At 41.8% G+C, this 52,861-nt stretch carries 39 protein-coding genes and 1 pseudogene (1 of these 40 cut by a window edge); 34 read left to right on the top strand and 6 right to left on the bottom strand.

Annotated features, from left to right (window positions below):
* Nucleotides 1–375: 375 nt before the first annotated feature.
* Nucleotides 376–2,322: an ABC-F family ATP-binding cassette domain-containing protein gene (locus IEY34_RS08175; RefSeq protein WP_189010120.1), complete on the bottom strand. Its 1,947-nt coding sequence runs from the start codon at nt 2,320–2,322 to the stop codon at nt 376–378.
* A gap of 151 nt (nt 2,323–2,473) precedes the next feature.
* Here IEY34_RS08175 and IEY34_RS08170 point away from each other — a divergent pair, with 151 nt between their 5' ends.
* From IEY34_RS08170 to groL, 9 genes are all read left to right on the top strand, one after another.
* Nucleotides 2,474–3,301: an endonuclease/exonuclease/phosphatase family protein gene (locus IEY34_RS08170; RefSeq protein WP_189010118.1), complete on the top strand. Its 828-nt coding sequence runs from the start codon at nt 2,474–2,476 to the stop codon at nt 3,299–3,301.
* A 65-nt stretch (nt 3,302–3,366) separates the two neighbouring features.
* A complete protein-coding gene (locus IEY34_RS08165) occupies nt 3,367–3,999 on the top strand; it encodes a 5-formyltetrahydrofolate cyclo-ligase (protein WP_189010115.1) in 633 nt (210 codons plus the stop codon).
* A gap of 11 nt (nt 4,000–4,010) precedes the next feature.
* A complete protein-coding gene (gene moaC / locus IEY34_RS08160; protein ID WP_268240112.1) occupies nt 4,011–4,499 on the top strand; it encodes a cyclic pyranopterin monophosphate synthase MoaC in 489 nt (162 codons plus the stop codon).
* Between the two features lie 109 nt (nt 4,500–4,608).
* Nucleotides 4,609–5,100 (top strand): MogA/MoaB family molybdenum cofactor biosynthesis protein, encoded by a 492-nt coding sequence (locus IEY34_RS08155; RefSeq protein ID WP_029197035.1) that lies wholly within the window; start codon nt 4,609–4,611, stop codon nt 5,098–5,100.
* A 17-nt stretch (nt 5,101–5,117) separates the two neighbouring features.
* Nucleotides 5,118–6,116, top strand: a complete 999-nt coding sequence (locus tag IEY34_RS08150) for a molybdopterin-binding protein (RefSeq protein WP_189010149.1) — start codon at nt 5,118–5,120, stop codon at nt 6,114–6,116.
* Nucleotides 6,117–6,400: 284 nt separating this feature from the next.
* Nucleotides 6,401–6,877, top strand: a complete 477-nt coding sequence (locus tag IEY34_RS37490; RefSeq protein WP_189010113.1) for a twin-arginine translocase TatA/TatE family subunit — start codon at nt 6,401–6,403, stop codon at nt 6,875–6,877.
* A 70-nt stretch (nt 6,878–6,947) separates the two neighbouring features.
* The gene (tatC, locus tag IEY34_RS08140) at nt 6,948–7,706 is read left to right on the top strand and encodes a twin-arginine translocase subunit TatC (protein WP_189010111.1); all 759 of its coding nucleotides are present in this window, start codon (nt 6,948–6,950) and stop codon (nt 7,704–7,706) included.
* A gap of 230 nt (nt 7,707–7,936) precedes the next feature.
* A complete protein-coding gene (gene groES / locus IEY34_RS08135) occupies nt 7,937–8,218 on the top strand; it encodes a co-chaperone GroES (RefSeq protein WP_028553854.1) in 282 nt (93 codons plus the stop codon).
* Between the two features lie 94 nt (nt 8,219–8,312).
* Nucleotides 8,313–9,941 (top strand): chaperonin GroEL, encoded by a 1,629-nt coding sequence (groL, locus tag IEY34_RS08130; RefSeq protein WP_189010109.1) that lies wholly within the window; start codon nt 8,313–8,315, stop codon nt 9,939–9,941.
* Between the two features lie 129 nt (nt 9,942–10,070).
* On the opposite strand, the gene IEY34_RS08125 is transcribed toward groL, so the two are convergent.
* Both IEY34_RS08125 and IEY34_RS08120 read right to left on the bottom strand, forming a co-directional pair.
* Nucleotides 10,071–10,451, bottom strand: a complete 381-nt coding sequence (locus IEY34_RS08125; protein WP_189010107.1) for a type II toxin-antitoxin system VapC family toxin — start codon at nt 10,449–10,451, stop codon at nt 10,071–10,073.
* Nucleotides 10,438–10,686 (bottom strand): hypothetical protein, encoded by a 249-nt coding sequence (locus IEY34_RS08120; protein ID WP_189010098.1) that lies wholly within the window; start codon nt 10,684–10,686, stop codon nt 10,438–10,440. Before IEY34_RS08120 ends, IEY34_RS08125 begins: the two co-directional genes overlap by 14 nt.
* A 393-nt stretch (nt 10,687–11,079) precedes the next feature.
* Here IEY34_RS08120 and IEY34_RS08115 point away from each other — a divergent pair, with 393 nt between their 5' ends.
* The gene (locus tag IEY34_RS08115) at nt 11,080–15,921 is read left to right on the top strand and encodes an SGBP N-terminal domain-containing protein (RefSeq protein ID WP_189010096.1); all 4,842 of its coding nucleotides are present in this window, start codon (nt 11,080–11,082) and stop codon (nt 15,919–15,921) included.
* Between the two features lie 158 nt (nt 15,922–16,079).
* Entirely contained in the window at nt 16,080–16,682 is a 603-nt protein-coding gene (gene cysC / locus IEY34_RS08110) for an adenylyl-sulfate kinase (RefSeq protein ID WP_189010094.1), read from the top strand.
* A 467-nt stretch (nt 16,683–17,149) separates the two neighbouring features.
* Here cysC and IEY34_RS08105 read toward each other — a convergent pair whose 3' ends face one another.
* Nucleotides 17,150–21,397 carry a GGDEF domain-containing protein gene (locus IEY34_RS08105; protein ID WP_189010092.1) on the bottom strand — a complete coding sequence of 1,416 codons (4,248 nt, stop codon included), beginning with the start codon at nt 21,395–21,397 and terminating at the stop codon, nt 17,150–17,152.
* Nucleotides 21,398–21,658: 261 nt separating this feature from the next.
* Here IEY34_RS08105 and IEY34_RS08100 point away from each other — a divergent pair, with 261 nt between their 5' ends.
* The 3 genes from IEY34_RS08100 (at nt 21,659) to IEY34_RS08090 (ending at nt 26,587) form a co-directional block, all read left to right on the top strand.
* Nucleotides 21,659–21,910, top strand: a complete 252-nt coding sequence (locus IEY34_RS08100; RefSeq protein WP_189010090.1) for a hypothetical protein — start codon at nt 21,659–21,661, stop codon at nt 21,908–21,910.
* 133 nt (nt 21,911–22,043) lie between these two features.
* Complete coding sequence (locus IEY34_RS08095) at nt 22,044–23,618, top strand: SWIM zinc finger family protein (RefSeq protein WP_189010088.1); 1,575 nt, start codon at nt 22,044–22,046, stop codon at nt 23,616–23,618.
* Entirely contained in the window at nt 23,615–26,587 is a 2,973-nt protein-coding gene (locus tag IEY34_RS08090; protein WP_189010086.1) for a DEAD/DEAH box helicase, read from the top strand. The genes IEY34_RS08095 and IEY34_RS08090 overlap by 4 nt, the downstream gene beginning before the upstream one ends.
* Nucleotides 26,588–26,683: 96 nt before the next feature.
* Here the strand turns inward: IEY34_RS08090 and IEY34_RS08085 are convergent, their stop codons facing one another.
* Both IEY34_RS08085 and IEY34_RS08080 read right to left on the bottom strand, forming a co-directional pair.
* A complete protein-coding gene (locus IEY34_RS08085) occupies nt 26,684–28,126 on the bottom strand; it encodes an ATP-binding protein (RefSeq protein ID WP_189010084.1) in 1,443 nt (480 codons plus the stop codon).
* A gap of 122 nt (nt 28,127–28,248) precedes the next feature.
* Nucleotides 28,249–30,768, bottom strand: a complete 2,520-nt coding sequence (locus tag IEY34_RS08080) for an O-antigen ligase family protein (RefSeq protein ID WP_189010082.1) — start codon at nt 30,766–30,768, stop codon at nt 28,249–28,251.
* A 168-nt stretch (nt 30,769–30,936) separates the two neighbouring features.
* Here IEY34_RS08080 and IEY34_RS08075 point away from each other — a divergent pair, with 168 nt between their 5' ends.
* The 20 genes and pseudogenes from IEY34_RS08075 to rfbG form a co-directional block, all read left to right on the top strand.
* The gene (locus IEY34_RS08075; RefSeq protein WP_189010079.1) at nt 30,937–32,214 is read left to right on the top strand and encodes a glycosyltransferase family 4 protein; all 1,278 of its coding nucleotides are present in this window, start codon (nt 30,937–30,939) and stop codon (nt 32,212–32,214) included.
* Nucleotides 32,215–32,230: 16 nt separating this feature from the next.
* On the top strand, nt 32,231–33,313 hold the full coding sequence (locus tag IEY34_RS08070; RefSeq protein ID WP_308422991.1) for a mannose-1-phosphate guanylyltransferase: 1,083 nt from the start codon (nt 32,231–32,233) through the stop codon (nt 33,311–33,313).
* Between the two features lie 49 nt (nt 33,314–33,362).
* Entirely contained in the window at nt 33,363–34,337 is a 975-nt protein-coding gene (gene gmd, locus IEY34_RS08065; protein ID WP_189010076.1) for a GDP-mannose 4,6-dehydratase, read from the top strand.
* A gap of 3 nt (nt 34,338–34,340) precedes the next feature.
* A complete protein-coding gene (locus IEY34_RS08060; protein WP_189010074.1) occupies nt 34,341–35,294 on the top strand; it encodes a GDP-mannose 4,6-dehydratase in 954 nt (317 codons plus the stop codon).
* A complete protein-coding gene (locus tag IEY34_RS08055; protein WP_189010072.1) occupies nt 35,281–36,210 on the top strand; it encodes a GDP-L-fucose synthase family protein in 930 nt (309 codons plus the stop codon). The genes IEY34_RS08060 and IEY34_RS08055 overlap by 14 nt, the downstream gene beginning before the upstream one ends.
* Nucleotides 36,211–36,220: 10 nt before the next feature.
* Nucleotides 36,221–37,003 carry an ABC transporter permease gene (locus IEY34_RS08050; protein WP_189010070.1) on the top strand — a complete coding sequence of 261 codons (783 nt, stop codon included), beginning with the start codon at nt 36,221–36,223 and terminating at the stop codon, nt 37,001–37,003.
* Nucleotides 37,000–38,349 carry an ABC transporter ATP-binding protein gene (locus IEY34_RS08045; protein ID WP_189010068.1) on the top strand — a complete coding sequence of 450 codons (1,350 nt, stop codon included), beginning with the start codon at nt 37,000–37,002 and terminating at the stop codon, nt 38,347–38,349. Before IEY34_RS08050 ends, IEY34_RS08045 begins: the two co-directional genes overlap by 4 nt.
* Nucleotides 38,342–39,625: a methyltransferase domain-containing protein gene (locus tag IEY34_RS08040; RefSeq protein WP_189010066.1), complete on the top strand. Its 1,284-nt coding sequence runs from the start codon at nt 38,342–38,344 to the stop codon at nt 39,623–39,625. The genes IEY34_RS08045 and IEY34_RS08040 overlap by 8 nt, the downstream gene beginning before the upstream one ends.
* 1 nt (nt 39,626) lies before the next feature.
* Complete coding sequence (locus IEY34_RS08035; RefSeq protein ID WP_189010064.1) at nt 39,627–41,228, top strand: glycosyltransferase family 4 protein; 1,602 nt, start codon at nt 39,627–39,629, stop codon at nt 41,226–41,228.
* Between the two features lie 25 nt (nt 41,229–41,253).
* Entirely contained in the window at nt 41,254–42,147 is an 894-nt protein-coding gene (locus tag IEY34_RS08030) for a glycosyltransferase family 2 protein (protein WP_189010063.1), read from the top strand.
* Nucleotides 42,148–43,314, top strand: a complete 1,167-nt coding sequence (locus tag IEY34_RS08025) for a glycosyltransferase family 4 protein (protein WP_189010061.1) — start codon at nt 42,148–42,150, stop codon at nt 43,312–43,314.
* Nucleotides 43,293–44,120, top strand: coding sequence for a glycosyltransferase family 2 protein (locus IEY34_RS08020; RefSeq protein ID WP_189010059.1), 828 nt, complete (start codon nt 43,293–43,295; stop codon nt 44,118–44,120). The genes IEY34_RS08025 and IEY34_RS08020 overlap by 22 nt, the downstream gene beginning before the upstream one ends.
* A 20-nt stretch (nt 44,121–44,140) precedes the next feature.
* On the top strand, nt 44,141–44,974 hold the full coding sequence (locus IEY34_RS08015; protein ID WP_189010057.1) for a hypothetical protein: 834 nt from the start codon (nt 44,141–44,143) through the stop codon (nt 44,972–44,974).
* 103 nt (nt 44,975–45,077) lie between these two features.
* Nucleotides 45,078–47,159, top strand: a complete 2,082-nt coding sequence (locus IEY34_RS08010) for a hypothetical protein (protein ID WP_189010055.1) — start codon at nt 45,078–45,080, stop codon at nt 47,157–47,159.
* Nucleotides 47,160–47,474: 315 nt separating this feature from the next.
* Nucleotides 47,475–48,706 (top strand): annotated as a pseudogene (locus IEY34_RS08005) (ISL3 family transposase).
* A gap of 74 nt (nt 48,707–48,780) precedes the next feature.
* Nucleotides 48,781–48,924: a GtrA family protein gene (locus IEY34_RS37715; RefSeq protein ID WP_189010053.1), complete on the top strand. Its 144-nt coding sequence runs from the start codon at nt 48,781–48,783 to the stop codon at nt 48,922–48,924.
* A 130-nt stretch (nt 48,925–49,054) separates the two neighbouring features.
* The gene (gene rfbH, locus IEY34_RS07995; protein WP_229757515.1) at nt 49,055–50,605 is read left to right on the top strand and encodes a lipopolysaccharide biosynthesis protein RfbH; all 1,551 of its coding nucleotides are present in this window, start codon (nt 49,055–49,057) and stop codon (nt 50,603–50,605) included.
* Nucleotides 50,580–51,005 carry a GtrA family protein gene (locus IEY34_RS07990; RefSeq protein WP_308422990.1) on the top strand — a complete coding sequence of 142 codons (426 nt, stop codon included), beginning with the start codon at nt 50,580–50,582 and terminating at the stop codon, nt 51,003–51,005. The genes rfbH and IEY34_RS07990 overlap by 26 nt, the downstream gene beginning before the upstream one ends.
* A 32-nt stretch (nt 51,006–51,037) precedes the next feature.
* Complete coding sequence (gene rfbF, locus IEY34_RS07985; protein WP_189010051.1) at nt 51,038–51,814, top strand: glucose-1-phosphate cytidylyltransferase; 777 nt, start codon at nt 51,038–51,040, stop codon at nt 51,812–51,814.
* Nucleotides 51,778–52,861, top strand: partial view of a CDP-glucose 4,6-dehydratase gene (gene rfbG, locus IEY34_RS07980; RefSeq protein WP_229757514.1) — the 5' portion only. 17 nt of this gene lie beyond the right edge of the window; the window shows 1,084 of its 1,101 coding nt (coding positions 1–1,084); its start codon is at nt 51,778–51,780; the stop codon falls past the right edge of the window. The genes rfbF and rfbG overlap by 37 nt, the downstream gene beginning before the upstream one ends.

The following is a 52,861-nucleotide window of genomic DNA, read 5'->3' as shown; positions in this document are numbered from 1 at the left end:
GCCGTTGGAGGCTGCTGTCTACGTAGGAAAGTGGGTGTTCGCGCGGATTAGGAGGCACTAGAGGCTCCGATCTCTGGTTGTGGTGCGGAAAAGCAAGCTAGTTGAAGGAATAGAAGCCTTTGGAAGATGCTATCTACGCAGAAAGTGGGTGTTCGCGCGGATTAAGAGCCTCTAGAGGCTCCTATCTCTGGTTGTGGTGCGGAAAAGCAAGCTAGTTGAAGGAATAGAAGCCGTTGGAGGATGCTATCTACGCAGAATGAGGGTGTTTACGCGGAATAAGAGCCTCTACTAGAGGCTCTTATCTCTGGTTCTTGTGTGGAAAAGCGAGCTTGTCCGGTCCGGCAGAGAGGTCAATAAGGCGCTCCCGCTCCAACGTCAGGCAAGCAGCCCTTCCCACTCCTCATAAATCGCAGCGAGTGAGCTCTTACGCTCTTCAACGGCAGCCGTCTTCTCCTGGACGAGGACATAGTTGTTGTAAACCTCGGGATCCGCAAGCTCTGCCTCCAAGGCGGAGATCTCGTCTTCCAAACGGGCGATGTCCTGCTCGAGCTGCTCAATTTTGCGTTGGCGGCTGCGTTCTTCTTTCTTAGCCTGTTTGTCCGCTTCGTATCCGCCGCCGCTTGTGCTCTCTGCCTTCACGGCGCTGGAGCCGCTGGCGGCTTTTTTCTCTGCCTCTTTGGCCAGACGCTTGGTCTCCATTTCGGCTAGCTCCGCTTTTTTCTCCACATAATCGTCGTAGTTGCCTAAATAGCTGGTGAGTCCATCCTTTTGCAGGTCAAGCATGCTCTCTGCCATTTTGTTCAGGAAATAGCGGTCATGAGAGATGAACAGCAGGGTGCCTTCATAGTCCATCAAAGCCGACTCCAGCACTTCTTTGCTATATAAGTCCAGATGGTTGGTAGGCTCATCCAGGATCAAAACATTCGCTTTTTGCAGCATCAACTTCGCCAAAGCCACACGCGCTTTCTCGCCGCCGCTTAGAGATGCGACTTTCTTGAATACTTCTTCACCACTGAACAAAAAGTTGCCGAGCACGGTGCGAATCCGCGCTTCCTCCAGATGAGGGTACGTGTTCCACACCTCTTCCAGCACACTGTTGGAGGGAGTTAGGCCGGTTTGCTCTTGATCATAGTATCCGATGGTGACGCCGGTCCCCCATTTGAAAGTACCTGCGTCTTGCTTGTGCTGTCCGATTAAAGTTTTGAGCAGGGTTGATTTGCCTACGCCGTTGGGTCCGATGAGAGCAGCGGTTTCGGAGCGGCGAAGTTGGAAAGACACGCCGTCCAATAAACGATTTCTGCCATCGTAGGAAAGCGCGATGCGATCAACTTGGAGCACTTCTTTCCCTGACGTTTGGGCAATTTCAAACGCAAAGGAAGCCCGTTTCAAATCACCCATCGGCTTATCTAGTCGATCCATTTTGTCGAGCTGCTTGCGGCGGCTCTGCGCTCTCTTCGTCGTTGAGGCACGCACGATATTGCGCTGCACAAAATCCTCCAGCTTCGAAATCTCTTCCTGCTGCTTCTCGAATTGCTTCATTTCAATTTCGTAATTAGCTTCTTTGATTTCGATGAATCTTGAGTAGTTGCCTGTGTATCGTTTGGATGAATTTCGCTCAATTTCATAGATTGAAGTCACCAGCGCATCGAGGAAAAAGCGGTCATGAGAGACGACCAGTATCGCGCCTGGATAGCCTCGCAAATAACCTTCCAACCACGTAAGTGTCGGGATGTCCAAATGGTTGGTAGGCTCATCGAGCATGAGCAGATCGGGTTCTTCCAACAACATTTTGGCCAGCGCAAGTCGTGTTTTTTGACCGCCGCTGAGGGTTTGAACACGTGTATCCGGAGGAAATTGACCGAAGCCCATGCCGTGTAAAATGCCGCGGATTTTCGCCTCAATTTCATAGCCGCCTTGCTCGCGAAACCACTCGGAACGCAGGGAGTAACGATTCATCGTGGATTCGTATTTTTTTTCATCCGAAATAAGCTCAGGATCCGACATCAAGACTTCCAGTTCGCGAAGCTCCCGCTCGGTCTCCAATAAAGAACTGAATACGCTGAGAAGTTCATTCCAGATGGATTTGTCCGTTTGCAGACCGCTATTTTGTTTTAAATAACCGATCTTCGTTTCTTTTGCTTTGAATAAATCACCGCTGTCATAGGACATTTCCCCGGCGATCACTTGGAGCAGTGTCGATTTGCCGGCGCCGTTCACGCCCACTAAACCGATCCGTTCCCGATCTTCAATTTGAAGCGTTATATTGGAGAGTACCGGACGTACTCCATAACTTTTGGAAATATTCGAAACTTGCAACAACATTTGCAGCTACCTCCTGCTTATTAATGAAACAATCTCTGAACAACTGCTTGATACGGGACAAGTAAATCCCATCAATTCACTAGTATACACCATGCAAGCGGGCATCGTATGCTTAATTTTGCATACATTCAGGCGGAGTAGGGGTGGGGGAATGGGACTTTTGCGGCATATTAGAAATGTAAGCAGTTTGGCTTTACTCATCCTGTTGATGCAATTAGCAGCTATTTCCTCGGAACAGGTCGGCCTAACCCCAAAAATACTACCTGCAGCCGTACAAACAACTACACCAGCAGGCTTGACCATAATGACGTTTAATATTCACCATGGCGAAGGTTTAGATGGTACTGTGAATATGAAGCGAATTGCAGCGCTTATTGCTGGGGAACAGGCAGATATTATCGCCTTGCAGGAAGTTGATCGTTACCGTCTGCGCAGCGGGTTTGTGGATCAGGCTAAGGAGCTGGCTGACCTGCTGGGTATGCAGATGGTTTTTGCGCCTAGTCTAACTTATATGGTAGGGCAATATGGCAATGTGATTCTTAGTCGCTTCCCGATCAAGGATCACAGCTATGAGCTGCTTCCAGGGAAGCTGGAAACGAGAAGTCTGCTGACAGCTACTATTCAAGTAGGATCGGAATCCGTGCAGGTAGCCGCTACACACTTAGGCCTCTCGCAAGCGGATCGTACAGCGCAGTTGGCGCGTATCTCAGAGATTTTGGCTGGGAGCAAGGAGCCGCAGATTGTTGCAGGCGATTTTAATATGGAATTAGAGTCATTTTTGACAAAAATGGACATCATGAAACTCACAAACATTCCATTACGTCCAACGATGAAAGCGACATTGGCAGATGGTAAAAGCATCGATGATTTGTTCACGAATTGGCCTCATATCGGTTCAGCATGGACGATTCCTACGAATTATTCGGATCATTTTCCAGTAATCACGCGCATTCCGCTGGGGTCTTGGGTACGAGTATAGTTTTTTTCCTTGTTTATGTTAAAATGGGGGAAACCACTCCTCGTTAGGGAAGGGCTGAAGCAGGTATGAACATCCGAGAGCGGAAAATAGAGTTACGCAAAGAAATGGAAGAAAAACGCGCTTCCATCGTATCAGGTGAGCGAGATGAGAAGCAGCAGCGCATTCACGAGCGAATGACCAAGCTATGTACGGAGCGGCTTCTTAGTTCCGGCTGGCGCGAATCACCGGTTCCGCCGACGATTATGACCTATATGCCATTTCGGTCGGAATTGGACGTAGCTCCACTGATGGAATGGTGCTGGCAGCAGGGAATTCGTGTGCTCGTGCCGAAAGTTGTAGCAGAGTCGAAGACCATGAATTTGCATATCATCAACGCCTACACCGATTTGGAAAGTGGAGCATGGGGGATTAGAGAACCTCATAACGAGGTGCAGATCGAGCACGACTTGTCTACGATTTCTATGATCTTGGTGCCAGGCCTCGCTTTCGATATGGATTTCGGGAGACTGGGCTATGGCGGTGGCTTTTACGATCGCTTTATGCAATTATTTGCAGCGCGTAGTTTGAAGAGACCTTTTGCGGTTGCGGCCGCTTTTGATAAGCAACTGATTCCCGGGGTTCCTTCCTCCTGGCACGATTTCCGGGTAGACGGCATCGTCACCGAGAGCAAAATGGTACTTAAATCCGAATCCAAATAGAGGTGAGTGACTTGCCTGATTCCTCTGAGTTGACTCATTTTAATGAACAGGGACGAGCTCGCATGGTCGATATTTCGGATAAAACCGAGACGAAGCGAACAGCGACAGCTCGTTCTACATTACTTATGAAGCACGAGACACTGGACTTGATTAAGCAGGGTAAAATGAAAAAAGGCGATGTCCTCGCCGTAGCGCAGGTAGCCGGTATTATGGCTGCCAAAAAAACGTCAGACTGGATTCCGATGTGCCATCCGATTGCATTGACAGGCATTGATATTCAGTTTACGGATAATGGCAACGATGAACTATACATAGAAGCAACTGTACGGACAACTGGACCCACAGGTGTTGAGATGGAAGCTTTAACAGCCGTCTCCGCGGCAGCTTTAACCGTTTATGACATGTGCAAGGCTGTAGAGAAAGATATGATCATCAACTCCACGCTGCTAGTTCTCAAGACAGGCGGGAAAAACGGGGATTTTCACAGACAAGAAAGATGACAGTGACGTGACTAGAGCAGCCTAAGATAGTTAACATAGCTAAGAAAGTCGACGATCACGCAGTTAGTGGGGTTATCTCATTCAGTGAACAAGGGAGAGGTGACGAAGGATGCACTGGAAAGTTGCGATTTTGACAGCCAGTGACCGCGGTTACCGAGGAGAACGAGAAGACACTAGCGCTCAGGTAATCCGCGAGCTGATTGAAGAAGAAATTCAAGGCGAAATCATCGAATACCGGGTCGTTCCGGATGAGATGGATGAAATTATGGCTTCATTAATTGAAATGACGGATTATTATCAGGCCGATTTGATTTTAACGACTGGCGGGACAGGCTTAGCCCCTCGTGATGTGACACCGGAAGCAACGCTCAATGTCATCGATCGGGTTGCGCCTGGTTTTGCCGAAGCGATGCGGATGATTTCGATGCAAAAAACACGGAAAGCGATGCTTTCCAGGGCAGTTTCCGGTATTCGCGGACGCACGCTAATTATTAATTTGCCTGGCAGCCCTAAGGGTGTGCAGGAGAACCTGATGGCGATTATCGATCAGCTCCCGCATGCGCTGGGGATTCTCACAGGTAAAGAAGGTGACCATGGGTGAGTTCTAACCATGAATCCATGCTGCGCGAGGTCAAGGTAGAAGATGCGATTGGCATGATTCTGCCGCATGATCTTACGCAGATTTTGCCAGGTGAATTCAAGGGACGGCTGTTCCGCAAAGGGCATCAGGTGACGGAAGCGGACATCCCCGCCTTGCTCAGCATTGGCAAGGAGCACATCTATGCGATGGAGCTGCAGCCAGGCTACCTCCATGAGGACGAAGCTGCGCAGCGTATGGCGAAGGCCATCGCTGGTGAGGGCTGTCTCAGGCTGACGGAGCCGCATGAGGGGAAAGTGAACGTGAAGTCCGAGATTCACGGTTTGGTGAAGATCGACAAGGCGTTCGTTGACGAAGTGAACGCCCTCGATGAAGTCGTGATGTCGACGATTCGCACCAACACGGTGGTTGAAGCAGGCGCTTCGCTGGTCGGTACGCGGGTGATCCCGCTGATTGTGGACGAAGCGAAGGTTGCCGAGGTCGAGCGCTTAGCAGCCGCTCGCCGCGAAGAGGGCTTCACCTTGTTAGAGGTGAAGCCGTTTCGCAAGCTCCGCGTCGGCGTCATTACGACGGGCAGCGAGGTCTTCAAGGGCCGAATCCAAGATCGATTCGGCCCGATTGTGAAGGAGAAAGTCGCGCGGCTCGGCTCCGAGGTCGTAGACCAACGCTTCGTGCTCGACGACAGCGAAGCGATTGTGGGTGAGATCCACGCGCTGCTTGCGCTGGGCGTGGATCTGGTCTTGGTCACGGGCGGCATGTCCGTGGACCCGGACGACCGCACGCCCGGCGCGATTAAGCAGGCCGGCGCCCGCGTGGTCAGCTACGGCACGCCGATGCTGCCGGGCTCGATGCTGATGATCGCCTATCTTGGCGACGTGCCGATTATGGGCTTGCCGGGTTGCGTTATGCACGACCCGTACACGTCCTTCGATGTTCTGCTGCCGCGCATCTGCGCAGGCGATGTGATCGTGCGCAGCGATATTACAGAGATGGGGTACGGCGGGTTCTATCAGTGTTAATGGTGGCTTGTGTGTCTGAAAGTGAACTATAATACGCTATTTGCCCTCATGGCATCTATTTCCCTTGGGAATGGGAACTAGGGTGCGTTATTCGGCGATAGATGGCCCAGGTGGAGCTTTATTTCGATGAATAAAGGACTGTAGTTCCGCTTCATGGGGCAGATAAGTCGTTTTTCAACAAATAGCGGATCGTAGTTCCCCCTGGTTCATGATATGAGCGCAGACAGGTTGTTTCGTTTAAATAGGTTTAGTTGATGTCGCTACAAATAATGGAGATGATTCTCATGTTCCAAAATATCGGTTTTACTGAGCTCTTATTAATCGCTATTGTTGCCCTCGTTTTATTTGGCCCGCAGAAGCTGCCCGAAATTGGGCGCATGCTCGGGAAAACGGTGAGGGATTTCAAAAATGGTGCTCATGCGCTGCTGAATGATGAAACCCCAGCGCCTTCTGCCTCCAATCCGGCACCGTCTGCGCAAGCAGCAGCTCCTAGCTCTGCCGTGGAAACGAAGTCGGCTGAACCCGTGGTATCTTCAAAGCCGGCTGTGGAGTTTATCTCCTCTACTCCTGCACAAGATCAGAGAGAATCAGAGGTGGCACCTGCTGCCATGGAAGAGCCACTGGATACAGCAGTGGCTCAAGCTCCGGTTCAGCTGCAGAAGCAGCATGCGGCCTCTGATGAAGGAACACAAGCCGCTCCGACAGCCGCACCTGCGGCAGCGCCCGCGAGACCTAGCCAAACACGGCGTTTGCCTGATTAGCCGATTCCTTTTTAGCCTGTCAAGTGCTACAGCCCTTCAGGCTCATTCTACTCGCTCAGGTTGGTGAAAAATGACAACGAACGAAGAAATGTCACTCGTCGAGCATCTTGGCGAACTACGCAAACGCATCATGTGGATCTTGGTCGTCTTGGTCATCGGGATGATTGGCGGCTTGATTTCTGCTAAACCGATCATCAAGTATATCAAGAATATTCCTCCTGCAGACACCATCAGTTGGAACGTTTTTTCACCTTGGGACGCTTTGCGTTTGTATATGAATTTTGGCTTGGCGGTGGGCCTTCTCATTACCTTGCCGGTTATTTTGTATCACATATGGGCTTTTGTGAAGCCAGGGCTGCGCGAGGTTGAACAGAAAGCCTCGATCGTGTATATTCCTTATGCCTTTTTGCTATTTCTCGTAGGGTTATCCTTCGGGTATTGGGTTGTTTTTCCCATGGCCTTTTACTTTACTTCATCCATTAGCCGGAGTCTTGATATCAACGAGATGTATGGTGCAGCGCAATATTTTACCTTCATGTTTAATATTATTCTGCCGCTCGCTGTCGTCTTTGAAATGCCAATCGTCGTCATGTTCCTGACGAAAATCCGTCTTTTGAACCCGAAACGTTTGCACAAATTCAGAAGATATGCCTACATGCTGCTCGTTATTTTGGCCACGGTTATTACACCGCCAGATGCGATTTCAGCTATCCTTGTATCTTTGCCACTGATTGTTTTATACGAGTTCAGCGTCTTTATGTCGGGATTCATCTATCGCAAACAGTTGATCAAAGATGCAGAATGGGCGGAGGAATTCGGCCCCAAATAAGAAAACAGTCTGCCACCCATGTGCAGACTGTTTTTTCTCTGTTAGCGCGAATATTTGTTTTTCATTTGGATAGAATGAGGGGGGTGTCCCAAAGTTTGAAAAATGTGTAAAAGGACTTGCAAATTACGTCCAGAATGAGTATCATAAGAATTGTTGTTAGCACTAAACACATTCGAGTGCTAATAACCGAATACACCCATTACCAATTTTCTAAAGGAGGCTATTTTTCCATGATCAGACCGTTAGGTGATCGAGTTATCATTGAAGCCGTTGCGAAAGAGGAGACTACAGCAAGTGGTATCGTGCTGCCAGATACAGCGAAAGAAAAACCGCAAGAAGGTAAAGTTGTAGCCGTAGGCGCAGGCGCGTTAAAAGATGGCGTTCGTGTTCCGCTTGAAGTAAGCGAAGGCGACCGCATCATTTTCTCCAAATACGCTGGAACTGAAGTGAAATACGAAGGCCGCGAACTGTTGATCTTGCGCGAAAGCGACATTCTCGCTGTATTAGCCTAATTTAGCAGGATATAGATCGGCAACACGTACTTAGTTTATTCCGCTTAATCTACTTACTTATGTAAGGTTCTAAATCAGAGGAGGTTTCCTATTCATGGCAAAAGAAATTAAGTTCAGTGAAGACGCACGCCGCGCGATGCTTCGTGGGGTAGACGCTCTTGCTAACGCTGTTAAAGTAACTTTGGGTCCTAAAGGCCGTAACGTTGTTCTTGAGAAAAAATTCGGCAGCCCGTTGATCACGAATGACGGTGTGACGATCGCGAAAGAAATCGAGCTTGAAGATGCTTTCGAAAACATGGGAGCACAACTTGTTAAAGAAGTTGCTACCAAAACTAACGATGTTGCCGGTGACGGAACAACAACTGCAACGGTTCTAGCACAAGCTATGATCCGTGAAGGTCTGAAAAACGTTACTGCAGGCGCTAACCCAATGGTTATCCGCAAAGGTATCGAGAAAGCTGTTAAAGCGGCTGTAGAAGAGCTTCAAGCTATCGCGAAGCCAATCGAAGGCAAACAATCCATCGCACAAGTAGCAGCTATCTCTGCTGCTGACGAAGAAGTAGGCGAGTTGATCGCTGAAGCTATGGAAAAAGTAGGTAAAGACGGTGTTATCACTGTTGAAGAATCCAAAGGCTTCTTGACGGAGCTTGAAGTTGTAGAAGGTATGCAATTCGACCGTGGATACACTTCCCCATACATGATCACTGATACGGATAAAATGGAAGCTGTCCTTGACAACCCATACATTCTGATCACTGACAAAAAAATCTCGAACATCCAAGAAATCTTGCCTGTTCTTGAAAAAGTCGTTCAATCCGGCAAACAACTTCTGATTATTGCTGAAGATGTTGAAGGCGAAGCACAAGCAACGCTTGTTGTGAACAGACTTCGTGGCACATTCACTTGCGTAGCTGTTAAAGCTCCAGGTTTCGGTGACCGTCGTAAAGCTATGCTTGGCGATATTGCTGCTCTAACTGGTGGTCAAGTGATCACAGAAGAGCTTGGTTTGGATCTGAAATCCACGCGTCCTGAGCAATTGGGCAGCGCACGTCAAGTACGTGTAACCAAAGAAAACACAATCATCGTTGATGGTGCTGGCGACAAGAAAGATATCGCTGCGCGCGTAACACAAATTCGCTCACAATTGGAAGAAACAACTTCCGAGTTCGATAAAGAAAAACTGCAAGAGCGTTTGGCTAAACTTTCTGGCGGCGTAGCTGTTATCAAAGTTGGCGCAGCAACTGAAACTGAGTTGAAAGAGCGCAAACTTCGTATCGAAGATGCTCTGAACGCAACTCGTGCAGCTGTTGAAGAAGGTATCGTATCCGGTGGTGGTACTGCACTGGTTAACGTATACAACGCAGTAGCTAAAGTAGTAGCTGTTGGCGACGAGCAAACAGGCGTTAACATCATCCTGCGCTCCCTCGAAGAGCCAGTTCGCACAATCGCAGCTAACGCTGGTCAAGAAGGTTCCGTTATCGTTGAGCGCCTGAAGAACGAAAAAGTAGGCATCGGCTACAACGCAGCAACTGGCCAATGGGTGAACATGTTCGAAGCAGGTATCGTTGACCCTGCTAAAGTTACACGTTCCGCACTGCAAAATGCAGCTTCCGTTGCAGCTATGTTCTTGACAACTGAAGCGGTTATCGCTGATAAACCAGAAGCAAACAAACCAGGTATGCCTGATATGGGCGGCATGGGTGGCATGGGCGGAATGATGTAAACTGACCTGAAATCCCTTGCGCAGCAAGGGAACTCAAGTTAGAACACGTCATTTGACCACATTTTGACCTTATTGAATAAAAATAGGCTTCTCACGAGTTCGAATTGAACTTTGTGAGAAGCCTTTTTATTATACATTCCGTAGTTCATTAAGCATCTGGTTAAGCTTCTTATCAAAAGTGAAAACGGTATGTCCACCGATCTTTGAATAGGCGAAGAGCAGGGAGTCAACAAAATCGATTTTAATTTCGCTATAAACCTTTAAGGCCTCTATCAGGATATTTCTGTCATGAGTTGATATGTTGCCGTAGAAGAGTAAGTTTTGTAAAGAATCAAAGATATGGACTCGTTCGACCTTGTAAACCTTCTCCAACACATACACGACTTCGGCGATGACTTCATTTGGGATAAAGATATTATAGTTTTCAATTTTTTCCTTGGCTTGATCTAAGAATTGTGCAGCATCTTGCAGCAAATACCGCAAAATTAAATTTGCATCAACGATGTTCATGTTTTTCTTGCACACCCTTTTCCCAGGCATCTTGTTCATATTGGATTAAATCCAAATTGGCGTACTGTTTCAATGCGCCTCTAGCGGTGGGAGAAGTGGAGAAAGGTTGTTTTGTATGAGAATAGTCACCAAGTGGTAAAATAATTAATTCAACATCTTGATTTCTTAGGCTTTCAGGGAGATCGACAATATGCTTTAGTGCATCACTGTTTGTCACTTTTCTGATGAAATCCATGCTTATCACCATCCTTAGTTTAAGTATAACGTAATCCGCAGCAACTCACAATTGACAAACTTACCGTCATATCCAGCTATACTAGAGGGTTTTCATGAGTTCGCTGAACTTTTGAGAAGTTTCTTTTTTCATTGCTTTAGTGACATGTAGATACACAGTTCGCAGTCCCTATGGGTTTGTGCTTATTAATTTACAATCAAAATTAATATTTTTCGTCCTTCAAAAAAACCGCGAAGCATTGATGCTACGCGGTTTTTTTCTATTTATTGGATTATTTTTCATTATCCTTTTATTGGGCTGCTGTAGACTTATTGTAGGGTTTAATGCGTTTCTCAGAAAGCAAAGGATGGAGTGGAGAAAGGAATGCGGAAATTGAGCAGTAGAGTTATAACTATGATATTGGTCATTATGATCGTGTTCGGTGCGATCTCAGGCGGTGGGGTTGGAAGCAGGAAAGTATCTGCGGCAATTGATTTTTCAGGAGAGGGGTCATCCAGCAAACCGTACCTCATCGGAACGGCCAATCAACTGAATAAGGTAAGGGGCAGTTACTTGGATGCGAATCTTTATTTTAAACTGACAGGTCCTATTGATTTGAGCAGTTATTCCGCAGCGGGCTGGGTTCCCATAGGTAATCAGGACACGCCATTTAAGGGTCACATGGATGGTAACGGATATCAAATAACGGGGCTAATGATACACAATGGCGATTTTTCTGGCTTATTTGGGAGTATCGGAAATGGAAGTTCTGTTGCGAATATGAAGCTGGAAAATGTATCTATTCATGGTGGATATGCAGTTGGCACTTTGGTTGGTTTGAACGATGGAGGAACAATAGAAAACAGCTTCGCTACAGGAAGTGTGAGTGGAGACTTTAGTGTAGGCGGTTTGACTGGCAGCAACAACAATGGAGAGATTAAGGACAGTTACGCTTCAGTGGATGTGAGCGGGAGCGAAAATGTAGGCGGCTTGGTTGGTGATTCCTACAGTGGAACAATCAGCGGCAGCCATGCTGCAGGGATTGTGAGCGGAAATAAATATGTAGGCGGCTTAGTTGGTTACAAGTCAGATGGAACGATCAGCAGCAGCTACGCTTCAGGCATTGTGAGCTTGGTCGCAAGTAAGGATAGGAATGCTGGCGGCTTAGTTGGATACAACGAATATGGCACGATCAGAGACAGCTACGCTTCAGGGAAGGTAAGCGGAGGTGAAACGATAGGCGGCTTGGTCGGTTCGAACCGAAATGGGACGATCAGTGGCAGTTACGCCCTAGGGGATGTGAGCGGGAGCTTTGTCGCGGGCGGTCTAGTTGGGAATGCGTCTTATGGCATAATCACCAACAGCTACGCCACAGGTCAAGTGAGCTTGTTCCCAAATCCTGCGGTTGCCTATGGGAGTCCCTATGCAGGTGGCTTGGTTGCTACGAACAACAACGGAGAAGTTAGCGGCAGCTACGCTACAGGGAATGTGAGTGGAACGGATGAAAGTTACAGTATAGGTGGTTTGGTAGGCAAAAACGACAATTCCCAAGGCGGAAAGATCCAGAGCAGCTATGCCACAGGTCATGTGAATGGCGGTAATTCGAGTTTTCAAGTGGGTGGCTTGATCGGCAGCAGCATGGAGGGAATTATCAGCTACAGCTATGCCACGGGGAATGTGAATCTGAGTGGAAGTGATTTAAGTACTCAAGTGGGCGGTTTAGTTGGCGACAACAATGGAGGAACAATCAGCCATAGTTTTGCCACAGGGGAAGTGCGTGGAAGATATAACGTAGGCGGTTTAGTTGGGAGTAATGATAACTACGAAAGTGGGGAGGTCAAGAGCAGCTACGCCTCAGGGCAAGTAAGCGGAAGTGCTGATAGTGAATATGTAGGTGGGTTGGTAGGTTGGAACCGATATGGATTTATTAACGATAGTTACGCCTCAGGGCAAGTGACGGGCAATGAGAAGGTAGGCGGTTTGACCGGGCAAAACGGCGGCGGAATGATTAACAACAGCTACGCCACTGGGAAAGTGAGTGGAAGTATCGATGTAGGCGGTTTGGTTGGAGAAAGACTGGATAGTCATCTGGGTGGCGGGGGAGTGGCTATCAACAGTTTCTACGACACGCTAACAACAGCACAATCGGTCTCTGCAGGAGGCCTGGGCCAATCTACTGTGCAGATGCAGACGAAAAGTACTTATGAAGCAGATAGTGCTCATAGTTGGGATTTTGCGAATGTATGGACGATAGATGCCTTGCATAATAACGGGTATCCTTATTTGTCGGAGATTCAGGTTTACTTGGACTATGACGGGAATGGAAGTACCAGTGGAACTATTCCGACGAGTCATTCTTTTATGCAAGGTGTAAAAGCTGGCATTTATTCCGGTATGATTAATTTAATCAAGCCAGGTTATGTTTTCAATGGATGGAATACGCAGGCGGATGGCGGCGGTATTTCCTATAAACCGGGGGATTCTTTTGCTATAGCGGCTAATACGATCTTGTATGCGAAATGGATTGTACCCAATTCTAATGCAACGCTGACTTCTACGATCGGAAATGTAAGTATAAGAGGAACAGCTAGCGAAAGCATAACGGACATTCCCTATGGTACAACGTTAGCCGTATTTAAGGCAGCAATTACACCAGCAACGGGAGCAGTGTTTGAAATTTATGATGAGGACGGAATAACCGAAGCTACCCGATTGGCCACGGGCAAGAAGGTTATCGTAACGGCGACGGATGGAACAACGAAGACAACGTACACGGTGAACGTTAAAGCGAACGATGCGAATGAGATCCTATCATTCGGTTTGCCTGAGCAAACCGGTTCTGCTGTCATCGATACGGCTGCGCATACCGTAGAGATTGAAGTGATGAGCGGTGCCAATGTGAATAACTTGGTGGCAACGTTTGTTCTATCGGCAGAAGCGACGGCAAAGGTCGGCACCATAGATCAGGCAAGCGGCACGACCGTGAACGATTTTACGAACCCAGTCACTTATGTTGTCAAAGCAGAGAATGGCACTGTGCAAAACTGGAAGGTTACCGTAACTATTGCGGTAGGTACCGAAAATGAGATTACGGCATTCAGTTTGACTCAGCAAACCGGCCAAGCGGTAATTGATGCTACCGATCATACAGTTGCGATTCAAGTGGCGAATGGCACCAGTCTAACCAACTTGAAAGCCGTGTTCACTTTATCTGCAGGAGCCACAGTCAAGGTCGGGACTACGGATCAAGTGAGCGGCACGACTGCAAATAATTTCACGAACCCGGTTGTTTATGTGGTCAAAGCAGAGAACGGTATTACGCAGAACTGGACAGTTACCGTAACCGCTGCATGGAGCAGTGCGAAAGCTATTACGGCATTTAGCTTTCCTCAGCAAACCGGTCCAGCTGTCATTGACACCACTGCGCACACAGTTGTGATTCAAGTGGTGTACGGTACCAATGTAACCGGCTTGAAGGCCGTGTTCACTTTATCTCCCGGAGCTTCTGCGAAGGTAGGTTCCAGGGGGCAGATCAGTAACTCGACAGTTAACAATTTTACAAACCCAGTCACGTATTTGGTGAGAGCAGCGGATGACAGTACCCAGAACTGGATCGTCACGGTAAATGTTGCGGCGGCGAGCAGCGCGAAGGACCTGACGGCGTACAGCTTCCAGGGGTTGTCCCCAGCGGTAGTGGGAACGATTAATGGCACGAATATCGCATTAACCGTGCCTAATGGAACAGCCGTGCCGTCCTTAGTGGCGACGTTCACGAGTTCCGCAGGATCGACGGTGAAGGTAGGTTCCACCCCGCAAGTGAGCGGAACGACGGCGAACGATTTCACTTCGCCAGTGACATATACGGTCACTGCGCAGGATGGAACGCTGGCATCCTATACAGTGGTGGTCACTCGGTCTGCTGCTCCGGCGGGCAATCCCAGTTTGAGCGGATTGACGCTAAGCAGCGGGGGATTGACCTTAATTCCCGATTCTGTGACGGGAACAACGTATCATTTTAATGTGACTAATCCAATCTCAAGCATGAATGTTACGGCTAGCGTATATGATCGCAATTCCACCATACTAGGTAGCTTGTACAACAATGGTAATGTCCTTGTGGTAGGTCCATTTAACTTAACTACTGGTCAGGCAACACAATCGCTGCCGCTCGATATAGGTAGTAATCGGATGGAATTGGTTGTAACAGCTCAAGATGGGTCAAATAAAACTTATCTTGTGTATGTGAATAGAGCAGCAGCAGCTTACAGCAGTGGCGGAGGAGGCGGAGGTGGTCCTAGTAACGTCGGAACGATATGGGCAGCTCGCGGAGGAACGTTAATCTTAAATGGGGTCCAAATCGATGTGCCGCTAGGTGCAGTAGATACCGACACTCAGGTTACAGTGAATAAAATTAGCGACAATTCTAGCCTGCCTTCTGACAATTCAATGGGCTTGGCAAGTGAGATCTACGAGATTACAAAAGATAAAGCCGGTGATTTCTTGAAGGCTGTTGTTATTACATTGCCTTTTGACAAGGCAAAGATTGATTTTTCTAAATCAGCAGCCGCAATTTATGGATTGAACGAGCATAGCCAGAAGTGGGAACTATTGGATGATCAGAAAATAGACCAGACCAAAGGAACGGTATCCGGATCTACTCGTCATTTTACGAAGTTTGCTGTTCTGGTAACGGATAAAAAGACGACGACTAATCCTCCAGTTGAAGTCGTGGATCTTGGCGATATCAAGGGGCATTGGGCCGAAACGAGCATTCGTGATTCGATTCAACTAGGCATAATAGATGGCTATTCGGATCATACGTTTAAGCCGAATAATCAGATCACAAGAGCTGAGTTTGTTACTATGATTGTAAAAGCCTTTCATCTACAGGCACAAACAGGGAAAGCTTTTGCCGATACGCAGGCTCATTGGGCGCGAAATGCCATTGAGATTGCGGCCGCACTGGGCGTAGTTACGGGATATAGCGCAAGCGCCTTTGGTCCTGATGACTTGATTACCCGCGAACAAATGGCGGTAATTTCCATTCGCGCTGCACAGATCACCGCTGCGGGGGATCGTATAGACAGCTTTACGGATAACGCTGAAATATCCGACTGGGCTCGCGCCGCGCTAGCTACAGCAACGGCTAAAGCTTTATTTAACGGATACGAGGACGGTACGTTGAAGCCGAAAGCGAATACGACACGCGCAGAAGCGGTGACTATCATTTTAAGAGCGATACAGCTTAAAAAGTAGGTATTAAACGAATCAGCCTCTGCCCTAGCAGTAGGATTTAAGACCCGAGAACAGGCAGAACCGCTAAATTGCCATTTGGGGAGGATTATTAGACTTTTATATGGAATAAATAAAAACAATATAGATTCTGCATAAAAGAAAGAGGGAGACCGACTTCGATGAATAAACACCTAACAGAGCAATCCTCCTCCATCTCTAATGAACTAAGATCTTCCCTAAACGGCTATAAAAGCATGGTCATCTGGTTCACGGGTCTATCCGGCTCTGGAAAATCCACACTGGCGCAAGCGCTGGAACGGAGACTTTTCGATGATAAAAAGATTCGCTCATACGTACTGGACGGAGATAATCTCCGATTAGGCCTAAACCAGGATCTCGGATTTAGTGCCGAGGATCGCAAAGAGAACATGCGTCGAACAGGCGAAATGGCGAAAATACTCGTGGACGCGGGCGTAGTCGCGATCACTTCCTTAATTTCCCCCTTCCGTGAAGAGCGAGCAGCTGTGAGGCGCTTGTTTGCTGAAGATGCTTTTGTCGAGGTCTTTGTGTCATGTTCGCTGGAGGCCTGCGAAACCAGAGATCCGAAAGGTTTATATCGCAAAGCACGTAACAACGAGATCGCTGACTTTACCGGGATAAGTTCACCGTATGAGGAACCCACCGCGGCAGATCTCGTCGTTCCGACCGATCGATTGAATGTGGATGAGTCTGTAAGTTTGATCCTTTCCTACTTGGTAGAACGCGGGTTGTTGTCTGAGTAGGAACAGCCACCGTATTTGCGACAGATAAGAGCCCTTAGTTAGGGGCTCTTATCTCATTCCAATATCCCTTTTATCGCAAATAGCAGCTCCCAAAGGTTCTTATTCCTTTGAGTAGCTGCTATTTGTCGTTATCTGCTACTCTCAGCGTTCTCCCAACCATCTATTTAAACTAGCTAACTTTAAGATTCCGTACCAGACTAACATGAGGAAATCTGATTACATTGGATAAATCCAATGTAATCGTGAATTTGGGCGCCCATACGGCTGTTTGATTGGATTTATCCATTGAAATCCTCAAATCTGCGGCCTATATGGCGTTTTTTATCTGATACCATTGGATAAATCCAATGTAGATGCGAAATTGACTGCCTATACGGCTGTTTGATTGGATTTAACCAATCAACAACGTGAGACGTTTCTTAGAATTGGAGGTGCCACCGCACAGTCCGCGTATTTCAAGGCGCTTATTAGTCGTCTTGTCGACAGTCTTCTTCGTTTTCCCAAGCCGCAACGACCTTGTTTTTCCCTGTCTTCTTCGCCCTAATCTCGGCCATATCCGCCTGCTCGATAAGCTGCTCCACGGAGCTCGGTTGGCAGAGCTCGAGGGAGGAGACCCCCACGCTGACGGTGATGGTGTAAGGCCGCCCGAAGGCGAATTCCTTCTCAATCTCGCTGCGCAATTGGCGGGCGATCTTGAGTGCTTCTTTGCCATCTGTTTTTGGCAAAATAAGAATAAGCTCCTCGCCGCCGTAGCGCCCTGCGATGTCGCTTTTCCGTAAATTGAAGCGGAAGATATCGGCAATTTCCCGCAGCACGCGATCACCTTCGGGATGACCGTAGTCATTTACTCGCCGAAAGTTATCCACATCGATCATGATAACGGATAGATCCAGCTGATAGCGGCTGGAAAGTTCGAATTCATCTCTCAGCTTTTCCATGAAATGGCCCCGCAAATAAAAGCCGGTCAGGTTGTCAATGACCATCTCCCGATGGAGGAGAACGTTAATGATGTGCGGTTTGATGAACGAAAGGAAGTGCTCCATGTGCTGGAGTTTCGTTTTGGTCATGCCATCCACATTGACCTGCAGCGTGATCGTTTGATCACCGCGCTGAAAAAGGGTGAAGGACAGCGTGGTGCTGCCCTCACTGCGGGTTTGATAAGCCACTAGTTCATCGTGGTCTCTTAATCCGGATGCGGTAACGAAGTACTTCTGCTTATCGTGCAGCAAGTTATAGGTAACAGCCAGCTGAATCACCGGGAAGTAGTCAAATAGTGCTTTCGTCAGCCGCTGCATGGTCGTAACCAAATCCAAGGTTTCTGTCACTTGCTCGCTTAGCTCGATGATGATCTGTAAATCGAGCGATAGGAGCAGCCACTGTTCGCGGTCCGCAATCATTTTCAGCACAAAATCATTCTGCATGATAGCCGGGGTAGCCGGAGAGAAGGAAGGTTGAATGACGAGTTCCATACATGCCTTCAAGTAGGGCTGCCAGTTGTCTTTTTGAATCATTTGATAGCCATTCAAGGCCCGCCTTAAATACAGCATGGCAGACTGTATGTCTCCTTCGTGCATCGCCCGATCAGCAGAAAGCCGGTAATAATCCGGCCAGAAGACATCATAGGCATACCGTTTCATGTAGGTTTCAAAATGTTCAAATCCTGCCTCCACGTGCTCTGATTTAAGCTTTAGCAGCAAAGCGAGCAGTTCGCGATAAGCCCAACCTGTGAAAAGGCCGGAGTTGTTTTTGGCAATAAATTGCCCAAAAAGCTGGCAGGCCATATCCAGATTTCCGCGGCCTGTCTGAAGCAAGGCCTCCAAGAAAACCGCGTTATGCTCATTCTCGAGCGAGGCAGGAATGTGAACGGGCTGATGCTGCCGGAAAGCGGCATAGCCTTGAAAGACGGACAGCAGGGCCTGGCTAGACTCTGTAATGTGCTGAGCAATCAGAATCGTTTCCAACTCGTGAAATGTTGCCCACTGCTCCCATTCCAGCGCGAAGAGAAGCTGATTCGTCAAATAATTCTCGGCCAAATCCTTCCGCCTCAGCTCGTCCACCTGGACAACACGTTCCTTGTGATACAAATAGCTCGCCATATCCCCTTGGTTCAGAGAGAATTCCATCGCGTTCAGATGACCGACTTGTTCCTTGAGCGTGTAGCCAGAGCGCATGGCGCCCTCAATCCCGCGGTACACATACTTATTGATCAGCTTATTATTGCTTTGGTAGGAATAAACGTCATAAAGACGGAGCATCAGATCCGTATGCGGGGACGTATCCAGCAGCGGCTCCAATTTGGCGGCGATCGATAGAGCCCATTCCTCCAGCTCCGGAAAGTGGATCAATAGATTGATTGCATAATAATTCGAAACTTCTGCGAAATGGCGCAGTGTCAACTGGTTTCGATTCGGATACACGGTTTCCATATAGAAAATATGGAGCTGACTCATTTCTTCATCCTGCAAGGGGAAGCAGAAATTGCTGGTGTTCAGTAAAAAGGCTGCTCTGACGCGATTCTCCAAAGCTTGAGTTGCATCGAAGATGTAAGGAAACAGCTTATCACGCAGTTCATATACGTCTTCTTCGTTTTGAATGATGCGCAGGAACGTCCAGGCAAAGCGATCCGTAATTTTACCGGTATGTTCATAAACGGTTGAGGCTAATTGTTCAGAGAGCGTAAACTGATTCAGAAGATGGTAGATGCGACTGAGCAGCCGATCCAGGAAAATAAGATACGGCCGTTCGAGCTTTTCGAGCAAATATTTAATGCGCTCCAGCAATTCGATCTTCTGACTATACGAAAGAAGCGAACGGATCTGCTTGTAATATTTTAACAACAAATAGTATTCGACTTTATACTCACTGGCCAAACTGGAGAGCGTAATAAGCTGCGGCAGGGCAAATGGGCGAAACTGATGTTGGTAGTGCAAAGCAGTTTGATAGTAAGCTGTTAAGGCAGATGATCCAAGCTGCTCAAAGACCAATTGCGTGATTTCGCTCGAGATAAATACGTTGTCATTGTGACTGACATGAGCTAGCCCAAGCTCAGCTAATCGCGTAAGAGAGGGCAGCACGCTGCCCAAATCCTTCTGATTAGCGGTGAACATGGAAAATAGATTGATAGGCATCGGCAAGCAGCAAAGGAGCCGCAATAGTTCTAATTCTTCTGAGTCCAGTTGAGCGATGCGACCAGCAAACAAGCATGGAGGATACAACTTTTTGTCATCCAGATGAAAAGTCGCCGTCCTGTGCCAACCGCTTTCAGTAAGCAGAATCTGCTTAGATGAAATAAGCTCCTCGAGAATAATTCGGCAGTGGCTTATATTCGTTTTGTTCACATGCAGCCAGTCTTGGAGATCACAAAGCAGCTTAGAATCAGCACGACCCAGCTGCGAGGCAAGCAACTGCGTATAGATGGCCGGATCAGAATCAAGGATATCCAATGTTGGAAAAGAAAGCTCGGCGAAATGCTGGGGAAGCTGGCTGCCGCTAAACGTAAAATGCAAGCTGGCCATGTCACGCCCTTGCTCTCTCCAGAAATTCCGCAGAATAAGCTGAGAATCATCATCGAAATGCTCGCAGTTTTCAAAAATATAGAAAAATTTCTGAACTGGAAACAGAGGGATCACCGATGAGAAAAACTGAACCAGCCACTCCGTAAGCAAATAAAGGATATCATCTCCTTCATAATGCTTCTTCAGCAGTTGATCGAATTTCCGCGATAAGTTGCGCAGCATGGTTACGGATTCGGGCAGAATCCCGTAGGCTAAGTGCAGGGTTCGAGTCACGACTTCTCGCAAAGTGGCGTAGGGCAGTGATTGGGAGACAATTTTGAAAAAGTAACCATTCTCAAGCACTTCGTTAATATGCTGTGTGTAGACATCGAAGCGAATCGCTTCATTTTCACAGATGAGTCCTAATAAACGTTCTCCGCCCGATTGCAGAAAATAACGGAAATGCTCCCGCTGTTCCTCGGTTACAGGTGCAGCAGCTGGGTGCAGCAAATTCTTCCCCACATATGTGACGGTTTTATTTTCAGGGGGCATGTCCAGACTAATCAGAATGAGATCAGCAATTTCATTGGCAAATAGAAAAGATTCCGGCTGAGTGCGAAGACGCTCGGCAAGCGGCCGAAGAGAAGTAGGAATTGATTTGTAAAGTGACTGGATCAGTAGATGAATAGCTTCAAAGTCCGCCACGCGTGATAGGAGAAACCTTCTGGCGTAACGTGTAAATGAAGCGAACGGATAATCGGTCAACAAATGATTGATAAACTCGTTGGCCGACGGGAAGGGTTGAACGTCGATGATAATGTGTAAGGTTTGCGGATGAAAAAACAGCATGTCGGGCAGTAAAAAACCCATGTAAAATTGTTCTTCATGCATAATAGAAAGCGCTTTACAGAGTGAGACAAGCAGTTGCCCTTTTGCCGTATCACTGAGCTGCTCGTTTCCTGCATCGGAGAAAGGGAGGTAACCCTCTGGTAAGCGAGGGAGCTGGATATGAAGATTATCATGAACAAGCTGCCATTCTGTCGGCTGGCGGAAGAATGACCCTGTGGCTGCTGAAGCCCAGGCATGCAAGCGGTTATTAATTTGTTGATAGTGGAAATATTGCCATAGCTTATGATCAATGTGCATAACGGAATGAGCAAGGGTATGCGAGTAGGTGAGATGGCGATTAGTTGGGAGCGTTTCGTGGGTTGCAGGCTGCATCTTCCCCCTCCTCCTTGTATAGGTATGAAGAAATTTATTATGTCATGGTTAATAAATACGAGCAATGAAAAGTGGTTTCTCAATTGTAACAAAAATGTGCGACAAATGGGAGTGGTATATGGCTATTAGAAGGTTGCTTGGACGTATATCTGCTTGGCCTACGGGAAAGCGCCTAAATGTTGCAAATATAGGCATTGGTACATTCCTTGGACTAGGCATAGACGTATACTATCTCAAACCAACAGAGGAGTTGACGTATCAATGGCTTACCAACCGAATCAACCCATGCAAGGAAAACAATTTCAGTGTCCACCGGCTGACCCGATAATGACAGATCCAGAAAGAGTGGTCAGAGACTTCTACCACCCGCAAAAGGTGCAAGTCATTCACCCAATTCAAATCGTAAACAGACATCACTGTGTTCCTGTCTATGAGCACGTATATACGTGCTCTGAGGTCGACGAGTATTGCGGTACGCACCCGCACCCGCACCAAGGCATGCTGCGCAAATAAGATCCCAGGCAACCCCTGAACAGAATCGAAATGATTCGGTTTGGGGGTTCTTTTCTTGGGAGAAGGTGTCCATGAGCGAAGGGATTCGGTATAATTAAAAGATGAAATTGTCGAAATGCGGAGGAACACCATCATGTCAGAGTTAGCGATAGACTGGAATCATTGGACGGGGCGGATCCGGTCTTTTTTTGACAGTACCATACTTGAACGAGGTTGGAAATATTATCGGGATGGCGTTGTGAGGGCGATAGAAACAGAAGGAACGTCGGTAGTTAAAGCGCGTGTCTCAGGATCAAGCAGCTACAAGGTCCATCTCGATTTAAAAGCATTCAGCAAGAGCACCTGCAACTGTCCTTATGGTGCTAAGTGCAAACATATGGCGGCAGTTTTATTTAAAGTCGCTGAGCAAGAAGGATATGATCCTAAGGAATTCAGAAATCCCAAGCAAACAAGTTCCAAAACGTCCCCTAAATTCGATCTTTCCTCCAAGAAGGCGGTTAAACTGCCCAAAGAGACGGATAGTTGTGAAGCGTGGGTGACCTATTTTGAAAAGCAATATGCGAATTCCAGAATTTACAATGCGTTCAGTATGGAAGAATTGTATATGCGCGCCTGGGGGCAGCTGAACAAGCTGGCAGATGATTGGGAGCCCGCCATACGCGGAATCTATGACATTCAAGTTAATCTTTATCTCATGAAGCTGTGCAATGCTCTGATGCAGTCCAAGTCCGGGGTGTATGATTTCTTTTATAATGCGGAGTACTTTTTTGCGAAAATAGCGAAGCACAGCCGAGAACGGCTGCATACCGCTTTATGGGAAATCAATGTTGAGAAAGCGCAGACTAAGTATTCCGCGCATTTGAAGGAAATCGGGGCTTATCTGGCAGGATTTATGGATGCAGAGGCCTTCAATTCCCAAAGGCAGTGGTATGACCTCTATAAACTCCTATGGTCTGAGTTGCTGAATGAGAAGAATTTAGTGACGGACGAGCTTACTAGACTGCGGTCAATCGTTGCGGCTAGAAGGCCGGAAAGCTATGGTCATGAAGCGGCCGTTATGGCTTTAGCCCACTTTGATATTATGAGCGAAGAAGATGAGAACGCTTGGGAGCGGGTGACGCAGGAATGCTCATCGATCGTGCCGAGCGATTGGTTTGGCTATTTGAAAATATTCCTACAGGAAGAACAAGGGGAACGCCTCTTGAAATGGCTTCGCTGGTTAGGGCCGGAGGTTCAGAAGGATGCGGCTCATTATGCAAGTGATTATTTGTTTTTCTGGCAAGAAGCGTCACGATATATGGATGTTGAAGGCGAACATAGGCAGGCGATGGTGACCTTGCTGCCGGCGAGTTATCGTGATTATTCGAGCTTCCTCTTTCAGAAAAAAGAGTACAAAACGTGGGCAGATCTCTGTCTGCTGCTGAACTTAACACCGCTGCAAATCTCGGCTGGAGAATTGCAACTTGTTGAGAAAGCGGACCCGCGCTTGGTACTGCCTATTTACCATTATGCGGCTGAAGAATGTATCCAAACGAAAAATCGTGATGCTTACCGCGAGGCTGTTAAACTGCTTAAAAAGCTAGCAGCCGCCTATAAAAAGTTGAAGCAAACGTCTCGATTCGAGGCTTATATCCAGTACTTAGTGCAAGAGTATTCGCGCTATCGCGCATTTCAAGAGGAATTGCAGAAAGGGAAGCTTCTACCATGATCAGCTTGTCACAGATTCATATCAGCCTGCAAAGGTTCCCTAGAGGGAGCTTCGTCTGCTACGGAGAAACAGAAGAAGCCAATATTGTTCCAGGCTATAGGCTTAGAAAGCTGCTATTTGCCTGGCATGAGCGGTCCTTCTATGGCAATCAGCTTAAACAGGTTCATTCCTCACGCGGAGAAGGCATAGAGCTAAGTCCCTATATGACGATGGATTATTTGGCGGAGCCGGGCGTTTTATTGCATGCCAAATTATCGTGGGATGCTGATGTGCTGCTGATGCAGCAAGCAGCTTTAATCTATAAAGAAGCGCTGGAAGAAGGCTGGTACATGCCCTCTTTTGAAGATTGGCGCGATGGTCGGATAGGCTGGAAACTGAATCTCCCTGACGAGAAGATGGACCAGTTGCAGCAGCTTCTCAGTGAGAAGCGGGTCAATGAGACTTTTTGGCGCCGATGGTTCGCTGACATTGTGGGGGAGATGCTGCATCAGGATCCTGATTCTGAGATAAGTACAATGTGGCGTGGTTTGGTTGCAGGGAACCTTTTGCTCAGAACAAGCGATCCCGATTTCGACAGGGCTAGAGCCCATGCCAGCTGGATGCAAGAGAAAGATTGGCTGTTAGCTATCGGTTGGACACAAGACATCACATCTTATCGTATTTGTGTACAGTTGGTGGAGCCATATGCGGAAACTTACGTCGATGGAACGACAACAGCTAAGGATAACGGCGCTGATTGGCGGCTCCGGTTCATCGCACAGGATCGCAAGGATGCGAACCGAATCGTGGAGTTCAGTTCAGCGGGCAATAGCTTGTCGGGACAAGTTCCTGCTGCATGGAAGGAAACGATGGAAATGAGCATCCAGGCACAGGCAGAACGCCTGCTGCGCATCCTTCCTCAACTCGAGAGTGAATTCCAAGTCGGGAAAATTAATGAACAGTTGTCCGATGATCAAGCTTGGGAATTCCTGACCGTATGGAGTCTGCAGTTGGTGGCGGCAGGCATTTCAATCTTTCTGCCATCATGGTGGGAGGAACTCCAACGTCTGCGTCCACAGCTCAAAGCGAAGCTGAAAAGCTCAGTCGGCTCGCGAAAAGCGATGTTCGGGATGGATCAAATCATTCAGTTCGACTGGCGTGTGGCACTGGGTGGCGTGGTTTTGTCAGAAGAAGAATTCGTGGAGTTGGCAGAGCAGAAAAAGCGGCTAATTTATATCCGCGGCAAATGGGTGCAGCTGGATCCTGCCTATCTGGAGCAAATTAAGGCCACAATGCGCCAAATGGAGAAAAAGAAGGGCCTCTCGTTCCGCGAAGTTTTGGAAATGCATCTGATCGATAGCGGAGAGCAAGAGGAAGCGGATGCGGGACAATCGGCCAAAGAAGAAGAAAAAGCCAAGATGAAAGTCCGCGTTGAACTGAACAGCAGCTTGAAGACCTTGCTGAAACAGTTGAATCAGATCAAGTCCATCCCGCTTGTGGAGCGGATTGAGGGCTTGGAGGCTGATTTAAGGCATTATCAGCAGGAGGGCGTGTCTTGGCTCCTTTTTCTGCGTAAGATCGGTCTAGGAGGCTGTCTGGCGGATGATATGGGGCTTGGGAAAACGATTCAGTTTATCGCCTATTTATTAGCGATGGAATCGGGTTCAACGCCGTCACTGTTGATATGCCCAACCTCTGTGCTGGGCAATTGGCAAAAAGAATTGGAGCGTTTCGCGCCTGGGCTGAACGTCCATCTCCACTACGGTGCGCAGCGGGCCAGAGGCGAGGAGTTCGAAGCTTCCATTCAGGGAGCGGACCTCGTGATCACCTCTTACAACATTGCCCAGCTGGATGAAAAGGAACTGTCAGGTGTCAGCTGGGATGCCCTATGTCTGGATGAAGCGCAAAATATCAAAAACGTCTACACCAAGCAGTCCCAAGCGATACGCGGTTTGAACGCTGTACAGCGCATTGCCCTGACGGGAACGCCGATTGAGAATCGACTGACAGAGCTTTGGTCGATTTTTGATTTTATTAATCCAGGGTACCTGGGTACTCTGAAGCACTTTAATCATCAATACGCGGGGCCAATTGAGAATAGTGAAGAAGACTCGCCGCTGCTCTCTGCTCGCGTGCAGCGTCTGGTCCGACCGTTCCTGCTCAGACGGGTCAAAAAAGATCCGGCCATCCAATTGGATTTACCGGATAAGTATGAGTCCAAAGCCTACGTGGCTCTGACTCCTGAGCAGGGGGCTTTGTACGAAAACGTCGTGCAAAGCTTGATGGAGAAGATCGACAGCGTGGACGGGATTGAGAAGAAAGGTTTGATTCTGGCTGCGCTGATGAAGCTCAAGCAGGTGTGCGACCATCCTTCGTTGTTTCTGAAGGATGGGGTGAGTGTTGGTGCCGGTGCAGTCGGCACGGGAGGAGCGCGCTCAGCGAAGCTTGAGCGGCTGCTTGAAATGATCGACGAACTCAGAAGCGATGGAGGCAGCTGCCTCATCTTCACCCAGTTCGTCGAGATGGGCCACCTCCTGCAGGCGCGGATCGCGCAGGAGCGGGGCGAACCCGTGCAGTTCTTGCACGGGGGGCTGAGCAAGGCGAAGCGCGATGCGTTGATCGCGCGCTTCCAGGACGCGACGCTCCCCGCGGAGGAGCGCTGCCACATCTTCATCCTCTCGCTGAAAGCAGGAGGAACCGGGCTCAACCTCACCGCGGCGAACCATGTGTTCCACTACGATCGTTGGTGGAACCCCGCCGTCGAGAATCAAGCCACTGACCGCGCCTTCCGCATCGGTCAGACCCGCGACGTGCAGGTGCACAAGTTCGTCACCTTGGGCACGCTTGAAGAGCGCATCGATGAGATGATCACGCGCAAGAAGGGCCTCAGCGACCAACTCATCGGCACCGGCGAGAACTGGGTCACGGAGATGTCCACGGGCGAGCTTCGCGAGCTGTTTGCTTTGCGGCGCGAGTGGATGGAGAAGTGAGTGGGCACGTGAATGTAAGGACCCTAAAGCGATTGGCATATGTCCAATCGCCCTTAGGGTCCTTCATGTTTGAGAGTATTAAAGGAGAATACCTTCCTAGATGTAGCCCTCATGCTCAGCATGACCGAGTAAATATAGAAAGGCAAAAGCAGGTATTTTAACAATAGATGCAAGCCCTCCTAGGGAGAAAAGTCCATAGTCATCACCATTCTTAGTAATTACAAGAGAAGCCTTTGTTCGTTCATCGCGACTCCATTCCATAATTGCCTCCTTTTCAGAAAGAGAAGTATTTTCTCTGTACTTAACCTCAATGATAATTTTCCCCATCGGCATAGAGACAATAACGTCAATTTCCTTTTGTGTTGTACTATCTCGGAAGTAGCCAACTTCTGGTCGCTGAGTATAGTAAAAAGAATAGACATGCTTATAAACAGAAGTTTCAATAATCAAGCCCATTTCCTCTGAATCAGCAAGTACCTCTTCCCCTTGCATGAGCACGGCATTACGAATTGCAGCATCAGCTAAGTATACTTTTGATTTCGCTTTAAGAATGCGCTTGCCTTTTAGTTCAATCGGTTTACTGATATAGATCAGATTGGCTTGTTCAAGCAACTCCATATAATTTGCTACAGTTTGACGAGTAACCCCAACCTCTTTTGCAATAGTATCTTGAACGACAATATTTCCACTAATCATACAGAGGTAAAGAAATATTTTTTCTAACTCAGCTACATTTCGAATCCCAAATAAAGAAGCCATATCTCTCTTTATTACTTTGTCTACAACATCTTCACGTATTATTTTCTGGGCAAAGGGGATGTCATCTGAGAGGGCAACTTCGGGAAAACCACCGACAAGAAGGTAACGATGGAAATGTCTTTGCAGGGGCTCAAGAGATAACATGAGGACTGAAAGATCTTCTTGCTTTAATTTGTTTAGCCCCGTAGGCTTAATGCCTTGAGGAAGAGTCGGCTTTTGGTAACCCATAATCTCAATATATTCATAGAAGGATAAGGTTGGGATTCGGATAAAGGTCCATCGTCCGACTCCGCTTTCCGTTGCTTTGGCTGCCAAAACAGGACTAGCAGATCCAGTAGCCATAATTTTATAACTAGGTTGGCTATCATATAACGTTTTTAACCATAAATCCCAATCAGACGCATATTGAATCTCATCGAAAAATAAATAAAGGGCAGTCTGATCGTAAGCCATATTATTTTGAAATATTTCTATTATTTTTCCGATATCCACTAGTTTAAGGATTGGATGGTCAAATGAAACATAAAGAATTGCCTTTGCAGGGACCATGTTCAATTCTTGTTCAATCATTTGGTACATGATTGTGGTTTTCCCTACTCTTCGAGGACCCGATAAAATAACTTCACGACGTATTTGTGCATGATGATAAATCTTGCTTGCTTCATAAAAGGCTAAACGTTTTACAGGACGGGTAAATTCTTTTGGGACTATACCGGTCGTCCACCATGGATTGTACCCAAGCAAAACCTTTAAAATTTTTTCGTCGGAAAGTAGATCCATTTTAACATCTTGCCTCCAATTATGTTAATCATATAATACATTATACCACGATAAATGGAGATCTAAACAAATTAAATTAAAAACCTCCACATGAATGTGGAGGTAAGTTATAGAATCAAAAATTATTTCGCCGCGAAATTAGTCGCAACAATCGCTTCAATATTCTGCTTCTCAGCCGGATCCTTAGCGATCAGCTTGTCATAAAGTGCTTGATCCTTCGAACCTTGTTTCTGCAAGATAGCCAGATACCATCTAATCAAAACACGATTCGTCTGATCATCTAAATTTTCCGTAACATGCGGTTGAATGGTTGCAGCAGCAGCAGCCAAATCCCCGCGCATAAAGCTAATTTGTCCAACATTTAATGCAAGGGACGGCGTTACAGTAAACTCACGACCTTGTGCTTGCTCTTTAGGAAGGTGTTTCAGCGAGTCTACACGGGCTACAACTTCTTTGTAAGTTGCGAGAGCACTATCCAGGCGTGTGTTGTATTCCTGCGTATTGTTCTTCTCTCTAGCTTGGTTGGCCAGATCAATATTCAAAGACATACTCTTCTCATACATATCCGTGTACCACGGGTAGTTAGGAATCTGAGCATTTGCCCAATCCAGAGCTTCCTGCTTCTTCCCTTTTACAAGGAGCATATTTAGCTGCTGCATAGCAACACTACGGTTATGCGGCTCTTTTTTCAACAACTGATTCAGAAGATCTTGAGCTTGATTCGTAAAAGTTTCCGCTTTCGCCGGATCTTCCTTCTGCATTTGATTAGCAACCTGAAGCAGAATACCGATTCTGCTAACCTGTCCCGTTAACAAATAATCCGGATGCGCAGGATGCAGGGAAATCGCTTTATCTAGTGGTGTAACAATTTGATTGTAATCCTGACTCTTTTTAATCACTTCGAGCGTTTGTTTATACGAACTGTTCGCGGAAACCAACGTTGCCGAAATGAAGAAAACCACAATCGACAGAACCGCGAGAAGCGCAGGGAACGCCTTGTGAATCGCTATCGATTTCGACTTTAGTCGAAGCGCAGCTGATGAACTGTTGCTCAGCATGCCACCGAGTGCAAGGAACAGAACGGCACCGAGATACACATAACTTAAATCAAAGTCAATCATACTGTGAACCAAGAGCGAGATTGTCACAATGAAAAAGAGGAAATGCAGATCTCGTTTCTCCTGTATGCTTTTGATATAACTTCGTATATAGAACACGAGAACCGCGATTACGAACCCGACAAAAGCAAGGAAACCAAGCGCGCCAGCCTCAACCAAGTATTGCAGAGCAAAGTTATGAGCCTGACGACTTGTATACGGGTTGTTCTGATATTTCTCATATAAAGATGCCCACGCACCGCCACCGGCACCGATAATCGGATAATCCGACCACAACTTCACCGCATCTTTGTAAAAAGTTCCACGCTCCAAAACGCTGTGCTGCTGGAAGTTAATATTCTCCACACGCGTCTTCACGTTATCGGGAAGAATGTTTTTGAAGCCTGTATCACTGATGATCAGAACGGCTCCCACAACACCAATCACAATGGCTGCGATCGGCAGAATGAAAGTTGCATACTTTTTAGCATCAAAACGAGCTGTTATTCGCTCTAGCCAAGGAGCCACGAAGAGTTGGATAACGATAGCCAGAGCAGTAAAAACTACAGAAGCTAGCAGCAAAATGGACCAGCCATGCCAAGATTCTGAAGCACTAGGCGTTTTTTGCAAGCCAATCCCGATATCGGTTACCTTTTGTAAAATGATAAGGGACGTAACGAAGGCTAGTCCTAATTGCACAAGCGCCAAAATCTGTCTGCTAATTGAAAAGAATAACAGCATAATCAAGAAAACAACCGGGATCACCACAATGGCGCCGCGGGAAAGCGTCAACCAGAAGGATACGATGATGGGCACCAGTAGGAACGCATGTGGCAGAACCGTGTACCATTTGCGAGACTTAACAATAAAGAATAAGGCTGATAGAGATAACGTAATTAAAAAGGCAGCATACGTATTCGCATATTGGAAAACCGAGGTTAAACGAAGCCCGTTCGAGTCCGTCATAATCGCATCCCGGTACAAATAAGCACTGGACGCATCCATAAGCGCGAACCATCCGACCAGGTGTCCAGCGAAGTTTCCATTGCCCAACCAGTACAAAAGTCCGAACACAACAATGAAGTAACCGGAAATCATAAATAATGCGGCAACAATCGACGTGCCAAGCTTGTTTTTTGTCAGAAATACACCTAAAATGAAGAAGGTTGCATACAGCATTTGGATGTACACCATATTAGTTGCCAAATAGTGAGATGCCGAATTCGACAAAGATATCACATAAGTTAGTGGCATGAGTAAGACCAAAATGGTGAGTACATCTTTTTGTTCATTAAGTTTGAATACAAAGAAAGCTAGGATGGCAATCAGCAATAAAATGATGGAGGACCAGACCGATGCCGAGTAAATGGAACGCTCGAAATCATAAGTACCACCATTGAACAACGCCCTTTGAAATGGCGCCCAGAACATAAACAAGCCTGTAAAAACTACTAAAAACCAAAAGATGATAGAGCTCTTCTCTGTCGTTATTGTTCCATTTGTTTTTGCACGTGAAGCCGTGTAGGCATTTTTACTTGCACTCATTGACGGATAGTCTCCTTTTTGCTAAAGTTCGACTTTATTTTAGCATACTGGAAGTTGGTTTCCAAATAGTAATCTTTAAACATTTTTTCTTAAAACAGCAGCTAGGAATAATTATTCAATAGACAAAAAACGACAATATTGTTAGAATCTTTGGCGGTGGAGATAGAAATGAATAATGTTATTTTTCGCTTCCTTTATAGAGTAGCAGTTTATGGGAAAAAGTTTTTAAACCCAATCCTATCAACGAACCTAAAAAAAAATGTTAAAAGAAAGTTGCTCTCAAAAGCATATCCATTAAATGAATTGCCTACCAAAAAAGAAAAATACACTAATTTTGATGAAGCAGATGAAATAGGAGTTAATTTAGTAGGCTATTCAAGAGCTGAAATGGGCATAGGTGAATCCTGTCGTATAGCCGCTAAGAGTTTGAATGCTGAAAATATCCCTTTTGGAATTATAAATTTTGAAGGTACTAACTCATCACGAATGTCTGATACTACTTGGCAACATAAAGAGATTAAAAGTCCTCTTTACAATGTCAATATTTTTCATGTAAATGCAGAACAAATGATGGAAATATACTCAAGTAAAGGGAATGAGATATTTGATAATAGATACAATATTGGTTACTGGCATTGGGAACTGCCTGACTTTCCAGACGAATGGATAGAAAATTTTCGTTTTGTTGACGAAGTTTGGGTACCATCTAATTTTGTGCTTGAATCAATATCCATGAAGAGTCCTGTTCCTGTAGTTAAAATTCCACATAGTATTGAAGTTAAAATACAGTCAGAACGGACACGGCAATATTTTAATTTACCTGAAGACCCTTTTTTATTCCTTTGTATGTATGATGCACATAGTTATCAAGAACGCAAAAATCCTGAAGCAGCTATTATTGCATTTAAAATGGCATTTTTACCTGAAGATTTGAGTGTGGGATTGGTCATTAAGGTTAACAATTCAAGATCAACGCCTTCAGAAATAAAGCATTTAGAAGAAATGATTCAAGACTATCGCAATATTTATTTATTGAAAGAGACGTACGTTCGAAATGATGTCAATGCACTATTAGCTGTTATTGACTGTTTTGTCTCGTTACATCGTTCAGAAGGGTTCGGCCTTGGATTAGCGGAAGCTATGTATCTAGGGAAAGCAGTGATAGGCACCAATTGGTCATCAAATATTGACTTTATGAAACATGATAATTCCTGCTTAGTTGACTTTAAGTTAATAAACTTGGGAGAAGATCATGGACCTTATCAATCATATCAATATTGGGCTGACCCGGATGTTAATCATGCGGCATTTTATATGAGAAAGCTTGCAGAGGATAAAGACTTTTATGATGTTATCGCTCAAAATGGAGAAAAAACAATAAAAGAACAATTTTCTCCTCAAGCCATTGGTACACTTATTCGGAAAAGATTAAAATACATAGGGTAACACGGAGGTAATGATTATGAAGACGATTACTTCTGTAATCATGGCTGGAGGCAAAGGGGAAAGGTTTTGGCCCAAAAGTAGAACTAACTTGCCCAAACAATTTCTAAATATATCTGGGAATAAATCAATGATCCAGCAGACTGTTGGAAGACTTGAGTCTTTGATTGATATCAGTCAAATATTCATTGTTACCAATGAATTATATGCGGAACTGATTCGCGGCCAAATACCTAATTTGCCTCATGACAATATTATCATTGAGCCAGTAGGAAAGAATACCGCTCCTTGTATTGCACTCGCTTCACTTATTATTGAGGAGAAATTTCCAGAAAGTACGATGATTGTACTCCCTTCTGATCATATCATTGAGAATGAAGAAGGGTTTATAAAAATCTTAAAGACAGCTGTAAAAGTAGCTGATCATGATAACATCCTTGTTACACTTGGAATAACTCCTACATATCCCGAAACGGGGTATGGTTATATAGAGAGTACAAAAGAACTTCAGATTTTAGATGCTCAGGAAGTTTACAAAGTAAATAGATTTGTAGAGAAGCCAGATGCTGATACCGCTAAGAAATATGTCGAGTCGGACAATTTTTATTGGAACAGCGGAATTTTCATTTGGAAAACGGAGACGATTAGGAATTATTTTAAAACATTGATGCCTGAGATTCATGATATTCTAGAGACTATGAAGGCTAGTTTCAATTTGGATAATCGAAAAGAAATTATAAATGATGAGTTTAATAAAATGCCTGATCAATCGATAGATTACGGTATTATGGAGAAGGCAACAGAAATTTATGTCATACCGTGTAAACTTGGCTGGGATGATGTAGGCAGTTGGACTGCACTGGATAGAATTAATGATCGCGATGATGACGGTAACGTTATTCGAGGCAATATACTGAACATTGATACTAAAAGATGTATTATAGAAAGTAATAATGGGAAGCTAATAGCGACTTTAGGAATTGAAGATTTAATTGTTGTTGATACAGATGATGTAACCTTAATTTGTACAAAAGACAAAGCGCAAGAGGTAAAATTACTGTTGAAAGAGTTAAGAACTCAAAAGCTAGATAAGTATTTATAAGTATTTTAAGAATTTAGCAAGGACACATATTCTAAAAGGGGATATTACGATGGCAAAAAGAGCACTTATTACAGGCATTACTGGGCAAGATGGTTCATATTTAGCTGAGCTTTTACTTGAAAAGGGATATGAAGTCTATGGACTTAAAAGACGTACGAGTGTCCCGATTATGAGCAACATTGAACATATTAAAAATGATATCGAATTCATTGATGGCGACTTACTAGATCTTAGTTCATTGAGTCATGCTCTAAAAGTAGCAATGCCTGATGAAATTTATAATCTTGCAGCTCAATCTTTTGTTGGTTCTTCATGGGATCAACCGATCCTAACTGGTCAAGTTACAGCACTTGGTGTTACAAATATGCTGGAAGCTACTCGATTAATCTGTAGTGATGCTAAATTTTATCAAGCAAGTAGTAGCGAAATGTATGGTAAAGTAGTAGAGGTTCCACAGATTGAATCGACCCCATTTTATCCGAGAAGTCCTTATGGAGTAGCTAAGTTGTATGGCCATTGGATCACAGTTAATCATAGGGAAAGTTACAATATGTTCGCTTGTTCTGGTATTTTGTTTAACCACGAGTCACCACGCAGAGGGATTGAGTTCGTTACTCGTAAAATAACTGATGCTGTTGCAAGAATTAAGCTAGGAGTTCTGAAGGAACTTCGTTTAGGTAATCTTGAAGCAAAACGTGATTGGGGTTTTGCAAAAGATTATGTAGAGTGTATGTGGTTAATGTTACAACAGGAAAAAGCTGATGATTACGTGGTTGCAACCGGTGAAACTCATGAAGTAAAAGAATTCTGTAGAATTGCATTTGAACATGTAGGTTTAAATTTTGAAGATTATGTTACGGTAGATCCTAAATTCTTTAGAGCAGCGGAGGTTGATCTCTTGATTGGCAGCCCTGACAAAGCAATTAAGACACTTGGTTGGAATCCACGTAAGACCTCGTTTGAACAATTAGTGAAAATGATGGTTGAAAGTGATCTCGAGAGGGTTCAAAAAGAAATACGATAAGGTGTGATTCTTCTGAAAGCACTAATAACCGGAGCTAGTGGATTTGTTGGCAAGGTATTATCTCAAACAATGATGGAAGAAAATATTGATGTGCTTGGATTGTCAAGATCCACAGGGTTCACTAATAACAAAGAAAATGATCAATATAAATGTGATATCCTTGATAAATTTAAGTTAAAGGAAATTATAAGTACTTATCGACCCGATTACATTGTTCATCTCGCTGGACCCGCATTTATACCTGATTCTTTTAATAGACCACAAAAAACGTATGAGATAATTTTCAATGGAACATTAAACGTTTTAGAATGTGTGAAAGAGCTAGAATTAGATACTAAAGTTTTATATGTCAGTTCAGCAGATGTCTATGGCGGAAATAGTAAAACTTTTCTGACTGAAGATGAGCATTTTGATCCTAGAAGCCCATATTCTGCTGCAAAAGCTTGTTCGGAGCTATTATGTAGACAATTTACTAACTCCTACGGATTAAATACAGTAATTGCACGCCCATTTAATCATACGGGACCTGGACAATCTAAGGACTTTGTTTGTTCAAGTTTTGCACATCAAATAGCAGCCATGGAAGGGGAAAAAGAAAAAAAACTCCATACTGGGAATATTGATGTGAAGAGAGATTTTCTTGATGTAAGAGATGTGGTCAATGCTTATATTAATTTATTAACCAATGGTGTTAGTGGTGAAACATATAATATAAGTTCTGGAAAAGCCACATCAATAAGAGATATTATTGATATGCTATTTAAGGAAGCATCAATTAATGAATATGACATTATTATTGATCCATTAAAAGTTAGAGATAATGATATACCGATAAGAGTTGGAGACAGTGATAAGCTTAGGGCATTATCTGGATGGGCTCCTAAGTACAAAATTGAACAAACTATCGCCGATATTTTTCATTATTGGAAGGAGAAAAGTCTGCATGTTGACAGATAAAAGAATAGTTGTTACAGGTGGTGCCGGGTTTTTAGGTCATCATGTTGTAAAAAAATTAAAAGAAAAGGGTTATAATCATATATTTGTACCGAGAAGTAAAGATTATAATCTAATAACTGAATCTGGCATAGCAAATATGTTTCATGATATGAAACCTGATTATATCATTCATTTAGCAGCAGTAGTTGGTGGAATTGGAGCTAACAGAGAAAATCCAGGGAAATATTTTTACGATAATTTGATGATGGGCACTCAATTAATGGAGCAATCGAGAGTTTTTGGGGTAGAAAAATTTGTTGCTATCGGTACTATCTGTGCTTATCCAAAACACACGCCTGTTCCGTTCTCTGAAAATGACTTGTGGGCAGGATATCCTGAAGAAACTAATGCACCTTATGGATTAGCTAAAAAAATGATGTTAGTTCAATCTCAAGCGTATAGAGATCAGTATAATTTCAATTCGGTATACCTTCTACCTGTAAATCTGTATGGTCCAAGAGATAATTTTGATCCCAATACATCTCATGTAATCCCAGCATTAGTTAAGAAATGCATTGATGCTAAGAAGAAAGGTGATAGTTCTATCACAGTATGGGGAACAGGAAATGCTACAAGAGAGTTCTTGTATGTTGAAGATGCTGCAGATGGGATTATTTTGGCAATGGAATCCTACAATAAAAGTGATCCAATTAATCTCGGTGCGGGTTATGAAATTTCAATTAGAAATCTTGTTGAAAAAATTGCAGAAATGACTGGGTTCACAGGAGATATTATTTGGGATAGCTCTAAACCGGATGGTCAACCAAGAAGAAGCTTAGATACTAGTCGCGCTTTCGAGGAATTTGGATTTAAATCCAAAACTGATTTTGATAATGGCCTGAATAACACAATTGATTGGTATATAAAAAATAGCTAGGTGGTAGGGCATGAATAGTATTTGGAAATATCGAAAATATATTTGGGATAATTCAATTTCCGAATTAAAAAATCGTTATGCGGGATCCTCGCTGGGGGCAGTTTGGAACGTATTACAACCATTATTCCAAATACTTATTTTTACCTATATTTTTTCTCAAGTCATGATTGCAAAATTGCCTAATATGGAATCATCAAGCGCTTTTGCAATCTATTTATGTGCTGGTTTAATTCCATGGATTTCGTTTTCTGATATTATTGTAAGAGGAAGTAATGTATTTCTTGCCAATTCAACATATTTGAAAAAATTAGCTATTCCTGAATATATTTTTATGCTTCAAATTTCACTTACTTCAACAATAATATTATTCATTTCAATGGGATTACTATTTTTTATTGTGATGATATTAGGTCAAACAGTTACTTTATTGTGGTTTCTTACTCCTATTATTTTGTTAATGTTTATAATTTTTGCAACTGGAATAGCATTTATATTTGCGAGTATTAATGTTTTCTTCAAAGATGTAGGCCAATTTCTGGTTAGTTTCATACAGATATGGATGTGGCTTACACCAATTGTATATATTAAAGAACTGTTACCTTATAATTTCATAAATATTATAAATTATAATCCAGTTTATTACTTTATAGATTCCTTGCAACAAATTATTGTGTATTCAAAATTTCCTGTTTTATCCAATTGGACAATTATGATCGTAGTTACTTTTTTTTCATTTGTATTAGGCATATTAGTCTTGAAAATTTTGCGTTCTGAAATAAGGGATGTCATATGATGGTGAAAAATAATATTGTTGTAGATATCGAAAATTTGTCTAAAAAATATAAAATTTATTCTAAGCCACATCATCGATTGTTTGAGTGGATTACGCTGGGGAAGTTAAAAAAACATACGGAATTTTGGGCTCTCAGTGATGTTAGTTTATCTGTATCACAAGGGGAATGTATAGGTATAATTGGACACAACGGTGCGGGAAAGAGTACTTTGCTAAAAATATTATCAAAAGCCCTTTACCCTACCCATGGTTCCATGAAAGTTAAAGGAAATATGGTATCATTACTTGAATTAGGAACAGGTTTTAATCCAGAACTTACTGGGCTACAGAATATTTTTACAAGCGGGAAGTTATTGGGATTCTCAGAAGAATATTTAAATAACAAATTAACATCAATTCTTGATTTTTCAGAACTAGGCGACTTTATACATCAACCTGTGAAATCTTATTCCTCGGGAATGTATGTTCGGTTAGCTTTTTCACTATATGCGAGCTTAGAACCAGATATATATGTTGTCGATGAGGCATTATCCGTTGGAGATATTTTCTTTCAACAAAAATGTTTTGATTTTTTACAGCAATTAAAAGCAAATGGGGCAGCGATAATTCTTGTTACTCATGATATGCAAAGTGTAAAAAAATATTGTGATAGAGTGTTTATCCTTAATAATGGAAAAGTTACCAATGAGGGCAATCCCTTGGAAATGGTTAATATTTTCTACTCATCTAGTAAACATAAGTTGTTAGATAGGAAATTAAATGGTGAGCAAATAGACCTCAATACCCTTAAAATAAGTAACATTGATATCCCAGAGGAAAGTAAACAAAATATTCGAAATGCAGTTGGAATTCGTCGTGGAGACGGTAAAGTTAAAATAATTGGTGCTATAATTTGTGATTTAGATGGGAAAGAAGTAAAGACAGCATATACGGGAGATAATATAATTTTAAATATATTCGCTGAAATTGAAGAGGATGTCGCGGACTTAGCGTTTACATATCAAATGGCAGATAGGCATAATACTGTGGTATTTGGACAAAGCTCGTATATGTTAACTAAAAATATATTAAGTGCCTCTAAAGGGAATATTATTAGAGCATCTTTTAATATTGAAATGAATCTTTTTCAAGGGTTATACACGGTTATGGTTGGTGCAACTGATTGTCAAACGGAAGTAAGTAATATGATTTATGATCTAATAGAGGGTTGTATGACTCTTGAGATAATGAAACCTTCATGGAGATCTTTTCATGGAGTAGCATTAATGAATTCTTCGTTTGAAATTGAAGGTTTGACTAATATTAGTGAAGCTACTCCAAATGAAAAGAGGCAAAATAATGAGTGAAAATAATTCCATTCAAATTACAGAATGCTGGTGTGGTTGTAGAGAACTGGATGATTTCAGTGAAAAATATAAAAAATGCCGCAAATGCCATACGTTGATAAATACTCCGAGACAAATTACGATGTTCTATGAAGTGGATAATGATGAAGAAGCGTTCTATGGTAAAAATTACTGGATGGGTCATCAGACTGAGGATTTAGGTCATCCAAGTATATTCCAGAGGTCAAGAAAGGATTTAACGGAAAGGTGCCTTTACTGGCTTCGCGAAGTATTACAGTATAAAACAATTGGAAAAACTCTAGAGATTGGTAGTGGACCTGGAGCATTTGTTCAGATGTTGAAGAGTGTTGGATTTGATTCAAAGGGGCTAGAATTGAGTCCATGGGTTGCTAAGTATGGCAGGATTACTCATGGTGTCGATATTATTAATAGTAAGATAGAAGATGTTTCAGAAGGTTTGGATTTAAAAGATGTAGTGGTTATGATGGACGTGCTTGAACATTTCACTGATCCGGTGGAATCAATAAAACATGCTCTTAAAATCATTAAGAATGACGGGATCATCGTTATACAAACACCTTGTTATAATCATATGAGTTATCAAGAGATGATTGCGACCAATGATTCTTTTTTAATTCAACTCAAAGATCAAGAGCATTTATACTTATTTAGTACTGAAGGTCTTACAATACTTCTTGAGTCATTCGGATTTAAGTATATAAATTTTATTGATCCACTCTTTCCATACGATATGTTTTTAATAGCAAGTGCTGAGGAATTAACTCAGACGAGTAGTGAACAAGTAACAGATTTTCTGCAATCTAAGCCAGAAACAAGGTTAATATTAGCTCTACTTGATTTATATGAAGAAATGAAAAGAGTAAGTGCTGAGGCAGAACTACGATTGGATAATAACAAGAAACTCGAGCAGTTACTTCAAGAAAGTGAAGCTGATCGGGCTGCTCGCTTGAAAACTATTGAAATATTAGAGAGAAAATTGCAAGAATCAGAAAAGGACAAAAACCTAAGATTAGAGTCTATTCAACACTTAGAAAATTTATTAAAGGAATCAGAAACAGATAGGGCAGCAAGATTAGAGTCTATTCAACACTTAGAATGTTTATTAAAGGAATCAGAAATGGATAGAGAAGCAAGATTAGAGTCAATCAATAAATTAGAGATTCTTCTTAGCGATTCTGAAAAAGATAGGGAGTCTAGGCTGCATGCAATTCATGAGTTGGAAAAACTAATTAAAGAAAAACAGGATCAGGTGTGAGATGAAAGTAGCTATTGATGTTGTCCCAATTCGAAATACCGGAGAGATGGGTGGAGCTTTTCAATTAGTTACAGAATTAATTAAAGGCTTAGCTCAATATAATGATAAAGACCAATATTTTTTACTTACTGCTGAGTGGAATCATCAATATTTCGAGTCATTCGAACAATATGGTATTGAAAGGGTTTTAGTACAAGCTTCACCTGTTAAAGTGCAACCTCCAATAAAAAAAGGCTTTTATTATAAAGTAAAAAGGAAAATATTTAATAAAATCAAAACACTTTCAAAAAAAATTTTTAAAACAGTAAATCAGACTAAAAAATCAATACTAAGATCAAGATCTATCGATGTTTTGTTCTGTCCAATGAGTGCTATTAATTTTTCTGAGCCTGGAATACCTACTTTAAGTCTGATATATGATTTACAGCATAAATATTATCCGCAATTTTTTAAGGAAGAAGAGCTCTCAGTTCGTGATAACTTTTATTCAGGCATATGTGAGTTAGCGGATTATGTAGTGTGTATTTCTGAGTTCACGAAAGATACATTGGTTGATAAGCTGAATTATCCTAAGGATAGAGCTGAGGTTGTTTATATTAGTATTCAAGATCGATTGGATGAAATTAGTTCAGAACAGCAGAATGAAACTATTAATAAGTTTGGTCTGAATGGTAAGAATTATGCTTATTTTCCTGCGAATTTTTGGCCCCATAAAAATCATCGCATTCTGCTATTAGCGATGTCTATACTTATTAATAAGTATCCTGAATTGGATTTACATCTTTGCTTAACAGGGAGTTTATTAAACCAAGATACATATTTTGAAGAAATAATTAATCAAATGAACTTGAAGGATCGAGTACATCATCTCGGATATGTAGCTGAGCAAGAAGTATCTGCACTAATGAAAAGAGCTAACTTTCTAATATTTCCTAGTTTATTTGAAGGTTTTGGAATTCCGGTGGCAGAAGCAATGTCAATGGGGGTACCGGTAATTTGCAGCCATAACACAAGTCTACCTGAAGTTGGTGGAGAAGCTGTACTTTATTTTGATCCTAGAAAACCTGAAGAAATCGCTGAAGTAATGAAAAATATCATGACCAATGATAGCTTAAGAGAGAGTTTAATACGAAGTGGTTATAAACAAGTTGAAAAATTTGACAATAGTAAGATGATTGAACAATACTATGATTTATTATGTAAAGTAGCGAAAACTGAGTCGAATAATAAATATTCAATTAATGGCGTATACCAAGATAATTGGAGTGAAAAAGAAATTGAAATATCAATAAGTCATTGTACTGAAGATCGATATTTATATGTGGAAATGATTCTGCCATCAATTTCACCTCATAAACGTGGACAATTATCTTTAGACATTAATGGAAGAAAAAGAAAATATTCATTAATAGCTGATCAACTTATAATCATAACCGAGGATTTACCTAAGATTGCTAGCCAAATATCTATCAAAGTTGAATCTACATTTAGTCCAAATGAAATAGATATCGCGGATGATCGTCAATTAGGGGTTCAGATATTGAAAGCAGAGATAAGAGAAAAGAAATCAAATAGTACTTTAAAAGCGCTTCATGGAGTTTAAAATAAATAAAAGGGTTGGAACAAAGATGACGAAAAAGATTTCTATCGTTACACCATCATATAACCAAGGTATATTTCTAAAGAGAACTATTGATAGCATCCTAGATCAGAAAGTGCAGGATTTAGAATTAATTGTATTTGATGGTGGAAGTAAAGACAGCTCAGTAGAAATCCTTAATAGTTATGGAGATCTTCTCTCTTACGTTTCACAAAAGGATGAAGGCCAATCTGATGCAGTAAACAAAGGCTTAACACATGCAACAGGTGAGATTATCGGATGGCTAAATTCGGATGATGTGTATTACCCGGAATCACTAAATAAAATCATTGAGGTATTCAATAATAATCCTGATGTTGATGTTATTTATGGAAAAGCAGACCACATTGACGAGAATGATAATTATCTGGAAGATTACTATACCGAGCAATGGGATTATGAGAAATTAAAGGGAATATGTTATATATGTCAACCCGCCGTATTCTTCAGGAGATCCGTTATAGAAAAATACGGTATTTTAAATAAAAATCTTCGTTATTGCATGGATTACGAATATTGGCTTCGAATAGGACAAAATAAACCTTTTTATTTTCTTGACCAGAAATTGGCGGGATCAAGACTGTATTCTGATAACAAAACATTAGGAAGTCGAAGAGCTGTACATGAAGAAATTATAGTAATGCTTAAAGAAAAATTTGGATCTGCTCCAGAAAAGTGGATATATAATCTAGCCCATGTAATCACTGAAGAAGCAGGTTATTCTCGTGAAAATGCTATTGCAAATTACAAATTTGTTAAGGCACTTGTCAAAAAATCTGCTTTTTTATTTATGAAATATCAAAAATATATTGCATTCAATCAAGTAAGAGCAATGCTTTCATGGTTAAAGAGTTCCAGAAAAGCTATGTTGGAGGCTAAGTAAGTGAAAATTGGATTCGATGTTAGCCAGACTGCAGAAGATATGGCTGGATGTGGATTTTTTTCAAAACAAATAATTTCCCATTTGCTTGAAATGGATAAAGAAAATCAATATATACTTTATCCATTATTTTATGGGTACCGACATCCGGATTACAAAAAAGCTTTCCAGAGTAATCAACAAAATGTTTCGAATTATTTTGTTAATAGCTCATTAAATAATTTTAATCAAAAATGGGAAGATAACCTTGATAAAAGTGAGCTACTCGGGAATCCTGATATAATTCACTCTAATAATTTTAGCTTTCCAAGTAATGTAAGTGCCAAGAAAGTAATGACCATTTATGATTTGGGGTATCTTGATTGTCCTGAATATACGACTGAAGCTAATCGTTTAGTCTGTTTGGAGGGTGCATTCGAAGCAAGCATCTATGCTGATCATATTGTAACAATATCCGAGTTCTCTAAGCAATGCTTTATGAAGTATTTTCCACACTACCCAGAAAAGAGGATTTCGGTCCTTTATTTAGGTTCTAGACCCACTTTGAAAAAAATAACTGATACAGAATCTATAGAAAAAGTTAAGAATAAATTTGGTTTGTGTGAATCATTTTGGTTAGGCGTAGGAACTATTGAGCCCAGAAAAAACTATAGACTACTGTTGGAAGCCTATGCGCAATTAGTAAAAGATCAAAATGAGTCTAAGCCTCTGTATATTGCTGGGGGAAAAGGTTGGATGGAACAAGATATTCAAGATAGAATTAATGATTTGGGTATTTCTGACAAGATTCAGTTTCTTGGTTATGTTTCTGATGATGAGTTGTCGGTCTTGTATTCAAAATGCTTTGCGTTTATATATCCTTCCCTTTACGAGGGGTTTGGTTTACCAGTGCTTGAAGCTATGAGTTGTGGTGCTCCTGTTATAACAAGCAATATTTCAAGTATTCCTGAAGTTGTAGGAAATGCTGGTCTTTTAATCAATCCAATTGAGGTAAAGAGTTTATTGGAAGCAATGGTTACAATTGAAAGTAATAATGATCTTAGAAATGAATTGATTTTAAAGTCCGAAATCCAAGCACAAAAATTTTCGTGGTATACTGCTGCGGAACAGATGTTAGATATTTATCAAAAGGTGATGATTACCGAATCATGGTACAAGAAGAATCAGTAACTACCTTACTACCATCAATCTCGGTAGTTGTGCCTAATTTGAATCAAGGCCAGTTTCTTGAAGAAGCACTCCTAAGCATTATTAATCAGTCAGATTTGGATATAAGAATTGCAGTGATGGATGCTGGTTCTACGGATAATTCACTCGCTATTATAAAAAAATATGAACAGCACATTAGCTTTTGGCGATCTCATCCAGACAATGGTCAAGCCGCGGCAATCAATGAGGGTGTCCAGAAGCTGCCTCCATCTGATTATGTATGTTGGCTTAATGCAGATGATACTTATTTAGCAAGCGGTCTGACAAAGATGGCTGAATATTTAGAGTTGAATAAGCATTGTTCTGTTGTTTATACCCAAGCCTATATTACTGATTCAACTAATCAAATAGTGAATGAGTACCCCACTATTGACTTTTCAATAAGTAACCTCTCGAATTATTGTATAATTTGTCAACCAGCAACATTGATAAGATCTAATGCATGGGGAAATGTAAATGGTATAGACGCTTCTTTGCATATGTGCATGGATTATGATTTATGGTGGAGATTACTTAGGCAGGGTAAAATAGGGTATCTGCATGAATTTACAGCCTCTTCACGTGATCATGAAGGTACTAAAACTAGAAATAACAAAGAACGACATTACATAGAAGCATTCAAATTGCTAAAAAAGCATATTGGTTATGTACCATGGAGTTGGTGTATGAGTATGGTAATAGAAACAAAAATAATCAATAGAGATTTAACTTCTAAGATTAGAATTAGATTGAGGGCAGCTTATGAGTACTTAAGAAATAAATTATAAGTGAGAACGGAGATATTCCAGTGGAAAGCTTAATGTTTTTGCAAAGGATAAATATTGCCCTCTCAAGAGGAGCAGCTACTTCACAGCTTAGAAATATTGATGAAACAGATCCATCAAGTTGGGAATTTTCAGCATTTAGCCAAAATGGGGAAGATGGTATTATTGACTATTTAGCGAGAAAAATAATAAACCCAAACTATTATTTTATTGAAGTTGGCGCATCAGAAGGGCTTGAGAATAATAGTTCTTGGTTGGCTCTAGGAAGAAAATATGAAGGTACTATGTATGAAGGTAGCTTAGATGCAGTATCAAGATTAAAGGAACATATATTACCTATGGCTCTAGGTGTGGAAGCATACTCATTGTTTGTTAACTTAGAAAATACAGAAGAGATAATTTCTCGTTCACTATATAAAAATCCAGATGTCATTTCATTAGACATAGATGGTAATGATTATTACATAGTAAAAAAAATGTTGGAAGATGGATTAAGGCCTAAAATCTTTGTTGTTGAATATAACTCAGCATTTGGACCAGATAATAGTATGACTATTGAATATGATAAAGATTTTGTAATGGATTTTAACAGCTACGAAAATTATTTGTATTTCGGAGTTTCAATAACCGCTTGGAGAAAACTATTTAATGAAAATGGTTATAAATTTGTTACTGTTGAAAGAAGAGGAGTAAATGCATTTTTCGTAAATCCTCAATATTTTGAAGCTACCTTTCTTGAAAATATTAAAGGGGCATGTTTTGCGGAAAATTTTTATCAGTTTCAAAAATATGGAACTACATGGTTAGGGCAATTTGAATTTATTAAAGATAAATCCCTTTATACAGTTATTAAATAATAAAACTATGTGTTAATTCTTGACACAAAGGATACCACTATAAAATATGATGAATTAGAGTGATTTCAAATACGTGGAATATGAGCAATGTTAGGAGGAACAAATGATTACTAAGTTTAAAGAAATATATGGATATTTTTTCGTGTTAATTTTTACCGTTTTTATTTTAATGATTTTGTTGAAAGGTTCTGACTTAAGAATACCTTTTACATATGGTGGAGATTCTATTCTTAATAGTTTGTGGGTCAAAAGCATAATTTATAACGGATGGTACTTGCATAATGACTATGTGGGGGCCCCTAAAGGATTAGATATGAATGATTTTGCTATGGCAGACACTTTTCACCTTTTAATCATTAAAATTATTACAAGTTTCACTTCCAATTATGCTCTAGCTTTAAATTTATATTATCTCCTTACATACCCTTTGGTAGCCTGCACATCATTTTACTCATTTCGGCAATTTAAAATATCTTTGCCTTTTGCGATTACAGCATCAATTATCTTTGCTTTTTTACCTTATCATTATTTGCGTGGTGAATCTCATTTATTTCTTGCATCATACTACATGATACCTTTAATAGTTGTGATGATATTTTGGATTTGGAGGCAAGAGCTTACAAAGAAAAAGATCATAATGAGTATAATAATTAGTGCAGTTGTTTCATCAACAGGAATTTACTATGCATATTTTAGTTGTATTTTTTTGGCATTTGTTGCTTCTTATGTTTTTTTAACTTCTAGGAAGAAACGAGTGTTGCTAATACCTGTAATATTAATTGGAGTTATTATGATTGGTGGCATTCTTAATTTATCTCCTACGTTGATTTATCAGTTTAATAACGGAAAGAATTTGGCAGTTGCAAAAAGGAGCCCAGCTGAAGCAGAAATATATGCATTAAAAATTACACATCTACTTATGCCAGCAGAAAGTCATCGTTTCTCAAAATTCAAAACTATTGCTCAAAAGTACAACGAACAGGCTCCACTTTCAAACGAAAACAAGTTTGCTTCATTAGGCATTATTGGTAGCATGGGTTTTATCATCTTATTGCTTTCTTTATTTAGTAGGTGGAAAGATGAAAATATTCAAAAATTGGGGTATCTGAATCTTGTTGCTTTACTCCTCGCTTCTATCGGTGGCTTCGGTGCTATTATTGCTTCTTTTTTTTCAGAAATACGTGGATATAATCGAATTAGTGTATTCATCGCGTATTTTTCGATACTAACTATATTTCTTTTAATTGATAAAATTAAGAAATTATCTTTTCCTATGAAAAGCGTATTTTCTTTAATTTTGTTGTTTTTCTGCATTCTCGATCAAACTAACAATGCTTTTAGCATGCAGACGGATGCCATTCGTCAGGCATTTGTTAAAGACAAGTCTTACTTTCAAAGAATAGAAGAATCTATCCCTAATGAATCTATGATTTTTCAATTACCTTATATACCATTCCCTGAACATCCCCCTGTTGTGAATATGACGGATTATGATCACTTACGTGCGTATCTTCAAACAAAAAATCTACGCTGGAGTTATGGAGCAATGAAAGGCCGTGTTGCAGATGATTGGATAAAGAATGAAGCAAATAAACCTTTAAAAGAAATGGTTAATGATATTGTAATTGCAGGATTCAAGGGGATTTACATCAATCGAAATGGGTACCAAGATAGGGCGCAAAAACTAGAAAGCGAACTTCAATTGCTTACTAAATCATTACCTTTGGAAAATCAAGACAATTCGCTTGCTTTCTACAATCTAACAGATTATCTAGAATCTATTAAAAGTAATTATCCTGATTTTGAAAATAAAAAAGAGGCTATAACAAATCCAGTGTCAATTATATGGGGGAATGGCTTTTATGCGCAAGAAGGAGATGCTTCCAAATCTTGGAGATGGTCAGACAAAAATAGCGAGCTTACTTTAAACAACCCATCCTCAAAAGATAAGAAGGTTACGCTAGAAACCATTTTTTATACTTCTAATTCTTCTATAATTACTTTGGATGGATTTTTGAAGGAAACCATACAGGTAGATGACAGCGGTAAATTATACAAAACAATTATAACTCTACCACCTGGAAAGAATACTATAGTTATTAAAAGCAATGCTGAGCAGGTACGTGGTACAAGGGACCCAAGGAATTTGTATTTTAGAATTGAGGATTTTAAGATATATGAATAGTAATACAGTATAAGGGTAAGCGAAAAGATTTTAAAATAGCTATACGAAAATGTGAATTTAAACTGTGAATACAATTCATCTTATCTCTTGGAAAGGTTCAACTTATGCAGTTTCAAACTATTAAGTTTCTAATTGTTGGAGTATTAAATACAGTTATTGGGTACCTAATTTATTTTGTTTTTTAAAATTCATAAATTTTAATGGCTCAAAACCAAAACTAGTGCTTGATGATCTAAAGTATGGTTGAAAATGGAAAAACATCTGCACATCCTGTATTGTTGAAAGTCCTACCCAACAACAAAAAGGATGTAACAGATGCAGAATCAGTATATCAAGGAAATGCTCAACTTACCAGAGCTACAGATCCAACAGATTCTGCCGATGGGCGCAGATGAAATTCATATCGAGGCCATGCCTGTAGCCTACAAACAAGGCTGTCCGCTTTGTCAAAATGATGAATTCGTCATACGGAAAGGAAAAAATAATCCGCGTATCGCCAGGCATCTTCCAGCTTTTTGAAAAAAAAGGTATACCTCGTGGTGCCCACGATCCGGATGCACTGCTTGTCATGAGATGCTGGTTTTGTTTGGACGTATGCGTTTGTTGAATATAAAAGGCGGTACAGCCTACTCTTTCGAGAACGGGCTGCTGAACAAGCTTTTGGCTCCATCGCTGCACATAGTGCCCTTATGCAGCAAGCACCAACCAGTTCGGTAGTGAGGATGCATAACGAAGCCGTTCCTGTCGAATGTGAACGCCTCTCCAAGCAAGCTTGGGAGCGAGCAAATGAAAGCAGCGGCCTGGTCTTAGGCGTTGATGACTTCGCCATCAGGAACGGGCATACTTACAACACTGGCATCCATGACCGCGAGACGATGCTTGATCTTTTGGCTGGACGCAAGCTGGAGGATTTAAGGGCCTACGCTCAGCAGCACCCCAATTTCCTGCAACTTCAACCTAAAGCCGTCGTCATGGATTTAGCACAAGCCTACCACACTGGGATCAGCGAATGCTTTCCCAATGCCATCCGGATTGCCGATCGATTCCATGTCCATGGTTATATCATTGAGGCCTTGCAGGAGGTTCGTAAATCCGTTCAATGAACGCTTTCTCCAAGAGCCAGAGCGTTACTTAAATCGAACCATTGATTGCTCAATCCCCAATCGGGATCTCTATCCGTGGAGAGCAAGAAAAAGTTGGATGAGCTGTTGAGTTACTCCTCACTCCTGCGCCGTGTTTGGAAATGGAAAGAAGCCTTTACGACGTGGTATAACTGTTCGCCTAATGTGGCAGTCGCCTCGCTAGGTTTAAATCGTTGGTGCCAACTGGGTGAAAAAATTGACCACGAAGCCGTCAAGAGCACACTGAAAACCATGCGTAACTGGCAAGAGGAAATCATCAATTACCATCGTTGCCGGTGGACCAATGCTATCGTAGAAGGTCGGCATAACCGTATTAAAGTTTATCAACGTCGGCATTACTTCACCTGTAATCGTGATGGTTATAAAGCTGGTATTTTAGTCGAATGCAACCGTAATCGGTTTTGAGCTAAATAATCAAGCGCTGATTTTAAGATTGATCCCATTGTAATTATTTGATTTCTTTATTATTTGAGCACAATGTGCGTGGAGTATTGAATAGTTACTTCTGGAACGATAGTTGGACCTTTAATACTGTTAGAAAGAAAAACTATAAAAACCTTTTAAAGTTATCTGGTGTATATGTAATTACTTTTTTTATTAATTTAATTTTGCTTTATTTATAAATAAACTATCTAGGATTAAATTCCTTGCATTCTCAAGTATTTGCAGTGTTTATGACAACTCTAATTAGTTTCATTGGTCATAAATTTTGGGGTTTCAGATTGAGTAAATCAGACACTAGGAGTGGAATATATGTTAAAAATACATGACTTAGTTCAAAAGAAATCAACAAGTGAATTAGCTATTATACTAAATGTAAATACGAATAATTATGAAGTTGTAATATTAAGTTTAAAAGAACTAACGGAACCCAATTTTCAAATTGTTATAGATGTAGACAATGATACTAGTATGCTGATTGATTTCAGAGTAAAGGACCTTTTTGAAAAGACGGAAATTAGTTATATAAAGAGCATTCCCAATGATATTGCTGAGAAGATAATGAGATTGGAAATCCTCTCTAAAGTAGAAGTGTTTTATAGAATGTTCCATGAGAAAAAAGACTCATTTAACCAGGACACTTCTTCTATTTCTTATGGTGGCCGTGTTTACGATGAAAGAGAAATGAAAAACCTTGTTGATTCTTCATTGGATTTTTGGTTAACAGCAGGTAGGTTCAGCAAGCAATTTGAAAAAGAGTTTGCAGAGTTTATCGGGGTTAGATACGCATTGCTAACAAATTCAGGATCATCAGCAAATCTTTTGGCATTCTCCGCTCTCACATCTCCAAAATTAGGTGAACGTAGAATTAAACCAGGAGACGAAGTTATAACAGTCGCCGCGGGGTTTCCAACCACAGTAGCCCCAATAATTCAAAATAATGCAATACCCGTCTTTCTTGACGTAGAACTGGGGACTTATAACATTATTGTAGAGGATATAGAAAAAGCAATTACGCCAAAAACAAAAGCAATAATGATTGCTCACACAATGGGCAACCCATTTGAATTAGATAAAGTTATGGAAATTGCAAATAAATATAATCTATGGGTTATCGAAGACAACTGTGATGCTTTAGGTTCTAAATTCGATAATAGACTAACAGGTACATTTGGCCATATAGCTACTTCAAGTTTCTATCCTCCTCATCATATGACTATGGGTGAAGGTGGGGCGGTTTATACAAACGATCCCAAATTGAAAATGATTATCGAATCATTTAGAGATTGGGGAAGAGATTGTTGGTGTCCATCTGGTTGTGATGATACTTGCAAGAAACGTTTTGGCTGGCAGTTAGGTTCATTACCTGAAGGTTATGATCATAAGTACACATATTCACATATTGGCTACAATTTAAGAGTGACAGATATGCAGGCAGCAGTTGGACTTGAGCAACTTAAAAAAGTTCCAAACTTTGTTCAAGCGCGGAAGAATAATTTTAATAGGATACTTAAAGGTTTAAAAGATCTAGAGGAATATTTTATTCTTCCTAGACCTACTGTAAATTCGGATCCAAGCTGGTTTGGTTTTATTCTGACAATCAAGGACGGTATGCCTTTCAATAGAAATGAAATTGTTAGTTTCTTAGAAAAGAACAGAATTCAAACTAGGATGCTCTTTGCAGGGAATTTAGTAAGACAACCAGCTTTTCAAGATGTAGAGTTTAGAATTCATGATAATTTAAAAAATACCGATAAAATCTTATACGATACTTTTCTTGTTGGTGTTTATCCCGGATTGAATACTGAAATGGTTAACTATATGATTAGTAAAATTCATGAATTTGTTAGCAAATATAAATAATTCTATGAAAAAAAATGTAGATTTATTTCAAAATATGGTAGATAATAAGTTTTTTAAATTTCTTGTAATAGGCGGAATTAATACTATATTTGGATATTCATTATATGCTCTTTTTATTTTTTTTCATTTGCATTATGCAGTTGCAACATTATTTTCAACGATAATTGGAATTTTCTTTAATTTTAAAACAATTGGTAGTATTGTCTTTAAAAATAAAAATAATAGGTTACTATTAAAGTTTTTTATTGTATATGGAATAATATATTTTTTAAACATTACAATTATGTATTTCTTAAATTCGCTGTTAATGAATCAATATTTTACAGGTGCTATAACAGTTCTACCCCTAGCTATTCTTTCATTTTTTTTGAACAAAAAGTACGTATTCACGCAGAAATAAAAATATAATTTAATTGTATGGGGGCAACACATATGAAAGTAGTCATATTAGCTGGTGGATATGGTACAAGAATAAGTGAGGAATCACACCTAAAACCAAAACCTATGATTGAAATCGGGGAAAGACCAATTTTATGGCATATTATGAAGCAATATTCATCTTATGGGTTTAATGATTTTATTATATGCTTGGGTTATAAAGGATTTTTCATTAAAGAATATTTTGCGCACTATTTTCTACATGAATCTGATGTGACATTTGATTTTAGAAATGATAATCATTTTATAACTCATCAGCATTCAGCAGAGCCCTGGAAAGTAACATTAGTAAATACAGGTCTTGATACAATGACAGGTGGAAGAATAAAGCGTATTAAAGACTATACAGAAAACGAGCCGTTCATGCTTACTTATGGTGATGGAGTCTCAGATGTTAATATTGCTGAACTAGTTAATTTCCATAAACTCCATGGAAGAATTGCAACAGTAACTTCAGTTCAGCCAAGTGGACGTTTTGGTGCATTGGATCTGTCTCAAAATGATAGTGTCAAAGGTTTTCAAGAAAAACCTAAGGGTGATGGTTCTTGGATCAATGCTGGATTTTTTGTTTTTCAACCTGAATTTTTTAACTATTTAGAGGGTGATGATTCACTAATATTAGAAAAAGAACCTCTTGAGAAAGTGGCGAGTGCAGGTGAATTAATGGCATATAAACACGAAGGGTTTTGGCACCCGATGGATACCCTTCGTGATAAAAATTATTTGGAAGATTTATGGAAGAGCAAAAAGGCTCCATGGAGAAAATGGTAATGATGACAAACTCAAATTTTTGGGCAAACAAAAGGGTGTTAGTTACTGGTCATACTGGATTTAAGGGTTCTTGGATGAGTATTTGGCTTAATCTGTTGGGGGCAAATGTTTCAGGATATTCCTTAGAAGCGCCAACAAATCCATCATTATTCAAAGTATCTAAATTATCCAGCATTATAAACTCAAATATAGGTGATATCCGAGATTTTGCAAAAGTCAAGAAAGTAATTGAAGATGTTAACCCAGAAATAATATTTCATATGGCTGCTCAACCCTTGGTAAGAGAATCCTATATCAATCCCTTAGCAACTTATGAAGTAAATGTTATGGGAACTGCCAACTTATTAGAGGCTGCGAGGCAGTTTTCCAATGTTAAAGCAATTGTCAATGTCACTACAGATAAATGTTATGAAAACAAGGAATGGGTTTGGGGTTATCGCGAAAATGAGCCATTAGGTGGTCATGATCCGTATTCGAGTAGTAAAGCATGTTCGGAATTGGTAACAAGTTCATATAGAAATTCTTATTTTGCAAAGGGTTCTACTTTTATTGCTTCTGCGCGTGCAGGAAATGTGATTGGTGGAGGAGATTGGGCTGTTGATCGGTTAATTCCTGATTGCCTTAAATCTCTTACCAATAATGAAACTATCCTTATTCGAAACCCAAATTCGATTAGACCTTGGCAGCATGTATTGGAGCCTCTTAGTGGTTATTTATTACTTGCTCAAAATTTGTATAATTATGGGGAGAAATATGCGGAAGCATGGAATTTTGGTCCTGAGGATGAGGATGCAAAGTCAGTAAAATGGATAGTAGAAAAAATATGCTCTATGTGGGGAAATGAAGCCACTTATGTTATTGACAAGGGATATCATCCACATGAGGCGCAATATCTAAAACTTGATTGTTCAAAAGCAAAAATGCAGCTTGAATGGAAACCAAGATGGAGTTTGGAAGAAGCATTAAGTAAGATTATTGAATGGACCCATTCTTATAGAGAGAATGGTTCTATTATGGATATTTGTATAAATCAGATAAATTCATATT

It is taken from the genome of Paenibacillus marchantiophytorum, assembly GCF_014640555.1.
Taxonomy (GTDB): domain Bacteria; phylum Bacillota; class Bacilli; order Paenibacillales; family NBRC-103111; genus Paenibacillus_E; species Paenibacillus_E marchantiophytorum.
The sequence above is the reverse complement of the archived record's forward strand: the minus strand, read 5'-3'. Positions and strand labels throughout refer to the sequence as shown.

What these genes read in the sequence shown, in the direction of transcription:
- IEY34_RS08115 (WP_189010096.1), top strand. Translation starts at nt 11,080, where the DNA reads ATGATATTGGTCATTATGATCGTGTTCGGTGCGATCTCAGGCGGTGGG.
- IEY34_RS08170 (WP_189010118.1), top strand. Translation starts at nt 2,474, where the DNA reads ATGGGACTTTTGCGGCATATTAGAAATGTAAGCAGTTTGGCTTTACTC.
- IEY34_RS08020 (WP_189010059.1), top strand. Translation starts at nt 43,293, where the DNA reads ATGGTACAAGAAGAATCAGTAACTACCTTACTACCATCAATCTCGGTA.
- IEY34_RS08090 (WP_189010086.1), top strand. Translation starts at nt 23,615, where the DNA reads ATGATCAGCTTGTCACAGATTCATATCAGCCTGCAAAGGTTCCCTAGA.
- IEY34_RS08070 (WP_308422991.1), top strand. Translation starts at nt 32,231, where the DNA reads ATGAAGACGATTACTTCTGTAATCATGGCTGGAGGCAAAGGGGAAAGG.
- IEY34_RS08150 (WP_189010149.1), top strand. Translation starts at nt 5,118, where the DNA reads ATGCTGCGCGAGGTCAAGGTAGAAGATGCGATTGGCATGATTCTGCCG.
- rfbF (WP_189010051.1), top strand. Translation starts at nt 51,038, where the DNA reads ATGAAAGTAGTCATATTAGCTGGTGGATATGGTACAAGAATAAGTGAG.
- gmd (WP_189010076.1), top strand. Translation starts at nt 33,363, where the DNA reads ATGGCAAAAAGAGCACTTATTACAGGCATTACTGGGCAAGATGGTTCA.
- IEY34_RS08045 (WP_189010068.1), top strand. Translation starts at nt 37,000, where the DNA reads ATGATGGTGAAAAATAATATTGTTGTAGATATCGAAAATTTGTCTAAA.
- IEY34_RS08035 (WP_189010064.1), top strand. Translation starts at nt 39,627, where the DNA reads ATGAAAGTAGCTATTGATGTTGTCCCAATTCGAAATACCGGAGAGATG.
- IEY34_RS37490 (WP_189010113.1), top strand. Translation starts at nt 6,401, where the DNA reads ATGTTCCAAAATATCGGTTTTACTGAGCTCTTATTAATCGCTATTGTT.
- IEY34_RS08085 (WP_189010084.1), bottom strand. Translation starts at nt 28,126, where the DNA reads ATGGATCTACTTTCCGACGAAAAAATTTTAAAGGTTTTGCTTGGGTAC.
- IEY34_RS08095 (WP_189010088.1), top strand. Translation starts at nt 22,044, where the DNA reads ATGTCAGAGTTAGCGATAGACTGGAATCATTGGACGGGGCGGATCCGG.
- IEY34_RS08040 (WP_189010066.1), top strand. Translation starts at nt 38,342, where the DNA reads ATGAGTGAAAATAATTCCATTCAAATTACAGAATGCTGGTGTGGTTGT.
- tatC (WP_189010111.1), top strand. Translation starts at nt 6,948, where the DNA reads ATGACAACGAACGAAGAAATGTCACTCGTCGAGCATCTTGGCGAACTA.
- groL (WP_189010109.1), top strand. Translation starts at nt 8,313, where the DNA reads ATGGCAAAAGAAATTAAGTTCAGTGAAGACGCACGCCGCGCGATGCTT.
- IEY34_RS08175 (WP_189010120.1), bottom strand. Translation starts at nt 2,322, where the DNA reads ATGTTGTTGCAAGTTTCGAATATTTCCAAAAGTTATGGAGTACGTCCG.
- IEY34_RS08120 (WP_189010098.1), bottom strand. Translation starts at nt 10,686, where the DNA reads ATGGATTTCATCAGAAAAGTGACAAACAGTGATGCACTAAAGCATATT.
- IEY34_RS08155 (WP_029197035.1), top strand. Translation starts at nt 4,609, where the DNA reads ATGCACTGGAAAGTTGCGATTTTGACAGCCAGTGACCGCGGTTACCGA.
- IEY34_RS08055 (WP_189010072.1), top strand. Translation starts at nt 35,281, where the DNA reads ATGTTGACAGATAAAAGAATAGTTGTTACAGGTGGTGCCGGGTTTTTA.
- IEY34_RS08010 (WP_189010055.1), top strand. Translation starts at nt 45,078, where the DNA reads ATGATTACTAAGTTTAAAGAAATATATGGATATTTTTTCGTGTTAATT.
- IEY34_RS08030 (WP_189010063.1), top strand. Translation starts at nt 41,254, where the DNA reads ATGACGAAAAAGATTTCTATCGTTACACCATCATATAACCAAGGTATA.
- IEY34_RS08075 (WP_189010079.1), top strand. Translation starts at nt 30,937, where the DNA reads ATGAATAATGTTATTTTTCGCTTCCTTTATAGAGTAGCAGTTTATGGG.
- IEY34_RS08080 (WP_189010082.1), bottom strand. Translation starts at nt 30,768, where the DNA reads ATGAGTGCAAGTAAAAATGCCTACACGGCTTCACGTGCAAAAACAAAT.
- IEY34_RS08105 (WP_189010092.1), bottom strand. Translation starts at nt 21,397, where the DNA reads ATGCAGCCTGCAACCCACGAAACGCTCCCAACTAATCGCCATCTCACC.
- groES (WP_028553854.1), top strand. Translation starts at nt 7,937, where the DNA reads ATGATCAGACCGTTAGGTGATCGAGTTATCATTGAAGCCGTTGCGAAA.
- IEY34_RS08165 (WP_189010115.1), top strand. Translation starts at nt 3,367, where the DNA reads ATGAACATCCGAGAGCGGAAAATAGAGTTACGCAAAGAAATGGAAGAA.
- IEY34_RS07990 (WP_308422990.1), top strand. Translation starts at nt 50,580, where the DNA reads ATGAATTTGTTAGCAAATATAAATAATTCTATGAAAAAAAATGTAGAT.
- cysC (WP_189010094.1), top strand. Translation starts at nt 16,080, where the DNA reads ATGAATAAACACCTAACAGAGCAATCCTCCTCCATCTCTAATGAACTA.
- IEY34_RS08050 (WP_189010070.1), top strand. Translation starts at nt 36,221, where the DNA reads ATGAATAGTATTTGGAAATATCGAAAATATATTTGGGATAATTCAATT.
- IEY34_RS08125 (WP_189010107.1), bottom strand. Translation starts at nt 10,451, where the DNA reads ATGAACATCGTTGATGCAAATTTAATTTTGCGGTATTTGCTGCAAGAT.
- IEY34_RS08100 (WP_189010090.1), top strand. Translation starts at nt 21,659, where the DNA reads ATGGCTTACCAACCGAATCAACCCATGCAAGGAAAACAATTTCAGTGT.
- rfbH (WP_229757515.1), top strand. Translation starts at nt 49,055, where the DNA reads ATGTTAAAAATACATGACTTAGTTCAAAAGAAATCAACAAGTGAATTA.